Origin of the sequence: Xanthomonas sp. NCPPB 2922 (assembly GCF_041520885.1) — a bacterium.
Taxonomy (GTDB): domain Bacteria; phylum Pseudomonadota; class Gammaproteobacteria; order Xanthomonadales; family Xanthomonadaceae; genus Xanthomonas; species Xanthomonas campestris.
Genome location: NZ_JBGOFY010000005.1, coordinates 115,344 through 173,014, shown reverse-complemented (window position 1 = coordinate 173,014; position 57,671 = coordinate 115,344). Strand labels below are relative to the sequence as shown.

Here is a 57,671-nt window from a genome sequence, read left to right as displayed (position 1 = left end):
CAGAGCACATGGTATTTAATAGATGATAAATAGGTATCTTTAAAATCTACACAGGACTGGACCACAATGCCGCTGTCACGCCTGCTGACCTGCCTTGTTGCGAGCCTTGCTGCCTACGCAGTTCAAGCCAAATCGCCCATGCCGCCGCCCTCACCGATCATGCTCAGCGAGTTCATTGCCGACCAGGCACCGACGCCACAGGCGCACGCCTCTACGCTGTTGGAAACCCGCGACGGCACGCTGCTGGCGGCCTGGTTCGGCGGCGCACACGAGGGTGCGGCCGATGTCGGTATCTGGCTCGCCCAACGCGGCCCGCAGCACTGGCAGACACCGCGCCGCATCGCAGACGGCGCACACGCAGGCGTGGATGGCGCCGCACTGCCGGCCTGGAATCCGGTGCTGTTTCAGTCCGCCACCGGGCCGGTGCAGCTGTACTACAAGCTCGGCCCGAATCCGCGCGATTGGTGGGGCCTGCGCATCACCTCCAGCGACAACGGTGCGCACTGGTCGCCACCGCAGCGCCTGCCAGACGGCATTCTCGGCCCGATCAAGAACAAGCCGGTGCAATTGCCGAGCGGACGCATCCTGGCACCCAGCAGCGGCGAAGACCGTGGCTGGCGCGCGCATCTGGAATGGAGCGACGACGACGGTGCGCACTGGCAGCGAGGCCTGCCGCTCAACGACGCCGCCACCATCGGCGCCATCCAGCCCAGCCTGTTGCTGCACGCCGATGGCCGCCTGCAGGCGCTTGGCCGCAGCCAGCAAAACAAACTGTTCAGTGCCTTCTCCGACGATGGCGGGCTGCACTGGCAGCCAATGCAATTGCTGGACGTGGAGAACCCCAACAGCGGCACGGATGCCGTGATGCTGCACGACGGCCGTGCCCTGCTCGTCTACAACCCGGGCATTGCCGGCAAGCAATGGTGGGATGGCCGCGGCACGCTGGCCGTTGCGGTGTCAGACGACGGCGTGCAGTGGCGCCGCGTGCTCACCCTGGAAGACAGCCCGAAAGATGAATTCTCGTACCCGGCCGTGATCCAAACCCGCGATGGCCTGGTGCACATCAGCTACACCTGGAAGCGCCAGCGCATCAAGCATGTGGTGATCGACCCGGCGAAATTAAAAGTGCGTTGATTGGGATTGGTGCGCTGAGTGAGCGGGTCTGATGCTCCATAAAGACGGTTGCAGGGTTCGCGACAGCTGATACAGCGAGTGGTCAACGGAGGATGCTGCGTGGACCCTCAAGGACATAGGAAGAATCATGCGGGCGTCACTGATGTCTTCGGATACCACCGCACCTGCATCTGCCGTGTTCACTCTTGATGTCCGCATGCCCACGCTCTGCCATGATTAATTGCTCAGACGCAACGCTTCTTGTCACCGAGGCACCGCCTCCGCAGTCAACCCCAAGTCCCGAACGTTACAGGTGACCCAACCGCGCACCTTTTCCACCCGCTCGCGGCATGCAAGGCTGCTCCCGCCCAGTCTCGCTCATGCGCATGCATATACATATGCCGCCGCTATGGGGCCGTCGGCGGAGCAAAGGCCTCCTCGGCGAGCCGGTCCAGATAAGTGCGCATGCGTTGTTCGATTAGTGCAGGCTCCGTTGGAAGCGGACGCTGTGGCACGCTGGCTCCGCGCATATGGACACGCGGATAGGGGAACGCCGGCACTGGCAGCGCCAAGAACGCGCACAGTCGTTCCCAGCTCGATTCGGTATCGGTATCGAGCACTAGCAGGCGCGGCGCCGGTATATGCGTGATCACAGCCCGGTTCCAGCGTCGGAAGTAGTCGGTCATAAAAGCGCGCTCTCCAAGGCGCGCGCCCAGATCGCGGCGCAGGAACTGACTCAGGCGCTGCCCACGGCTACCAAACAGCGACGGTAAATTGTTACTACCCGAGAAAATCGTCGCGCTTACCGAATCGAACCACGCGTCAGGATCGCGCACGGTCAGAATCACTTTGGCATGTGGATAACGCGCGGCCAGTTCCATCCAAAAACAGCAGCCGGGATAGTCGGTGGTCGCCGCATAGCCGGCGAAAATTCTGTCCCAGTCGGGGCGCCCGTCGATGGCAGACTCCCATTGCGGCAAGTCCTGACGCAGGTTCGCCGCCAATTCCATAGCGTGATAGCACCGGCCCACACCGAGCCGTTCGAGCGCCAGCTTTAGCGAAAGAGTGCCCGTACGACCCAGGCCGGCTCCAATGAACTGGAGACTCACGACGTTTGCGTCTGGCCGTGGGCCAGCCACTGCGCTGCGTCCCGGCCTAGCTCCGCCTCTGCGCGCCGGGAGTAAGCGGTATTTAGCTCAGCCGGCAAGACCTCACGCCAGCGGCCGATTCGTCCCTGGTTGAAAAACGCCTTTCCGTCTTCGCGCCACAAACCGGTACCCTGCGGCACGTAGCGCGCCGCATGCTGCCGCATATAGTCGAAGCGGCAGTGCGCCACAATCGCATCCCACCTGTCTTGAGCGACCGTAATGCCGAGAAAAGCGGCAATGAGACGGATCTGGCCGGGCAGGTCATCTAGCAGATCGGCGTAGTGCAGTAGCAGCACATTCGCGTCCTCGCGTCGTTCCCACCATGACCGCACGTTTTCCCATAATGGCCAGAACGGCGCTCCATCGTATTCGAGCCAATGCGCCACGTAGGCATCACGCGGCAGGCCCGGCGGCGACACCACACGCAACTTGCCGGATTTGCCGCCATTAGCGTGCACGCGTGCCTGCGCATCCTGGCTTACCGCGCATTGATGGTCGTACAGGCTCAGTGCAATGTCGCGGCCGTCGCGGCCGATGTAAAGGTATCTGGCGAGCGGACTAGTCACCAACGCATCGGCCGGCAAGTGTGTCTTCATGAAGCGCCGCTGGCTCTGCGCCTCCAGCAGCGCGAGCTTGGTCGCCTTATCCGGATAGACCCCGTCTACCCAAGGGGAGATGGCAGAGACATCAATGTTCGGTTCACCGCCGAAGATCAGTTGGGCCACAATCTGCTGCAGCCAGGTCGTGCCTGCTTTGGCGTAACTGGCGATTACGATATCGCCCCGGCGTAGCGCCAGATCATTCCATACGCTGGAATCGAAAAATCGGTTGGGATATTCCCGCGTTTTCTTTCGAACATGCTGACTAATCATTGGGCGTTACCGAAGCGAGACGTACCGGGGAGGCATGCGCCCGCGATGGCACAACTGAGCGTATCACTCGTGGCCGCAGCGCGATACGCACATCCATTGGCCGCAACACAAGAGCGGGAAAGGGCGACGGCCGCGCGTCAGGAGCCAGATGCAGGCTACATGCATGCAACACGGTAGCGATGACTATGGTCATCTGGGTCAGCGCCAACATGCTACCAATGCAGCTACGTGGGCCACCGCCAAAGGGGAAGTAGCTATAACGCGTCAGCGAGTGGGTGGCGCTGTCGTCAAGCCAGCGCGCGGGCAGGAAAATCTCAGGGTCGGGAAAATGGCGCCCGTCGCGATGCACGACCCATGCACTGACGAGCAATTGGGTGCCACGTGGAACATGGAAGCCATTCAATGTGGCGTCGCGTTGCGCAATCCTTGCGGTTATCCATGCCGGTGGATACAGACGCATTGACTCCTTGACGCAGGCCCGCGATTGCGGCAACCGGTCAAGCAAGCTGGTGCCTGAAGCGACATCGGCGCCGTCCAGTGCGCTGGCTTCTTGCGCCACCTCCTGCGCGATGTGCGGGTGCTGAGCCAGTAATAACAAGGTCCAGGTCAGCGCTGCCGACATCGGCTCCAGTGCCGACATCAGTATCGCCGCCGCTTCGTCGCGGCACCAGTCGCCGTCGTCTCGCGCGGTTTCGGCTAGCAGTAGCGCCAGCACCGATGCTGCGCGCGGCGGACGCTGCGTGCTTTGCATCAATATCCGATCCAACGCCATGTCGATGTCCGCGCGTAAGCGGCGCAAGCGACGCCGGCCTGATGATGGCCACCAGGTCGGCGCCAGGGATTGACGACGCGTCTGCTTGGAGATGGCATCGACCATGGGCAGCATGCGGAGCAAGTCCGCTGCATTCTCCGAATCTCCAAGCAGGAAGCCAGCTCCCAACTGCGCGCACAGCCCAGTCATCAGCGTGCGCATGTCTTGTGTCGCGCATGAGTCGCCCAGCTCATGCAAGAGCGAGCGGGTGGCCGCCGACGCCTGCATTGCAGATTCGCGTACCAGCGCAGCGCGAAATGCAGGCATAAGCGTCCGCCGCTTATGCTGCCAGACCGCGCCCGAGCTGTTCATCACAGAAGCAGGGAATGCAGGGCGCCGCATGCCCGGGTCCGGGTCAGGGTCAGCCTTCCCGTAAAGCTTACCGTCGTCGCCCAGCACTGTACCGATCGTGGCCGGTGCGGCTAGCAGGTAGGTTTGATCGGCAACTTTGACCACATCGCCGTACTTGCGCGCGCAGTCCTGGAGAAATGACAAAGGATTGTGGGAAAACTGCCGCCGATTACCGAATGCCCAGTGTCCGGTCGGGCCGGGGGGGATAGCGTTATTGCTACCTGAACTCATGCGCGCCTCACAGATTGTCGGCGACTAATAACGGTCACGTGGAGAATCTTGAAGATAACTACGAGACCGGTCCTGCCTTAACATGCGCACTGCGGAAGAGGAGGAGAAACCTCCTCTTCCGAAACCGTGTAGAGAGTCAATATGTGTAGATGCAGCCAAGTTTGCGGCCACCAATGACCTGGACCCAACGCATCAGCGCGTGTAAGACTCGTTTCATGAGAATATTCCTTTAGGAGATATTGATAACGGAGCGTCTTTTCGCAGAAATCATCGAAATGACTATTCGATCTTTGGGTTGCACGCTGTGCGAGGCAAGCTGGTTTGCGCAAAAATATCCCGAGAAACGAAAAGTGTGCATACGCAGCTTCTGTCACGAACAGAGCGATGCCGTCAGCACCGCGTATTATTGTCGAGTAGGTTTGCAAGCGAGCGCGATATATGCCTGCCTCTCACCAGTACGATCGAATTTCCTTGTTCTACGACAGCTTTCATGATCGTTGGCAGGCGCTGCAGCGATGCGTGCAAATCCTGGCCGAACTGGCTGATGGACGAACATCACTGGAGTTGGGCATCGGCAGCGGGCGCATCGGGCTGCCGTTATCGCAGCGAGGCGTGCCGGTCGCTGGTATCGACAACGCACCTGCGATGCTGGACGCATTGCGTGCAAAACCCGGTAGCGAGCAGCTGTAACTGGTTTGTGCCGATTTTGTTGACATGCCGTTCACTGGGCCATTCGGCCTGATCTACGCGGCGGCCTCCTTCGGCTATCTGCTTACCCAGGCCGAGCAGTTGCGCTGCATCATCAATGCAGCGCGTTGCTTGGCGCCCGATGGCAAGCTCGTGATCCAGACTGCAGTGCCCGGCGCCGAACTTTTCGACAGCCGCGGAAAGGTGAGCCAAGTGATCGACGTGCCGGAGACGCAGGGCACGGGCGCCGCAGTGATGCTGGTGTGCTCGCAAACCGACCCAGTGCAGCAGCGCCTCGATCAGCGCGTGGTAGTCCTGGGCGAGGACGGCACGCGCATCTTCACTGAGCGCCGGCGTTACGTCTAGCCATCGGAACTTGATTTGATGGCGCGGATCGCAGGGTTGCGCCTACAGGTGCGGTGGGGGGACTGGGGACGCGAACCCTATGGTGCGCATAGTCGAATCCAGATCTCGGTTTACGTCCCGGCAAACGCTGCTACGGCCTAAGAGCAGCTATCAAAACTACTGCGCAGCCGCCAGGCGGGCGCGGCCGGTGCTCGGAATCGGCATATACCCCCGTACACTCCGGTTCCTCCGCGCCGTCCGCACCCACCTGACGACTGCTCGCTGCGTTTTGTTAGCCGCTCTAAGTCGTCGGAGTTGCCTCATTGCGATTAAAAAAGATGGAGCAAGCTGAGAGAAACATTCTCGATGAAAATGAGCCGGCACGGCCTTGCGCTTTTTAGTCAGCTGCGATTTACGCGTATCGCTTTCAAAAGGTGAGCGATCGCGCCCTCAACCTCGCTTCCTTTCCCGAGGCGGGAGGAGCTTGTGTTGGCAGGTCCTCGCTGACGCCTTGCGCCGACACGCCCGCTGCACTGAAGACGTTTTCAGGCTGCGTTTTCACTCGAAGTCCCGACAGCTGATAGACCCAGGCGCATCGCGCTCAGATGACCTAGAGCACAGGCAGACAACACCTAGTAGCAACCCGCCCGCACCCGCCACTTACGCTGTCTGCAACAACTGCACGATGCTGCGCACGCGCGCCACGTCGGTGCGTTGATAATCGCCGCCCAGGTCAGTGATGTACGGATGCGGTGCATGCACCTGTGCCGCCACCGGGCCACGCGCCGAGGCATGAAATTCGCGCGCACCGGTGCCTGCGCGCAGTGCCTGCACATTGGCCGCCGAGACACCCGCACCCGGCATGATGCTGATCCGCTCGCCGGCCTGTCGCACCAGGGCGGCAATGGTCTCTACCCCCTCAAGCGCGCTCGCACGCGCACCCGAGGTCAACACACGCTCGCAACCCAGCGCAATCGCATCCTCCAGCACGCGTGCGGGATCGGCGCTGACATCGATCGCGCGATGGAACGTCACCCCCAGCGTCCCTGCGGCCTCGATCAACGCACGCATCGCCGGCAGGTCGACTTGCCCCTGCGGATCCAGCGCGCCCAGTACCACGCCGTCGCAGCCCAGCCGCACGCACTGCTCCACGTCGCGCCGCATCACCTCCACTTCCGCGGCGTCGAAAACAAAATCGCCCACGCGCGGGCGGATCAGCACATACAGCGGAATATGTAAGCGTTCGCGCACCACTGCCAAGGTGCCGAACGAGGGCGTCAGCCCACCGCCATCCAGCCCGCCGCAGAGTTCGACGCGGATCGCACCGCCATCCTGCGCGGCCAATGCCGAGCCCACCGAATCGGCCGCCACTTCCAGTCCCACCACGACGTCTGCCGCACTCATGCGGCGGGCTCGTTGCGGTAGTGGCTCTCACCGGGCACCAGCAGGTCCTGCCGCTGCGCATCGCAGACCGCGTAACTGAAACCCTTCTGGATCGCGAACGCGCCGACCTCGCCGCGTTTGTTCATCGCCAGAAAGCCCACCTGCAGCGTGCGCGTAAGCTCGGGCTTGCGCCGCACCAGCCGCATCACCACCTCGCGGCAGGCCTGCGCTGGCGACTTTCCCTGGCGCATCATTTCCACCACCGCAAAGCTGCCGACATTGCGAATCACTTCTTCGCCCACGCCGGTGGAGGTGGCGCCGCCCACTTCGTTGTCCACATACAGGCCCGCTCCGATGATCGGGCTGTCGCCGACCCGGCCGTGCATCTTCCACGCCATGCCACTGGTGGTACACGCGCCGGACAGATTGCCGTGCGCATCGAGTGCCAGCATGCCGATGGTGTCGTGGTTGTCCTTGCCACCTGGCAGCTTGGCATCGCGCCAGGCGCGGTTTTCGATATTGGCTTCGGGCGAATACCTGGACGTCTTCAGCCACTCCTTCCACGCCGCCTCCGAACTGGGCGTCAGCAGCTTGGTCTTTGGGAACCCCTGCTCAAGCGCGAACTGCCGCGCACCATCGCCTACCAGCATCACGTGCGGCGTTTTTTCCATCACCGCGCGCGCCACCGAGATGGCGTGCACCACATCTTCCAGCGAAGCCACCGCACCGCAATTGCCAAGGTGATCCATGATGCAGGCATCAAGGGTCACCCGCCCGTCGCGATCCGGATAGCCACCCAGGCCCACGGTGGGATTGCTGGCATCGGCCTCGGGCACGCGCACGCCCGCTTCCACCGCATCCAGCGCCTTGCCGCCGGCTTTCAGAATGTCCCAGGCCGCCTGATTGGCGGCGATGCCGAAATCCCAGGTGGAGATCACCCGCGGCGCGCCAGCGGGCAGGACCGGCACGCGTGCCGTGCTAGCCGCACCCGCAGCTGCCTGCGCACGCGCCCCCCACCCGGCCAGCCCTGAGGCAATGGCGCCCAGCGTGGCGCTCTTGAGGAAGTGACGACGTTGGATCATCCAGATGCACTCCGTGACGGAAACAGGTGACCGCGCAATCAGCGGCAGCCTCCCATGATGCGACAGCGTGGCGCGCCGATAAACCACAACGCCGCTGCGGTGCATGCGGATCCACGCACAACGCGAACCACGGCAGCGCGAGCGCAGCCGCCAAGTCGGCGAAAAAAATGTCGCATCGGTTAACCCCGTTTCCCATCCTGGCCCGTTAGACGTTCAGAGGCGCAGTGCACGGCGACCTCCGGACCTCTTTTCTCGCCACGCTTGTTCACGACAAGCAAAGGACGTTGTATGCCGCGCCACAGCCTTCTTGCGCTCGCCCTGCTCCTGGGCGCCTGCAGCAGCAATCAGCCCGCCACCCCGTCGCTCACCCACGACGCTGCCACACCACGCGAACAGCAGCCACCGGTAGCGGACTCGGCCGCAAACCTGCCGTTACCCGAGACCAGCTTGGTGGCGCCCCAGGTCGAAAGCTCCCTGCGCCAGCGCGCACAAGGGAACGTGCAGGCCTCCAAGACAGCCTCACGCCCAATGCTGCCTGCACCGCCGGTGCTTTCCACCCCCGCAGCCCCTGCCCCGGCGGCCGCACTCGCAGCGCCGATGCACATGCATGAGCGCCTGATGCCAATGCCGCCCAGCCCGCCCACCGAGAACCGTGAGACCTATCAAACGCTGAGCGACAACCCGATCGTGCAGGCAGCCGAACAGCCGGTCTCCACCTTCAGCATCGACGTGGATACCGGCAGCTACAGCAATGTGCGCCGCTTCTTGAATGCCGGCACCTTGCCACCGGTGGATGCAGTGCGCGTAGAAGAACTGATCAACTATTTCCGCTACGACGATCCGGCGCCGACGGATGGCACGCCGTTTGCGGTCCGCACAGAACTGGCTCCCACGCCCTGGAACACCGACACGCTGCTGCTGCGCATCGGCGTGGCCGGCCGCGATGTGCCAACCGCCGCGTTGCCGGCCGCCAACCTGGTGTTCCTGGTGGATGTCTCCGGCTCGATGGGCGCGCCAGACAAATTGCCGCTGCTGCAGTCATCGCTCAAATTGCTGGTGCGGCAACTGCGGAAGCAGGATCGCATCACCCTGGTGACCTACGCCGGCAGCACCGCGGTGGTGTTGCCGCCCACATCCGGCGACCAACAAACGCGCATCGTCGAAGCCATCGACAGCCTGCAATCGGGCGGCGGCACCGCCGGTGCCAGTGGCATCGAGCTGGCCTACAAAGCGGCGCAGCAGGCGTATCTGCGCGGCGGCATCAACCGCATCCTGCTGGCCACCGATGGCGACTTCAACGTGGGCGTCACCGATTTCGACCAGCTCAAGGGCATGGTGGCCGAAAAGCGCCGTTCCGGCGTGGCACTGAGCACGCTCGGCTTTGGCACCGGCAACTACAACGACACGCTGATGGAGCAACTGGCCGACGCTGGCGATGGCGCCTACGCCTACATCGACTCGGCGCTGGAGGCACGCAAGGTGCTCACCCACGAACTGGGGTCGACACTGGCCACCATCGCGCGCGACGTCAAGATCCAGGTCGAATTCAACCCAGGCACGGTCAAGGAATACCGCCTGATCGGCTATGAAAACCGTGCCCTGCGCCGCGAGGATTTCAACAACGACCAGGTCGACGCCGGCGACATCGGCGCCGGACACACCGTCACCGCACTGTATGAAATTACCCCGGCACAGGGCACCGCCTCCGTCGACCCGCTGCGTTACGCCACCACCGCGGCGCGGCGCCAGCAGCCGGTGACCGGCAACGAGCTGGCGCACGTCAAGCTGCGCTACAAGCTGCCGGAGGCGCAGCGCAGCCGCCTGCTCGATACCGTGGTGCGTGCCAACCAGCAGCAAGCGCTGGCTGCCACCAGCGATGCGTTCCGCTTTTCGGCAGCGGTGGCCGGCTTTGGTCAACGGCTGCGTGGCGGCAGCCAGCTGCACGGCTGGGATTACCCGCAGCTGCGCGCATTGGCGGCTGGCAGCCTGGGCAGCGACCGGCATGGCTACCGCGCCGATTTCCTGCAGCTGCTGCAGCAGGCAGACGCATTGAGCAGCCGGCCGCTTGCCACTAACGACTGATCCCCAGGTCGTTCCCCGGGAGATGGCATGCGCGCTGAGCTGGCAATGAGCCATTGCACCACGCAGCACGCGCTCTACACTGCGCGCATGCCATCGACCGATCTTGCGCAACTTCCCGACGAGGAGCTCATGCTCCTTGTCGCCAATGGCTTCATCGAGCAACCGGCAAGCATGCTGTTCCAGCGCCACAACCGTGCGCTGTTCAATTTTCTGGCCTGGCTCTGCGAGGGCAACCTCAGCGAGGCCGAAGACCTGGCCCAGAAGACCTGGGTCAAGCTGATGACCCGATGCAGCGACTACCGGCCGGGGCAGGCCGCGTTCACCACATTCCTGTTCCAGATCGGCCGCAATGCGTGGATCGACACGCGCCGCAGCGCCCACCACACCACCTCGACCGCGCTGGACGACGCGCATCTGCAACTGCCCGACCAGGAGTTGTCGGGCGAGCAGTTGGCGATGCTTGGTCAACAGCAGCACCGGGTGCGCGCTGCGGTCATGGCCTTGCCGGATGCGCAGCGCGAAGTGGTGGTGCTGCGGTTCTTTGCCGAACTTGGTGTTGAAGAAATCGCCCACGTGGTGGGCGAAGGCTTCGAGACCGTGAAAAGCCGCCTGCGCTATGCATTCGCCAAGCTGCGCGTCAGCCTGGATGCGGTGCAATGAGCGCACTGTTCGAGCAGTTCCTGGCGGGCGAAGACGGCATCTCGGCGCTGCTGCGCGCACTGCCTGCGTACGCGCCCCCAGCGGGGATGGATGCGTGGTTTGTGCAGGCAGCATCGGTGGCGCATGCGGCAACCACAGCAGGAGCCGCAGCAGAAGCACCGCAAGCGCAAGCCGGGGCGGCACCAGTGATCCGCGCTGCGGGAGCGCAGACGTTTGATTTCGAGCCACCAGCCAGCCTGCAGGCAGCATTTTCTGCTGCTGCTGCGCAGGCCGATCAGGCACAGGCGTCGCAGCGACAGGCAGTGCAGACGCAACTCGCACACGGCGTGGATGCCGTGCAGGCAGTCGGTGCGCCATTGAGCGCACAGGCGCGCGCGTGGATCGACGCGCAACAGCACGTGGAGCTGGCGGAGCGGCCCACTGCATTTGTTCGCAGCGTTTCATCGCGCGGAGATGCGCCGTCGGATTCGGAGCTTTACACGGGAGCGGCTGCACCTGCTGCGCTAAGTGATCTCGCGGAGGCTGCCTCAGCACGTCGGTTTGAAATCAACAGCAACAACAAAACCAACAGCGACAGCGACAGCGACAGCGACAGCGACAGCGACAGCGACAGCGACAGCGACAGCGACAGCGACAGCGACAGCGACAGCGACAGCGACAATCATCGCCCGGGCAAGCAGGTGCACGCACATGCAGCACAAGCGTCCACCGGGCCTGTTCCTCAGCCCGCCTCCGAACGCGATACGCGCGAGGTAGCTGCAGCGGCAACGACGCAAACACCGCAGCCTGCCATGGCTGACACGCATGTGCCCGCAACGCCAGCCCTCAGGAGCACACGGCGGCGGCGCTGGATGCCGACACTCGCATTTGCCGCCTCGATCACGCTCGCCGTCGGTGTGGGGCTGCAATGGCAGGCCCATCAACCCGTGCCCGATGCTGCGATGGACGTAGCGCCAACCACCACACCGGACGCACAGAAGGCAGAGACAGATCCTGGCCAACCGCCACTTCCGATGGCACAGCTGATCGATGCGCCCGCAGCGTCTTCGATGGCCGTGCAGGCGCCCATCGATGCACCTGCATCTGCCCGTGCATCTGCGCCGCCTGCTCCGCCCTCGCCCGCCGAAGCGCCCGTAGTCACAGTCAAATCGCCGCCGGCCCCTGCGCCTCCGTTGGCGCCTGCCGTTGCACGACCGGCAGCGGCACCAGCGCCACCGGCGCCCTACGAATTCGCAGTCGCAGCGGCGCCGTCGTTGCCGGAACCCATGGCCGAAGGCAATGCTGCAGCCGAAGCCGCACCCACCGCAGCGCCACCACCGCCTGCACCGATCGCCGCGAGCCAGGCAGATGCGTCTGCCGATGCATCGCTTGCACAGACAACACTGATGCGCCCTGCTGCGATGCCGTCGCGCACATCGGCAGAGTCAGACGCACCATCCTCGGTGATGGACCGCAGCAGATCCACATCCTCCATATCGCCTGCCGACATGGCATCCGTCCCGGCTGCAACCGTGGTCGGTCAGTTCAGCGCGTCAGCGCGTCGCGCACCGCTCATCCATAACGACGCGCAGCGCGATATCCAGTCGGCACCGCTGCCTGCCGAAGCGTCGCTTGCGATGCAGGTCCCCGCCAAACCATCCCCGGCGCCACGACCCGCAGGCGAGGTCGTCGCACTTTCGGTACGCCCTACCGCGTGGTTCGCCCAACGTGCGCCCAACACTGCGCCACCGCGCATCCGTCTGTGGGCTGCAGCGCCCGACGCACCGGCTGTACAACGCTGGGCCGCGGGTTTGCGCAAGCAGATTCAGCAACGCGGCTGGACCACGCGCGTGGACGTTTTGCAGGACACGCAGCTGGCAGCGGACCAGCTGCGCGTGGACGTCTCTTCCAGCAACGCGCAGGAATGATCCCAGCGGCCTGTCGAGCAGCCGTAGCCGCTGGGCCGCAATGACTTTGACGCTCACACGGGCGTTCGTGTCGCCCCACTCCATGTGGCCTTCGCCGTTTCCAGACTTCTTTAAACAGCGCGATACATCCAGAAGCGTGTCCATCCGCAACTCCGCTCTCAACACCAACCTAAACAACGACTGAGAACGCGTGACCGACCAAGCGCATGCAACCGAGTGCAACGGTTACTCAAAGGCCATCCATCACTCCTCAACCGGAAACCCATCCTCACGCAGCAGGCTGGTCAGCACATGGTCGCGCCACACGCCGTTCAACTGCAGATAGCGGCGCGCCTGCCCTTCCACCTGGAAGCCCAGGCGCTGCAACACGCGCGCACTGCGCTGATTCTCGGGCACGTACTGCGCCATTACGCGGTGCAGGCCCAGCGCCTCGAATACAAAAGCAATGCCCTGGGTGGCAGCCCAGTGGATCAGGCCACGGCCCTGCTGCTGCGCATCCAGCCCGTAGCCCATGTGGCAGGCCTGAAACGCACCGCGCTGGATCTGGGTAAAGCCCAGCGTGCCAATCACCTGGCTCTCCATCAGCAACACCAGCTGGAGTTCGCGCTCGCCTGGCACTGCAGTGCGGTACGCGATGCACAGGCGCCGCCAGCCATCGGTCGTGTAGAACGCCGGCGGCCGTGCCGGCATGGCATCGGCCAGGTGAGCGCGATTGCGGGTGTGGTACTCGGCCATGGCTGCTGGGTCCACCACGGCCAGGTCGCACAACACCACGCCGTCGGCATGCCGTAGCGGTGCAAACACCGGAATGCTCACGGTGGCGCGCTCGAACGACGCATCCTGCCCAAACGCGGCACGCTCGCGCCGATCAACTGCATCGCGAAAAACAGCGTTTCAGGCAGGCCATTCGCACAGCGCGTAGCCGCAGCAACAAGGGCGACCCCCGCATGCAACCGCAGCATGCGCGGCTCATCTGGATAGAAAGAACGACGGCTGAAACAGGGCACCCGTGGCCGCTCTAAACGAGCAGCGCTGCAACGCATCCATCGCGTCGCTACGTTCGCTACCGGAGGCGATGGCACACATGGCTGCGTGGCGGTCACGCAGCCGTGGGGCGTTGGTGTCAGGCGGCCGCGGCGGCGAGCGCCTGGCCCACCTGCGCCTCGATGGCGTCCAGGTCGGGCAGCAACGCACTCTGTTCGCCCAGCAGCACACGCATGTGCACGCCGTCGGGCAGCACATCTTCGGAGGCGTCGGCCAGCAGGCCATCGCGCGGTACCGAAATCAGCTGCGGGAACGAGGCAGTGAGCAATGCGAAATACGGCAGCACCGGGTTGCCACCCAGCGCCTTCAGCACGATCACCTTGTTGTTGAGCGCGGTGGGCTCTTCGCCCATGCCACTCAGGCGCGCGAACGACAGCAGCGGCACCTTCCAGCCGTACCAGTCGATGCGGCCGACCATCCAGCGCGGCATGTCGGCCAGCGGCTCCACCGCCACGCGCGACATCACCTCGGCCACCGTGGCGTTGGGCAGCAGCACGCGCTCCTGCCCGGCCTGGATCAGGACGCCGCGGATTTCGTCATTGTTGGCGTAGCTCATCGCTTGTCTTCCAATCTGGGTGGGAACGCCCGGCTTACGCCGGCCAACGCTGCGCCAACGCCTGCGCCAACTGCGCCGGGTCACCGGAAAGCATGCCCTGCTGCGCCAGGCGCGCGGCGGCGGCCGGGTCGTAGCAGCCATCGGCGGATTGCCCGGCTACCCAACCACCCTGCCCGGCCAGGGCCAGCGTGGCCTCGACCAGTGCTTCGTTGGCACCACTGAGCATCAGCACCGCGCTGTCGGCCGGCGGCAACGCGGCCACCAGCGCCGCCGGGTCGGTCTGCGCGGCAAACGCCAATGCACCGGCCTGCTGCTGCACGCCGACCTCGTCGGACAACACATAGACCTTGCCAGCCTCGATCGGCTGGCCAATCTCTCCCAGCTCCACCGGCAACGCCGACACCCGGCCCATCTGCCGCACCAGGTTGCCGTACTGCCCGCCATCCAGCGCCATGCGCACCAGCAGCGGGCGCGGGAAGGCCGGCGGCAGCGCGGCCAGCAGGCGGCGGATCGCATCCGGCCCGCCAATCCCGGCCATCACCAGCACCGCACCCTCACTGGCCGCAGCCTGGTCCAGATCCACCAGCGACAGGCTGCCCGTGGACAGCGCGGCCATATCCGGCTCGCTGCGCGGACGCACCACCACGGCCACCTCATCGACCAGGCCCCAGGTGCTGGAATCGCCCAGCGCCGGTGTCGACGCAGACACCGCAGGTGCGGCCTCGGCTACGTGGCTAAACATCGCATCGCCAGGCACACGTTCAAAGGCATGCGCGGCCGCTTCCAGATGCTGATCCAGCTGAAGGTCCGAATCCTGACGATTAGAAACGAACGCCAGGCCCGGCTCGGGCTGCAACGATGGCTCGCTTTCGGTGCCGGGCGGCAGCACATCGGCATGGCCGTGCAGCTTGGCGGCCAGATGGCGCACCCAGCGCTGCGCTTCCCAGCCCTCGCGGCGTACGGTCAGCTCGGCCTCGTCGAAGATCACCGTGACGCCCGGCATGTTGAAGGCCGGCTCCAGGGCTTCGAGCGCATCTTCGATTGCCGGCTCCAGCGCGACCAGCACGGCGACCGGCTCGGCATCGCGCAGCATCTGCACGTCGACCGCTGCCGGCTCGTCTTCCAGCACGACCTGCGCACCGGCCAGTGTCAGGGCTTCACGCAGGCGCTCGCGCGCCGGACCGGGCCGGCCCAGCAGGGCGACCGGCGTTCCCATTGCGCCATTATTCTCGGACACGGGCGATCCCCAGCAGGTCATACACGTTTCGCATCAGATCCAACTCTTGGTAGGGCTTGCCCAGATAACGTTGCACGCCGATCTCGAAGGCACGCTGGCGATGCTTCTCGCCACTGCGCGAGGTGATCATCACGATCGGCACCGCCTTGAAGCGCGGATCGGCCCGCATCGCGGTCGCCAATTCGTAGCCGTCCATGCGCGGCATTTCGATATCCAGCAGCATCAGGTCGGGCACGCGCTCTTCGAGCAGCTCCAGCGCCTCGACACCGTCGCGGGCGGTGGTCACGTCCAGGTTGTGGCGTTCCAGCACGCGGCTGGTGACCTTGCGCATGGTCAGCGAATCGTCCACCACCATCACCAACGGCACCTGGCGCTGCGCTTCGGCCGGCGTTTCCAGCGCCGGACGTGCCGGCTGGGTCAGGTAACGACGCACCAGCGGCGCGACGTCCAGGATCACTACCACACGGCCATCGCCGGTGATGGTGGCGCCGTAGATGCCCGGTACCGAGGCAATCTGCAGGCCCACCGGCTTGACCACGATTTCGCGGTTGCCCAGCACCTGATCGATCGCCACGGCGGCGCGCAGATCACCGGCACGCACCAGCAGCAACGGCACCTGCGCCTGGCCATCGGCACGCGCAACCGGCTGGCCGACCAGCGAGCCGAGGTCGTGCAGCACGTACTCTTCGCCGGCGTAGTGGTAACCGCCCTCGCCCGACTCGTAACGGGTGCGCGAGATGCGGCCGATACCGCTGACCGAACCCACCGGCACCGCGAAGGTGGTTTCGCCGATCCGCACGAACACCGCCTGGGTGACCGCCAGCGTCTGCGGCAGGCGCAGGGTGAAGGTGACGCCCTGGCCGCGCACCGAGTGGATGTCCACCGAGCCGCCGAGCTGACGCACTTCGTTGCGCACCACGTCCATGCCCACGCCACGGCCGGCCAGCTGGCTGACCTGGTCGAAGGTGCTGAAGCCGGACGCGAAGATCAGGCCATCCAGTTCGGCCTCGCTGAGCTCCTGGCCAGGCTCGATCAGGCCGCGCTGTTCGCCACGGCGACGGATCGCCTCGCGGTCCAGCCCGGCGCCGTCATCGGCCACTTCCAGCACGATTTCCGAGCCTTCGCGGCGCAGGCGGATCGCGATGCTGCCTTCTTCCGGCTTGCCGGCGTCGCGGCGCTGCTCGGGCGTTTCCAGCCCGTGCGCCACCGAGTTGCGCAGCATGTGTTCCAGCGGCGCGACCATGCGATCGAGCACGTTGCGGTCCAGTTCGCCCTGGGTGCCTTCCAGCACCAGATGCACCTGCTTGCCGGTTTCGGTAGCCGCCTGGCGCACCACACGGCGCAGACGCGGCACCAGGCCGTCGAACGGCACCATGCGCGCACGCATCAGGCCGTCCTGCAGTTCGGAACTGACGCGCGACTGCTGTTGCAGCAGGCCGTCGTACTGACGCGAGAGGTCTTCCAGCACCCCTTGCAGGCCGCCCAAGTCGGCCGCCGATTCGTTCAACGCGCGGCTGAGCTGCTGCAGGGTGGAGAAGCGGTCCAGTTCCAGCGGATCGAAGGTGCGATCGCCCTGGTCCTGCTCACGCTGATAGCGCGCAACGATCTGCGCTTCGGTTTCCAGATCCAGACGACGCAACTGGTCGCGCAGACGGGCGTTGGTGCGATCCAGTTCGCCCATGGCGCCGCGGAAGGCACCCAGCTGCTGTTCCAGCCGCGAACGGTAGATCGCCACTTCGCCGGCGTGGTTGACCAGACGGTCGAGCAGATCGGCGCGCACGCGCACCTGCTCCTGCTGCACACGCGGCAGGAAATCCTCTTCGACCTGACCATCCACCGGGATCGGTGCCGACAGCGGTGCCGGCTCGACCGAGGCCTTGGCGATGGCACGCACATCGGCGTCGGTTTGCGGTGCGGTGCTACGGCCACGGGTGCGGGTTTCGAAGGCTTCCACCAAATCGACCGGCATCGCCACGGCGCGGTGCATGCCGGTGCGGGTCAACAACTGGTGCAGGCGATCGAAGCCGCGCTCGAACAGCCGCACGTCATCGCGATCGATGTCGGTGCGGTTGGCGGCCACGGCTTCGAGCAGCGATTCGATCGCGTGCCCAAGATCGCCAATGGCGTTGATGCCGGCCATGCGCGCGCCGCCCTTGAGCGTGTGCAGATCTCGCTGCAGTCCGTTGAGGACATCGCGGTCTTCCGGCACTTCGCGCATGCGGGCGATCAGGCCATCGCAATGGTCGAGCAGGTCGCGGCCTTCCTCGACAAAGATGTCGACCAGTTCGCCATCGAGCTCGTCGAAGTTGAGCGGGCCGATATCGAAGGCAGCGCCGGCATCGTTGGCGGTGGTGTCGGCCGGTGCCGCCTCTTCCACCGGCGCACTGAAGGCCACCGGCGCGGTGTCTTCTTCTGCGCTGGCTGCTGCATCTTCTGCGGTGACGGCGGGCTCTTCCTGCGCGACCTGTTCGACGTGCTCGGCGTGCTCGACGTGCTCGTCCTGCGCGTCACGCGTGGTGTCGTGCAGCTGCGCGGCGCCCTGATCGCTGCTGCGATCGGCATCGTCGGCGACTTGGTCGTTGCTGCTGTCCGCATCGCCAGCGGCGGCGTCCTGCGCCGGTGCAACGTCGGCAATCGCCTCGCTGGGCAAGGTGTCGGCCAGCGGATCGCCGGCTTGTTCCACACGGTCGGCGACCTGCGCCATCTCGAACGCCTGCACCGACTCGATGGTCTGCGCCGGCACGCTGTCGCCTGCCTCTGCGTGCTCCAGCGGTGCGTCGTCCAGTTGCGCTGCGTCGGTCTCGCTCGATGCGGCAAACGCATCGAGTGGCTGCGCGCCATCCACCGCCAGCAACGCGGCCTCGTCAGCCACCTGCTGGTCGTGATCGTGGGCGGCGGCGCCGTCCTGCGTGTCGAAGTGCTCGGACGGCTGCACGTGGTCGTGCGGCAGTTCGTGCTGCTCCTGCTGCCCGGAATCCTGCATCGCGTGCGTGGTGTCCACGCTATCCAGTGCGGCAGTTTCCGGTGTCCATTCCTCGGCTACCGGCGCATACGCGCCATCGTTCGCGTCGGTCCCGGCGTGCACCGCTTCCAACGCGTCGATCGTCTCGACCGACGTATCGGCCGCGTGTTCGTCGCGATCTTGATCTTGCTGTTCGGCATGCTCACCCAGAGCATCGGCATCGGCGTGCGTCTGCTCGGAGGGCTGTTCGCCCTGCTCGGCCTGCAGGTCGCTCGACGCGTGCTGCTCGGCCTGCAGGTCGCTCGACGCGTGCTGCTCGGCCTGCGCCTCATCCAGCGACGGCACGTCCAGAGTCTGCGCATCGCCCAGGCGTGCTTCGGCCTCGGCAAGTTCATCGACGGCCACCGCATCGCTAGCCACCAAGGTCGCGGCCTCTGTCTCGGCGTGCGCGGTGTGCTCGGCCTCGTCAGCCGCGTGATCCGTCGTCGCATCCTCTTGCGTCCGATCACCGGCATGCGCATCGACATCGGCCGGCGCGGTGGTCTGCAGATCGGTCGCGTCCCAGGCATCGGCGGCAAGCACCGGTTCGTCGGCAACCGTGTCCTGGGCGGTGGTCAGTTCGGCATCGGCATCGCTGTCGGCCTGCGGCGCGTCATCGAGCGAGGCATCGGCCGACATCGGCACCGCGTCGATCGCTTCACGCAGTTGCTGTTCGAGCTCGGCGGTGTCGCTGATCGTTTCGCGTGGCGCGGCGTCGTCCAGCGACAGCGCGGTGCTGTCGTCGGCTTCGGCGGTGGCCAGTTCGTCGACTGCAATTGGCGCGTCGTCCTGCGGCTGGGCGTCCAACGTCGCGTCGCCGGCGGCCTGTGCAGATACATCGCCGGTAGTCGCCAACGCATCCGCATCGACGTAGCGCGACAGGTCTTGCACACCCGTCAGTTCGATGCCGGCGGTGTCCTGCGCGGTATCCACCTCTTCCAGTTCGTCCAGGAATACCTGTGGCGGCCACTGCGCTTCCGGCAGCTCGTCCACCAGCCCGCGCAGGCGCTCGGTGAGCGGCGCGAACGACGGAATCAGCGGCGCATCGGCGCGCAGCGCGGTCACCGTGGTGGCAATCGCCGCCGCGGTGGCAGCCAGCGCTTCCACGCCCTCTGCAGACGGCGTGGCCGACGCGCCGAGCAGTCGCTTCACATAGCTTTCGGCCGGCGTGGTGACCAGGGTGATTTCCGGCACGTCGGTCATGGCGAACGCGCCGCTCATGGTGTGCACGGCACGCAATAGCTCTTCGGTTGCCAACTGCGGGCCGTGCTGGGCGGCCTGCAGCCAGCCATGCACGGTTTCCAGATGGGTGGCGACTTCCGCTTCCAAAATTTCGCGCAACACGCTGTCCACCGACGCGGGCGTGCCTTCGGTGATCGGCGTGGTGCCGGCGGGCAGCGCCGGGATCACCGGCGCCTCGGCCACGGCCTGCACGGCGGGCACGTAATAGGCTTCTTCGCCAGCGGCCACGCGCTCGGCCACGGCCTGGATGTCCGGCAGATCGGCGCTGATGCGGCCCTGATCGCGCAGTGCGGCATTGAACTGCGGCAGCACCGCGTAGGCCAGTTCGACCATCGCCACCACCGCCGGGCTGGCCGGCCGCGAGTTGTCGAGCACGCGGTTAAGCATGCTCTCGATCTTCCAGCTGAACTCGCCGAGTGTGCTGGCGCCCACCAGACGGCCACTGCCCTTCAGGGTGTGGAAGACACGGCGGATCGGGCGCAGGTTTTCCTGGCTGTGCGGGGCAGCGCGCCACACCGGCAGCAGCTGCCCCAAGTTGACCAGTTCCTCGTCGAATTCCTCCAGGAACACGTCGCGGATGTCGTCATCGATATCGCTGTCGCCGAAGCCGCCGAAAATACCGGCCTCTGCCGCGACCGGCGCAGGTGCATCTGCAACCGGCGTCGCTGCCGCATCGGCGGTTGCCGGCGTGGCGGGTGCGCCATCGACGTCGAACTGTTGGGCAGCGGCATCCAGCTGCGCCAGGAACGCGGCGGACGCATCGTCCAGCTCGAATTCGCTGACCGTGGCCTGCTGCACGCGCGGGCCCGCGGCCTCGGTGGTCGGTTCGGCCGGTTCCGGCGTCGGCTCAGGCGCCGATTCCACGAACGGGTTGTCGTCTTCCTGCGGGGGCGGCGGCGAGAACGCATCCTCGAGGCTGCCGGCACGCTGCGACTGCACCGGGGTGATGAACTCCAGCGGCGCAATGGTGTCTTCGCCCGGCAGGTCGATCTGCTCGATCTGCAGCGGAGCCTCCTCGGCCACCACCGGCACGACAGGCACGTCCTGTTCCAGCGCACTCAGATCGACGGTATAGCTGACCTGCGCGGCCTCGGCATCGCTGCCGTCCTGCTCGGCCGAGACCGGGTCGAACGCCGACAACGTCGGCGGTGCGCTCTGCTCGGTGGTGTCCAGCTGCCAGCTGCCCGACGCCTGCGCGCCGTCATCGGACAAGGCCACCGGGGTAATGGTGAAGGGCACGTGCGACTGGCCGGACACGGTTTCTTCCGCAGCCACCGGGTCGAACGAGAACACGCTGTCGGCTGCCGCAGCGCCGGTGTCCTGCACCGCGCTGTCGGCAAACGGCGCTTCATGCACGGTCTCGTTGGCCCATTCCAGCGACGCAGCGGGCGCGGCGTCGTTGGCGGCCGGGTTCGGCTCGCTGAGCTGCTGTGCGAACGGCACCACCGCAGGCTGCGGTTCGGCCGCGCCGGGTTGGTCGGCGCCCACCGGCAGTTCGGACGGCTGGCCCGACGGCAACGGCCAGTAACGCAGGGTTTCCAGGCTGTTGCGGGTGATGTCGAGGATTTCCTCGCGGCCGGGACGGCGCTCGCGCAGGGCTTCCAGGTAGTACTCCAGGCTGGCCATGGCATCGGCCAGGGTGTCCAGCTGGCGACCACTGGGGACGCGCTGCTTGCCGATCAGTTCCAGATCGACATAACGGCGCACGCCTTCCAGGTAATCGGCGGCCTGCGGCAATTCCAGAATCCGCAGCGCGCCGCCCACTTCGCCCAGCAGATGCGGCACGTCGGTGAGGCGGGCGTGGTCCCAGTTGGTCTCGATGAAGGCGACGAAGTGTTCGCGCGCGGCACCGAAGTTGGCAATCGCTTCCTGCGCCAGCACGTCGACCGTGCGACGCACTTCCGACGCGCTGGCACTGGTGCTGGCTTCATCGCCGGCTTCGCCGACGTCGGCACCGAGGCTGGCGACCTGATCGTCCAGCGAGGCATCCACGTACAGCAGCGCGCCGGCGATATCCAGCAGCACGCCTTCGTCCATCTGCACCTGGCCATCGACCACGCGGGCCAGCGCATCACGCTGCTGTACCACCACGTTGCGTGCAACACCCAGGCCCATCATGCCCAGCGTGTCGGCCACGCTGCCGAGTTCGTTGACCTGGGTCTGCAGCTCGGCGATGTCGCCGCCGGTGCGCAGATGCAGGTCCAGCGCGTCCTTGACGCGCAGCAGTTCTTCCTTGACCGCATTGCCGACGGTGTCGAGCAATTCGCGGTTACGTCCGCTCAGGCTGCCGCGGGCGTGATCCAGCTCGGCCTCGGTGGCAACACCGGCCTGCGGATCGAAGGCGAACAGCACGCTCTCGTTGAGACCCGGCTGGCCGCGCGTGGCACGGATCTCGTTGAGCAGCGGCAGCAGCACGATCGGAATGTCGCGGTGGCCGTTTTGCAGGCGCTCCAGGTAATCGGGCAGCAGCACGGTGCCGCGCATCAGCATCGCGCAGGCCTCGTCGCGGTCGCTGACCTCACCGGCCTGCACCGCGTTGGCGAGCAGTTCCAGTTCTTCGGCCACCATCGCCGGCGCGTACAGCTCGACCATCCGCAACGTGCCCTGCACCTGGTGCAGATAGCCCGCGCAGAACCGCATCCGACTGGTGTCGGACGGTTCTTCGGCGAAGTACTCGATCTCGTTGCGCGCCTGGCGCAACGTTTCATCCAGCTCCGGCTTGACCCAGCCCAGTGCGGCGTGGCTCATCGCATCGCGAAGCGCACTCATTGCAGCCCCCTGACAACGACCGCACGACCGCAATTGCGGCGCTTGGCCCATTCCTGCATCGACGTAACGCGACTACGCGCCATCTGCTGATCCTTTCCCGTTCCGCGTCGTGGTCACGCCGGCAGCTTGAAGTCGGCAACCGAACGGCGCAGATCGGCCGCCAGCTGGGCCAGATTGCCGATCGACGCGGCCGTCTTGCCTGCACCCTGCGAGGTCTGACTGGTGATCTGACGGATCACGCCCATGGTCTGTGTGATGTCCGCCGCCGCAGCGGACTGCTGGTGCGCGGCGATGGAGATGTTCTTGATCAAGTTGTTCAGTGCATTGGACACGCGCTCGATTTCGGTCAGCGCGGTGCCGGCGTCTTCAGCCAGGCGTGCACCGGACACCACTTCGGAGGTGGTCTGCTCCATCGAGCTGACCGCCTCGTTGGTATCGGCCTGAATGGTCTGGACCAGGCCTTCGATGCGTCGGGTCGCACTGGAGGTGCGTTCTGCCAGGCGTTGCACTTCGTCGGCCACGACCGCGAAACCGCGACCGGCCTCGCCTGCCGAGGCGGCCTGCACCGCGGCGTTGAGCGCCAGGATGTTGGTCTGCTCGGAAATGTCGTTGATCAGTTCCACGATCGAGCCGATTTCCTGCGAAGACTCGCCCAGGCGCTTGATGCGCTTGGAGGTTTCCTGGATCTGGTCGCGGATCTGGTCCATGCCCTGGATCGTCTCGCGCACCACGCCGGCACCCTCGGCGGCGATCACCACCGAGCGCTGCGCCACTTCGGCCGACTCGGTGGAGTTGCGCGACACCTGCTCAATACTGGCGGCGATTTCGCTGATGCGCTCGGAAGCGGTGGTGATCTGGTTGGCCTGCTGGCCGGCCGCATCGGCCAGCTGCATTGCAGTGGCCTGGGTTTCCTCGGTCGACACGGCCACCTTGGCCGAGGTGTCGTTGATCGTGGTCACCAGGTGGCGCAGCTCGTCCACGGCGTAGTTGATTGCGTCGGCGATGGCGCCGGTCATGTCCTCGGTCACCGAGGCCTTCACGGTCAGGTCGCCCTCACCGAGCGAGCTGATTTCGTCCAGCAACCGCATGATGGCCTGCTGGTTACGGCTGTTGAATTCCACCTGCGACTGGTAGCGCACGTCCTGCTCGCGCGAGCGCGCACGCACCGTACTCCACACGAATCCGATAATCGCCAGCAGCGCCAGCAAACCGGAGACCACGCCCAGCCAGAAGTTCGGGAACAGGCGCGTGTCACGCACCGAACCGAACGCGGAGAACGCATCGAACAGTTTCTTGCTGTCGTCGAGCATCTTGCTCGAGCCGGCGGTCAGCGCCGCGGCCGAGGATTGCGCGGCGAACAGATTGCGCGAGCTGGCCAGAATGGCGTCGACGTCCTTCTTCATCGTCGTCCACTGCGCCTGCGACTGCTCCAGTGCCGACAGCGCGGCCGGGTTACGCACCGCGGCAATGCCGAGTTCGTCGTTACCGGCGCGCAGGCCTTCGAGCATCTGCGTGAACACCACCGAGTCGCGTGCCAGCGCGTCGCCCGAGGACGCCGCATTGGCGCCACCAGCGCGCATTTCGGTCACCCGGCGCGCCATGGTGCCGGCGACCACGACCTGCTGCAGCGTGTTGTAGATCTGCGACGCGGGCGCGCCGCTGACGGTCATTGCGCGCACCACTTCGTTCAACTGCGCCTGCAGCTGCGGCACGCTGCCGGAGAAGCGGTCGGCATTGCCGGCCAGGCCGAGCACGGCCGGTTCGCTGGCGATCACCTGGTCGGCGTTCTTGCTCAGCGGCACCCAGGTCGACTTGAGTTGCGCCATCGCGCCAGAGACCGAGCCTTCCTGGCCGTAGCGGCCATCCAGTTCGCTCACCGTGCTGTCGATGCGGCCCTTGGTCTCCTTGAACGCGGCATAGGCCTTGGCGTCACCGGAGACCGCTTCGCGGCCCTGGTTGGCCAGCTGTTGCGAGAGCACCTGCAGGTCGGCCGCGCCGGTGCTGGCACCGGCCAGGCGGCTGCCTTGCCAGGTGGCGACGCCGGTATTGGCGCCGAACACGATCATCGACAACACCAGCAGGCCAAGCCAGAAGCTGGTGCTGACGCTGCCGAGCTTGTTGGTCTTGCGGGCGTCCGGGGCGGTACTCATGGTTCGACCTCGATCTGTATGACGTGGCGGGGTCGCGGCTTAGGCCGCGGCCTGCCGGAATTCAGGAGTGCGTGACAGCAACGCCAGGGAGAACACACCCCAGTCCTGCGTCTCGTTGCGGAAAGCACGATCGATGAAGTGGGCGTAGCGGCCTTGCGCCAACTCGCCCGGTTCGACCGCCTGCGCCTGTTCGAAGCTGCGCTGGCCGTACAGCTCATCGATGGTCAGCGCGACGTCGCCGCCGCTCTGACGCATGATCAGCACGCGTTGGCCTTCCTGCAGCACCGTGCGCCGGCCCTCCAGGAACTGCTTCAGATCGATCACCGGGAACAGGTTGCCGCGCAGGTTGCCCACGCCCAGCAGCCAGGGTTGCGCGCCCGGCACCGGCGTGACCGGCGGCATCGGCACGATTTCGGCGACTTCGCGGAAATCCGAGACCAGCCGGCGGGTGCCAACGCGATACCCCACGCCACGCCAGATATCGGCCGAGAACTGACGTTCGGGCAGCGGCGTGGCGTGCGCAAGGCTACGGCGCTCGTAGTCTTCGAGAATGTCGAATGGAGAACGCATCAACGCACCAGTTGTTTGATGCGCGCGATCAGATCGTCCTCGCGCGGCGGCTTGACGATGTAGTCGCTTGCACCCTGCCGCAATCCCCAGGCCTTGTCGGTTTCCATGCCCTTGGTGCTGACCAGCAGCACGGGGATGTCCTTGGTTGCCTGATCGCGCGCAAGTGCACGTGTGGCTTGGAAGCCGCTCATGCCGGGCAGCACCACATCCATCAGCACCAGATCGGGCGCCTGGCTGCGAATCAGCTCAAGTCCCTCTTCGGCATTGTCGGTGGCGACGACCGTATGGCCAGCTTTTTCCAGCCATTGACTGAAGACTGCCCGGTCGGTGGGCGAGTCCTCGATCAATATGATTCGAGCCATGTTGCCTTTCCCCCTGGTCAGGCGTTGACGTACGTACGGATCGCGCTCAGTAGTTCTTCACGGGTGAATGGCTTGGTCAGATATTGCTCGGAGCCGACGATGCGGCCGCGTGCCTTGTCAAACAGGCCATCCTTGGAAGACAACATGATCACCGGCGTCGACTTGAAGAGCTGGTTGCCCTTGATCAACGCGCACGTCTGGTACCCATCCAGGCGCGGCATCATGATGTCCACGAAAATGATCTGAGGTTGCTGGTCCGCAATTTTGGCCAGTGCCTCGAATCCGTCCGTCGCTGTCACCACTTCACAGCCTTCGCGCTTGAGCAGCGTTTCGGCAGTGCGGCGAATGGTCTTCGAATCATCGATAACCATCACCTTCAGTCCTGCGAGTTCCCCACCCGCAGCCATGTTTTCAGTCATGCAAATATCCCCGGGCGCGCGACGCTTCATCCCTTCCGACGTCGCTACGAAACTACATGTATATCCCAAGACCCGCATCGACTGTCAAGGGTGCGTTGCCGGGGCCCCGCCAGGCGGACGTTCCGACCGCAGCAGGGCGCCCTTGGACCGGGAAGTCGCGCATTCGCAACCCGCCGGGCGCGCCATCGCCCACCGCTTGAAGTTACCATCGGCAGCTTGTTCTAAAGGTTTAGCCCCATGTCGCTCGACGTCGTCGTGGTGATGGATCCCATCGCCTCCATCAAGATCGCCAAAGACACCACCTTCGCCATGTTGCTGGAAGCCCAGCGCCGTGGTCACCGCCTGCATTATGTGCGCCCCGGCGGACTCAGCCTGCATGAAGGACGCGCCGTGGCGCAGGTCGCGCCGCTGAGCGTGCGCGAGGACAAGGCCAGCTGGTTCACCCTGGGCGCGTTCACCGAGCTGGTGTTTGGTCCCGGCCAGGTGGTGCTGATGCGCAAGGACCCGCCGGTGGATGCCGAGTTCATCTACGACACCCAGGTACTGAGCGTCGCCCAGCGCGCCGGTGCCCAGGTGGTCAACGACCCGCAGGGCCTGCGCGACTACAACGAGAAGCTGGCCGCGCTGCTGTTCCCGCAGTGCTGCCCGCCGACCCTGGTCAGCCGCGACGCGGCCGCGCTGAAGGCGTTCGTGCTCGCACATGGCCAGGCGGTGCTCAAGCCGCTGGACGGCATGGGCGGGCGCTCGATCTTCCGCAGCGGCACCGGCGACCCCAATCTCAACGTGATCCTGGAAACGCTGACCGATGGCGGCCGCAAGCTGACCCTGGCGCAGCGCTTCATCCCCGACATCACTGCCGGCGACAAGCGCATCCTGCTGGTGGACGGCGAGCCGGTGGACTACTGCCTGGCGCGCATTCCGCAGGGCGACGAGTTCCGCGGCAACCTGGCCGCCGGCGGCCGTGGCGAAGGCCGCCCGCTGTCCGAGCGCGACCGCTGGATCGCCACGCAGGTGGGCCCGGAAATGAAACGCCGCGGCATGCGCTTCGTGGGCCTGGACGTGATCGGCGATTACCTCACCGAAGTCAACGTCACCAGCCCCACCTGCGTGCGTGAGCTGGATGCGCAGTTCGGGCTCAATATTGCCGGGCTGCTGTTCGATGCGATCGAGGCCGGCACCGCGCAATGAGCACGGCCGCGGCCTTGCCTGCACCGATGGACGAACGCCAGCGCCTGACCGCGACGCTGGTGATCTCGCTGCTGCTGCATGGCCTGCTGATCCTGTGCGTGGGCTTTGCGGTGAGCGAAGACGCACCGCTGGTGCCCACCCTGGATGTGATCTTCAGCCAGACCAGCACCCCGCTGACGCCCAAGCAGGCCGACTTCCTGGCCCAGGCCAATCAGCAGGGCGGCGGCAACCACGACACCGCGCAGCGCCCGCGCGACAGCCAACCGGGCGTGGTGCCGCAAGACCGCAACGGGCTGGCGCCGCAGGCGCAGCGCGCCACCACCGTGCAGGCGCCCTTGCCAACGCAGACGCGGGTGGTGTCCAGCCGCCGCGGCGAACAGGCCGTGCCGACCCCGCAACCCAATCCGCAGACCGACCCGCTCTCGCCTGCCGACGCGCAACGCGTGCAGCGCGATGCCGAGATGGCGCGGCTGGCGGCCGAGGTGCATCTGCGCTCGGAGCAGTACGCCAAGCGCCCCAACCGCAAGTTCGTCTCTGCCAGTACCCGCGAGTACGCCTACGCGAATTATCTGCGCGCGTGGGTGGACCGCGCCGAACGGGTCGGCAACCTCAATTACCCTGACGAAGCGCGCCGCCGCCGACTGGGCGGCAAGGTGGTGATCACCGTTGGCGTGCGCCGCGACGGCAGCGTGGAAAGCAGCCGTGTACTGGTCTCCAGCGGCGCCCCGGTGCTGGATGCGGCCGCCTTGCGGGTGGTGCAACTGGCACAGCCGTTTCCGCCGCTGCCGCGCAGCAAGGACGATGTCGACATCCTGCAGGTCACCCGCACTTGGTTGTTCCTGCCCGGCGGCGAATTGCACGACGACCGCTGAGCGTGCATACGCGCGGGGCTGCATGGGCACTGCCTGGGCACGCGCTGCTGGTGAATCGATAGCGTATTGAGAGGTGCCCACGTTGCGCGCAGGAGTGCAGCGCGCGTCGATGTGTGGCGACCGGACATAGCCAAATCAATCGCTGCGCACACGTAAAGATGCAGGACGCCGGGCGATCGATCGCATCGTTGGCTTACCAGCGCTTCGCAGCCGCGGTCAGAGCGCCTGCGCTGCTTCGTAGAGGCGATCGGCCAATGCGATGATCTCGGCGGCATCCTGCACCCGTTCACGCCAGGCCGCCGGAATGCCGTCGATACCGTAGAACGCGCCGGCCAGCTGCCCGCAGATCGCGGCGGTGGTGTCGGCGTCGTCACCGAGGTTGGCGGCGCGCAACACTGCATCGGCAAAGGTGTCTGTGGTGGCGAAGCACCACAACGCCGCCGACAACGCATCGACGACGTAGCCGGTGCCGCGGATCTGCGCACGTGCCACGGATGCATGCGCGCGCACCAAGAGCGCGCCAATTGCCGGCGTCACCAGCGATTGCGACGGCAACGCTGCTGGCTGCAACACCTCGTCGCGGCCGCTGCCGAGCAGCGCAGCACGCAGCTGGAACGCAAACAGGCGGCACGCATCCAGCGCCTCTGGCGCGGCATGGGTGGTGCGTGAGCTGTCTGCGGCGCGCTCGCCCAGCTGCTCGGGACGCTGCGCGTAAAACATCGCCACCGGGGCCAGACGCATCAGCGAGCCGTTGCCCGCCGCGCGCGGGTCGTCGCTTCCGCTAAATGCCGGGCCGCCATCCAGATAGCGCTCCAGCGCCTGGCGGACGGTGCCACCGATATCGAAACAGGTGCCGGTGCTGCTGAGATAACCGTGCTGGTACCAGTTGCAATAGCGGTTCATCTGATCGGCGGCGTCGAAGCCCTGCCGATACAGCAGGCTGTGCGCCAGGCACAGCGCCATGGAGGTGTCGTCGGTCCATTGCCCGGCGCGCAAGGCGAACGGCCCGCCACCGTGCATGTCAGTGATCGGGGTGAAGCTGCCGGGCGCGCAGAATTCCAGCGTGGTGCCAACTGCATCGCCCACCGCCAGTCCCAGCAGGCAACCGCGGAAACGCGCCTGTACCGTTGCACTATTCATCAACGTGGAACCGCCGCCGCCTTCGCTGCGCGTGCGGCCTGCTGTTCGACCAGGGTGAGCGCGACGTTGTCACGCAGATAGGCCGGCTCCACCCGCTCCGGCGCCACGCCTTCGCCGCGCAGCGCTGCAGGCAGCGCCAAGGTCAGCAGGTCCGCGGCATGTGGCAGCGCAGCCGCATCCACGCTGGACAGGCGGCCGGCGAAGCGTTGCTGCAGCGGCATCTCGCCGGCAGCCAGGCCGGTACCGACGCCGGCCCACTGCGGTGTGCTTTGCGGCAGCAGCACGGCTTCCGGCGCGCAGACCACTTCGGACCCGAGCGTCAGTAGCGCCTCGCCCTGACGCTCGAACAGCCCGGCATACACCTCGCCCATCCGCGCATCGATGCAAGCCAGCGCATGGCTCGCCTCGGCCGGTGCGCGCAGTGCCAAGACCTGCAGGGTGGAGATGGCGAGCACCGGCAGATCCAGTGCCAATGCAATGCCCTGCGCGATACCGATCGCCAGGCGCACGCCGGTGAAGGCACCGGGCCCGCGGCCCACTGCAATCGCATCCAGCTGGCGGCGGCTGATGCCGGCTTCGGCAAGCAGCTGCTCGGCCCAGGGCAGCGCCAGCTCGGCATGCCGGCGTGGCGCGAGTTCGAAGCGCTCACGTACGGCTCCATCGACATGCAGCGCGACGGAGCAGGCTTCGGTGGAGGTTTCGAATGCGAGGATTTTCATGGGCGAGAACCGTGAATCAGGGACCGGGAATCGGGGCCCGGAGAGACGCAAAGCTTAACTGATCGACCTGGGGCGCCCGAGTCGGGGCGTAAGCCGGGTCTTAGCGGGTTGGCGGCATGCGGCGGGGCGTCTGTGTCGATGGATGACGCCACGTGCTGCGTTGACGGGAGGCTCGCAGCAGCACTGATTAAGAGCGGCTTACAATACGCAGCGAGCAGCCGTCAGGTGGATGCGGACGGCGCGGAGGAACCGGAGTGTACGGGGGTACATGCCGATTCCGAGCACCGGCCGCGCCCGCCTGCCGGCTGCGCAGTCGTTTTGATAGCTGCTCTAAGATTTGCATCAGCGGCGACCGTGCGGCAGTGCCGCTGTCGGCAGCGCCTTTGGCACAGTTCGGCATGCGTACCTGCAGCAGTCTTCGCAGCGAATCCATCCGCGCGCAGCGACGCAATCGCGCCTGACAGCTGCTCAGTCGGGCAGCAACGTCGCAACCTCTGATCCGGCCTGGCCAGCCTCGGGCTCCGCACCGAAAAACGCACGCACATCATCGATCTCGCGGGTGCGCGAAAATGGCGGCAACGAATTCAGGAAGGTACGTCCGTAGCCCTTGTTCAACAGCCGCGGGTCGCATAACACCAGCACGCCGCGATCGGTTTCGCTGCGGATCAGCCGGCCCACGCCCTGCTTGAGCGCGATCACCGCCTGCGGCAATTGTTCATCGCGGAAGGGATTGCCGCCGTCGCGGCGGATCGCATCCAGGCGTGCCTCGAACACCGGGTCGTCAGGCGCGGCGAACGGCAGCTTGTCGATCACCACCACGCTCAACGCATCGCCAACTACGTCCACGCCCTCGCGGAAGCTGGCCGAACCGAGCAGCACGCCATTGCCCGAGGTGCGGAAACGCTGCAGCAAGGTCGCGCGCGGCGCCTCGCCCTGCACGAACAACGGCCACGGCCCATCGCGCAGGGCTTCGGCCGCTTCACGCAGGGCGCGGTGCGAGGCGAACAGCAAGAACGCACGGCCATTGGAGGCTTCCAGCACCGGATGCAATGCGGCGATCAGCGCCGTGCCGAAACCGCGCGCGGCCGGGTCCGGCAGATTTGGCGGCAGATAACACAGCGCCTGGCGCGCCCAATCGAACGGGCTGGGCTGCAGCAAGGTGATCGGGTCGTTCAAGCCCAGCCGCAAGGCGATGTGGTCGAACTCCCCGCCCACCGCCAGCGTGGCGGAAGTAAACACCCACGCCGCCTGCGATTTTTCGCGGTGCTCGCGCAACGGGCCGGACACATCCAGCGGCGTGCGCTGGCAACGAAAGCCGCGCGGGCTGAGCTCGTACCACAGCACGTCGTTGTCCACCGTTTCCGGCAGGTCCTGTTCGAAATCCGGCACCGGTACGTCTTCGCCCAACCAGCGCGACAGGCGATTGAGCGCCTCCTGCGCACGCGCCGTGCAGCCGTCAAACCCCGGCGAAGCTTCGCGCAACGGCAGCAACGCCTCGCCCAGCCGCGCCAGCGCGGACAGCACCGCATCGAAGCCCTCGCGCACCTGCGGCTTGGCCAGCGCGCGCCATTGCGTGCCGCGCGGCGGCAGGCCTTCCATGCCTGCGCGTAGCCCGCGCAGGGCGTCGTCCAGCGCCAGGATCGGCGCCTGCAGGCTGGCCTGCGCGCCGGCCACCAAGCGCGCCTCCACCATGCAATCGCGGGCCAGTTCCTGCCACGGCCGCATGCCGAAACTCTCGCCGAAGAAATTGGCCGCCAGTTCCGGAAGCTGATGCGCCTCGTCGATCACGAAGGCCTGCGCGCCCGGCAGGATTTCGCCAAACCCCTCCTGCTTGAGCGCCAGATCGGCCAGCAACAGATGGTGGTTGACCACCACCAGATCGGCCGCCTGGGCGCGCTGCCGGGCCTGCACCACGAAACATTCGGAATAGAACGGGCATTCCGTGCCCAGGCAGTTGTCGACGGTGGAGGTGACCATCGGCAGCAGCGGCGAGTCGTCCGGCAATGCATCCAGCTCGGCCATGTCGCCGAACTGGGTGCGCCCACTCCAGGCGACGATGCGCTGGAACTGGGTGACCTGCTCGGGGCTGGCAAACCGGGGTTCACCCCGCGCCTGCTGGGTGCGGTACTTGCACAGATAATTGGCGCGTCCCTTGAGCAGCGCACTGCGCAGACCGATGCCGAGCGCGGCGCGCACGCGCGGCAGATCGCGATGGAACAGCTGGTCCTGCAGCGCACGCGTGCCGGTGGAGACGATGGTCTTCAGCCCGGACAACAACGCCGGCACCAGATACGCATAGGTCTTGCCGGTGCCGGTACCGGCCTCGGCCAGCAGCACGTCGCGCTGTTCGAAGGCCTCGGCAATGGCGCCGGTCAGGCGCAACTGCGCGGCACGTGGCGCGAACGCGTCGAGCTGGCGCGCGAGCGCCCCGCCTTCGCTGAGCGCCTCGATGCTGGCAGTGGCAAGTTGGGACATGACGGACGACGACAGCGTGGGGAACGCAACAGCCTAACGCGTGTGCGCGGCCGCTGCCTTGGCGGGGCATGGCGGATCGCACGCGAGGCGGTGCTGTTGAAAGACGGGCCTGGGTGTGAAGGACGGGCCTGGGCGCGGATCCTGGTTCGGGCGGCGTGGCACCACGCGACTGCCGGCCTCAACGTGAGGCGCTAATCGTTGGCGGCCACGGGACGGCTTGGAGCTTGAATGCGCTACCCGGCTGCCGACGCCGCGCCTTGGGGCACGCCGTGGTCTCCAGGACCTTCCGGCCTACCGGCAAGGTTTCGGACCATCGGCATGACATGCCAGGAAGCCACGAGCGAACACGACACGCAACATGCCGTGGATCGCGCGCAACTCAAAGCTTCGAGCGCCCCCGCACGCAGGATGCACGCCTAACCGCCCTCACGCATCAACGCAGCACATGCAGCGGCGCGCGTTGCACCCCACTCTCAGGGCGGCTACCCGCCCTGCACCCCGATCAATACCGCTTCACGCCCGGCACCGTGCACCCGACGATCTGCGCCTTGGCCGAGGCCGCGTTTTCTTTTTCGCCACGCGCCAGGCGCGCCTGCTCGATGGTCGCCCAATGCCGGCGGCACAGCGGGCCGGTCTTGGAACCCAGTTCGATGGCCTGCTTGGCAAAGCGCTCGGAAGCATTCCAATCGCCCTGCAACACGGCCACTTCGGCGCGCTCCTGCAGAATTGCCGGGTCACCGGAGACCAGGCCCAATGCCTGATCGAGCGCGGCCGCCGCCGCGGCCAGGTCGCCGATCTGGCGCTTGGCCTTGGCGGTTTCGCGCAGATCGTCCACTTGCGGGTCGCGCAGCGGCTGCACCGACAGCTCGGTATCGTCGACGCCGGCTTCGCGTTCGATCAAGGCCAGCCGTTGCGCCGGGGTGGTGGTGTCCACCGGCGCCGGTGGTGGCGCGGGCGGCGCGCTGATGCAGGCGGTCAGGGTGGCAAGGACGCCAACAAGGGCAAGCAAACGGTGCAATCGGATCATGAGTCGTTCCTGTCAGTGCGCAGGTGGGGGCGAGGCAGGTGCGGCCGCGGGCGTTTCGGTCTTCTTGTCCAGACCGAAGAACCGGCGCCAGCCGCCGCCGCTGGATTGCTCGGCCGGTGCGCTGCCGTCGGCAGGCGCCCCTTCGATGGACGGTGCGTTGCCGGCGCACGACGCGTACGCCGGGGTGAAGCCGACCACGAACGGGAACTGGCGCGCGCCGGGACAGCCGGCGTCGGTGACGCCGGTGCCGCTGGCGTCCACCCACTGCCAATCCAGGCCCTTGCCGCTGACCTTCAACGGCGCGCTCGGCAGCCGCGCAAAGATGCTCGACCACACCCGCATCGAGCCGGTGGCGCCATACAGGCCGGTTTCGGCGTTCTGGTCGTTGCCCATCCAGATCACCGCCAGATGGTCGCCGGTGTAGCCGGCATACCAGCTGTCGCGGCCGTCGTTGGAGGTGCCGGTCTTGCCGGCCGGCGACAACCGCCCCAGGCCATCGCCGAGCAACTGGCGCGCGGTACCACCGCTGACCACCTGCTGCAGACCGATGCTGATCAGGTTGGCGGCGACCGAATCGCCTTCCTGCGCCGGTGCCGGGGTCTTGTCGTAGCGCTTGAGCAATTTGCCCTGCGGATCGAGCACGCCGCGCACCGCATGCAGCGGCTGGATCTCGCCACCGGCGGCCAGGAACTGGTACAGCTGCGCCATGCCGTACGGGCTCTGGTCGGTAGCGCCCAGGATCAACGAAGGATTGGTCTCGGCCTTGATTCCGGCCAGCACCTGGATCAACTGCGCCACGCGCTCCGGACCCACCTGCATGCCCACCCGCACCGTGGCCTGGTTGTACGAATGCGCCAGCGCATCGATCAGGCGCACCGTGCCATGGCTGCGGTTGTCCGAATTGCCGGGCGACCAGGTCTTGCCGCGCGCAAGCTGCACGGTCACCGGAGAATCGTCGACCCAGCTGGACAACGCCCAACGGTCCGGTGAGGCCAGTGCCAGCAAGTAGACGAAGGGCTTGAGCAGCGAGCCAACCTGGCGCTGCGCTTCCACGGCGCGGTTGAAACCGGGCTTGGCCACGTCGCGGCTGCCGACCACCGCCAGCACATCGCCGTTATGCACGTCGGTCAGCACCAGGCCGGCCTGCAACGGCGGGCGCTTCTTGTTGTCCAGCCGCTTGATGGTGCCGGTCACCGCACCTTCGGCATACGCCTGCGCAGACGGCGACATGCCGGTGAGCACGCTCATGCCGGCGCCCTGCAGCACGCCTTCCGGGTAGTCATGCGCCAGTTGCCGGCGCACCAGGTCCACGTAGGCCGGGAAGCGATTGGCGGCGACCAGGCCCGGCTCCTTGGGCACGCCGAGCGGCGCGGCCAGCGCGCGCTTGTACTCGGCCTCGTCGATGAGATTGTTCTCGCGCAGTTTGCCCAGCACGAAATTGCGCCGGTCCAGCGCGCGTGCGGGGCTGCGTCGCGGGTCGTAATACGACGGCCCCTTGACCAGGCCGATCAGCAGCGCAACCTGTTCGGTGGTCATCGAGCCCAGCTCGCGGCCGAACCACAGCTCCGCACCGGACGACACGCCGTGCACGGCCTGCCCGCCGCGCTGGCCCAGGTACACCTGGTTGAGATACGCCTCCAGGATGGTGCGCTTGTCGTAGCGCGCCTCCATGATCACCGCATACAAAATCTCGTTGAACTTACGGGTGACCGTCTGTTCCTTGCCGATGCCGAGCAGGCCGCTGCGCGCAAGCTGCTGGGTCAGCGTGCTGGCACCCTGGCGCACCTGGCCGCCGGAGCGCGCCATGATCCAGGCCGCGCGCACCATGCCGCTCAGGTCGATGCCGTGGTGGCTGTTGAAATCGCGATCTTCCACCGCCTGCAGGCCGGTGACCAGCAGCTCGGGCACTTCTTCCATGCGCACCAGGCGGCGCTCTTCCTGCTTCTGGCCGTACAGCGTGGCAATGCGTGCCGGATCCAGCCGCGCGCTCTTGAGCGTCTTGCGGTCGGCCGCATCGCGCACACTGGCTACCCGTCCAGCGGACAGCGCAACCTCGATCCGACGCGCCGGCACCTGCCCGTCCACGTCGATGTAGCCACGGCTGGCAATCACGAAGCGGCTGCCGTCCTGCTGATAGGTGCCCGCCAGCTTGCCGAGGCCGTCATCACGGTAGGACGCCGCGTCCAGCTCGGTCTTCAGCGTGGCTGCGTCCAGCGCCTTGCCCGGCACCAGCACCAGTGGCCGGCCGTACACACGCGTGGGGATCTGCCAGCGCAGTTCCCCGAAACGCTGGGTCACCTGCTTGTTCAGGTACATCGTGTACGGGATCAGGAAACCGAGCGCCAGCGCGAATGCCGCCAGGCCCCAGACGATCAGCCTGCGTTGCCAGCGGGAGCCTTGCTCGGTGGAGTCGTCCTCGAAATCGTCGGGAGCGTCGTGATCGTAGCGTCGGGGCACAGGGATGCGAGAATGTAGAGTCCGGCGAGTCTAGCGCAGCCCTGTCGTGGCTGCGGCGTGCCGGACCCTGTGGCTTAAGCTGGAGTTCCAACGGAATGTCGATGTCCTTGGCCGATGCACGCTATCTGTTCAATCGCGTGCTTGGCCTGATCCACCGCAGCGTCGCCAGCATGCGGACGCGCGGATGGCGCGCCACCTGGCAGCGCATCCGCGTGCACACGCAGGCGCCGCCGGTCGCGCTCGGCACGCCGCTGTGGTTGCCCGAGGCTGCGCCATTTACGGCATTTGCGGTGCCGCACAGCGCCACGCCGCAGGTGACGGTGGTGATCCCGGTGTACAACCAGATCGCGCACACACTCGCCTGCCTGCGTGCACTGGCCGCGCATCCACCGGCACTGGGCATCGAGATCGTGGTGGTGGACGACGGCAGCAGCGACGCCACCGCTGCCAATCTGCCGCACGTGCAGGGCCTGCACTACCACCAGCGCGCACGCAACGGCGGCTTCATCGCTGCCTGCAACGACGGCATTGGGCTGGCACGCGGCGACTACGTGGTGCTGCTCAACAACGACACCGTGCCGCAGCCGGGCTGGCTGGACTGGTTGATCGGCACCTTTACCGCGCATCCATCCGCCGGCCTGGTAGGCGCACAGCTGGTGTATCCGGATGGGCGCTTGCAGGAATCCGGCGGCGTGGTGTTCGGCGATGGCAGCGCATGGAGCTACGGGCGTTTTGAGTCGGCCGAAGATCCGCGCTACGCCTACGTGCGGCAGATGGACTATTGCTCCGGCGCGGCGATCGCGCTGCCGCGTGCGCTGCTGCAGACCTTGGGTGGGCTGGATCGGCGCTACATGCCGGCGTATTACGAAGACACCGACCTGGCCTTCGCGGTGCGTGCCGCAAGGCACAGCGTGCTGGTGCAGCCGGCAAGCGTGGTGGTGCATGACGAAGGCACCAGCAACGGCACCGACACCCGCACCGGCGTCAAGGCGTATCAGGTGCGCAACCGCAGCGTGTTCGCCGAAAAATGGCAGCAGGTGCTGCAGGCGCAGTTGCCGGTTGGCAGCGTCCCCGACCCCGCCAGCCTGCACCGCCACCAACGCCAGGTCCTCATCCTGGACGAATGCGTGCCGCAACCGGACCGTGACTCCGGTTCGTTGCGGCAGTTCAACCTGATCCGCCTGCTGTGCGCCGAAGGCGCACACGTGGTGTTCGTGCCCACCCGTCGGGAACATGCCGGCCGCCATACGCAGGCCTTGCAGCAACTCGGCGTGGAAGTCTGGTATGCGCCGTTCCTGGACGGCATCGGCACCTGGCTGCGCACGCATGGCGCACGTTTCAGCGCGGTGCTGCTGGTGCGCCACCACGTCGCCCATGCCTGCCTGCCACTGCTCAAGCGTTACGCGCCGCAGGCACGCACCTTGTTCGATACGGTGGATCTGCACTATCTGCGCGAGCGCCGTGGCGCCGAGCTAGCCGGCGACGCCAACCTGCTGCGCAGCGCCGAACGTACCCGCCTGCGCGAGCTGGAGATCATGGCGGCCACCGACGTAACCGTGCTGGTGTCGGCGGCCGAGCAGGCGCAGCTGCACGCGGATGCACCGCAGATCCGCACCGCCCTGCTCTCCAATTTGCACGAGGTTGCCGGCAGCGGCCAGCCGTTCGCGCAACGGCGCGATCTGGTGTTTGTCGGCGGCTTCCGGCATCCACCGAACGTGGATGCGGTGCAGTGGTTCATCAGTGCGATTTTTCCGCTGGTGCGCGCGCAGTTGCCGGACGTGGTGTTCCACTGCATCGGCGCCGACGTGCCCGCCGCGCTGCAGTTACTGGCCGATGAAACGCCGGGCGTGCAGTTGCATGGGTATGTGCCGGATCTGGTGCCGTACATGGACACGCTGCGTATTGCAGTGGCGCCGCTGCGCTTCGGTGCCGGCGTCAAGGGCAAGATCAACCTGAGCATGGCGCACGGCCAGCCAGTGGTGGGCACCACCTGCGCGGTGGAAGGCATGCACCTGCACGATGGCGAGGACGTGTGCGTGGCAGATGAGGCAGATGCGTTCGCCGCCGCCATCGTGCGCCTGTATCAGGACGCCGCGCTCTGGCAACGCCTGGCCGACAACGGCCTGCGCAACGTGGCGCAGCATTTTTCGCTGGATGCCGCACGCGCGACGGTGCGGACCTTGTTTATCGCTGAGTGAGGCGAGGTGGGCGTGCATGCGCCGTCTGGTGTACTGCATGGGCTCTCACAGACACCGCCTCAACCGATCATTCGCTCAGCGCTCTTCACTCACCGCTTTGACGCGCCGGCTGAAGTCCGCCAACTCCGGCAACGAGGGATCCAACTGACGCGCCTCGTTCTGCGCGCGGCGCGCAAAGGCGGCGTCTTCCTGGCCCAGCCGCTCGCTGCCCACCGCCACCCAGCGCTGCGCCAAACGCCGGCGCGCGCTCGCCAGAGCGTCGCCGGTGGGCATCAGCGCCTGCCAGGCATCCAGACAGCCGCGCGCGGCGCGTAGCCGGTTGTTGCGTAACTCGTCCTCGAAACAGTGCTGGCTGGCCGGCGCCACGCGTGCGGCAGCCTGCAGCACGCGCGGGTCGCGGGGTGCCAGCGCTTGTGCGGCGCGCACGGCGTCGTAGGCGCTGGCGCCAGGCGGCGTCATCCATTGCTGTTGCGCTTCGGCTGCGGCGACGCGTTGCAGCAGGCTGCGCAGGCGGCGTTCGCGCGCCCCCCGCGACAACCCGGATTCCGGCCCGCGCTGCGCATCGCGCGCACGCACAATCGCCTGCTCGGCCGCGGCGATGGATGGGCCAGAGGGAACCAGATCGCGCGCCTGCTGCAGCGACTGTGTTGCCGCATCGAACTGAAAATCCGCGGCCTGCCGGGTGGCCTGCGCGGCATATTCGGCAGCAACCCGCTCCACCCCGCGTTGCGCCTGCACATCGCCCGGCTCGGCAGCCAGCACGGCAGTGAAGTCGCGCACCGCAGGCGCCAGCCGGCCGCGCCGCAACAGCGTGTCGGCGCGCTGCCGGCGCTGATCCATCAGCCGGTGGTACTGGCCCTCGGTCGAAGGAACATCGGCATGCCCGGCGTCGTAGCGCTTGGCCGCGGCCAGCAAGGCGGCCGCCTCGGCGAGTGCATCGCGTGCCAGCGCGTGGCGGGCCTGTGCCAGCAGGTCGGTCAGCGCATCTTCGCGGCCTTCCAGGGCATCTGTGCGGTCCGGGGCCAGGGAGAGCACCCGCTGATACAACGGCAGTGCACTGTCGGGCGTGCCGTCCAGGCGGCCCTGCTGTTGCGCGGCGACGGCCTGGGCCACCAGCGCATCCAGGCCGGCCCGGCGCGCCTGCAGTTGCCGCAGGCGCAGCTCGACCGGCGCAATCTGCGCCTGCGGCAATTCCAGCGCGCGTGCCAGCGCAACCCCGCGCTGGGCCGCCGGCACATCGCCCGCAGCCAGTGCCGCACGCGCCTGCACCACCGCGGCCGCACCGGTGCGGGCCAGGCCCTGCCGCGCTTCGCTACGGTCGCCGTCCAGTGCCAGTGCCGCGGCAAAGAATTCGCGCGCCCCGCTGCCATCGGCAGCACTCAATTGACCACGTGCCAGCGCCGCGTCGCCGCGCTGCAGGAGTTGCTGGATGCGGCTGTCCGGCCACAGCAGATCGGCCAGCGGGCGCCGGAACACGATGACACTCAGCAACAGGCACGCGGCGAGCACCAGCGCCACGCGCCACAGCGCACGGCTGCGCAGCGGCGCCCAGAGGCGCGGCGATCTGGCCCAGCGCGGAAGCGGGAACATGCGGTGGCGTCCGTCCTTGGCGCGACCTGACGGGGACGCGTTCACCACGCAATGGTAGCCGCCCCGGCTGCGAAGACTGCGTGCGCTCAGCCCAGCCGGCGCACCTCGTTCACCCCGGGCAAGGCGTCCAGCTTGCCCAGCAGCGCCGAGAGCTGCTCGTAATCGCTCACTTTCAGGCGCAGCCGCAGTTGCGCGCGGCCACTGTCGCGCACGTTATCGCTGTTGATTTCCAGCACATGCGCGTCTTCCTGCGCGATCAGGTTGGTGATGTCCTTGAGCAGCCAGCGCCGGTCCACCGCCCGCACCTGCACGTCCACCTCGTAACCGCTCCCGGCCTGGCCCCACTCCACCGGCAGCACCCGCTGCGGGTGCGCGGCAGCCAGACGCGACAGCGCCACGCAGTCGGCCCGATGCACGGTGATGCCGCGGCCACGCGTGAGATACCCGGCAATCGGCTCACCCGCCACCGGGTGGCAGCAGCGCGCCAGTTGCACCAACAGATTGCCGACGCCCTGCACGGTAAATTTGGATTTGCCCAGCCCGTCGCGGCGCGCGGTCGGGCGCGGCGGCGCCGGGACGGCCGGCTGCGAGGCCGCACGTTCGGCTTCCAGCAGCGCGCGGCTGACCTGGTTGGGCCCGGTATCGCCCAGCGCCACCTGGATGTACAGGTCGTCGATGCTGTCGGCGTGGAACTTGCGCGTGGCCACGCTGAGGTCGGCATGCTGCAGCCCCAAGCGCTTGAGCTCGCGATCAAGCACGTCCTTGCCGGCCTGCACGTTGCGGGCGCGGTCGAGCTTGTGAAACCAGGCGCGTACCTTGTCGCGCGAGCGCCCGCTGGCCAGGAACCCGTTGGAGGCCAGCAGCCAATCGCGGCGCGGGTCGGCTTCCTTGGCGGTCATGATTTCCACGCGGTCGCCGCTGCGCAGCCGGTAGGTCAGCGGCACGATGCGGTTGTTCACGCGTGCGCCGCGGCAGCGGTGCCCCACCATCGTGTGCACGTGGTAAGCGAAATCCAGCGGCGTGGCCCCTTGCGGCAGGTCGATCACCTCGCCCTTGGGCGTGAGCGCATAGACGCGGTCTTCGATCAGCTCCGCATCCAGCGCGCCAGCCAGTTCGCCGTGTTCGCCGTCCTGCACCTGCTCCAGCAGCTGCCGCATCCACAGGATCTTGCGATCGAACGCCTTTTCCGCGCCCTTGCCGCCTTCCTTGTACTTCCAGTGCGCAGCCACGCCGAGTTCGGCCTGGGCGTGCATCTCGTGGGTGCGGATCTGGATCTCGATGGTGCGCCCCTCCGGGCCCACCACCGCGGTATGCAGCGAGCGGTAATCGTTGGCCTTGGGCCGGGCGATGTAGTCGTCGAACTCGCTCGGCACCGGCGCCCATAGCGCGTGCACCGCACCCAGCGCGGCATAGCAGGCGGCCACGTCGTCCACCATCACCCGCACCGCGCGCACATCGTAGAGCTGGTCGAAGGAGAGCCGCTTTTTCTGCATCTTCCGCCAGATGCTGTAGATGTGCTTCGGCCGCCCGCTGACATCCGCGCGCAGGCCCTGCTGTGCCAACGCCGCCGAGAGCGTGCGCTTGACCGCCTCGATGTAGCGCTCGCGCGCGACCCGGGTTTCGTCCACATCGCGGGCGATGCGCCGGTAGGTATCCGGTTCCAGGTGCCGGAACGCCAGATCCTCCAGCTCCCACTTGACCTGCCAGATGCCCAGCCGGTTGGCCAACGGTGCGTGGATGTCGCGGGTGAGCTGGGCCAGCGCGCGGCGTTCTTCCTCGCTCTGCCGGTCGGCCACGCGCATGCGCGCCAGCTGGCGGGCCAGCAGGATCGGCACCACACGCAGGTCGTGGATGATGGACAACAGCAGGCGGCGCAGGCCCTCGCTGTTACGCCCCGCCTCGCGCCCGGCATGCAGCGCCCAGACGTGGTCGGCGGCATCCAGGCCATCCAGCAGCCCCTCCACCACGCCGCGCCGTTCCGCCGGCTGCCATGGCAGCGTGGCAACACCCGGGCGTAGCGCCGGAATATCGAACAACAACGCGGCCACCAGGGTCGCTTCGTCGGCCGCCAGGTGCGCCAGGGCGTCCAGCGTATCGGTGAGCAAGGCCCACGGCACGCTGTCTGCCTGCGCCGTTTCGGAGGCAGCCCAGGCCTGTGCCAACGCATCGCGCAAGGCGGGCGCGATCGACGCGAGGGCGGGACGCTGCAGCACGGCATGCAGGCGGTCGGGGGCGGAGCTGGTCACAACGGTGGACACGAAGGCGGCAGGGACAGGGGGGGCTGACAGCTACGGTAACGTGCGCGTCACCATCTCCACAACGCGTGTTTCCTGCGCCCTCACGCCCATGCGTACCCGCCGCGCTTACGCACGGTTCACCCGGCAACGCCTTGATTGGCAACCTATCGCGGCGCCAGGCCGGTGCAAAGCGCGACGTGGCCCAAGCTTTTTACATGCTCTTTACAACTGGCCCAAACCGCGTGCCTATGCTCCCTGCACGTCGTCGCGGCGCAATCTGCGCCGGCGTTACTCCAACCAACTGCGAGGTAGCCGATGAAGACCTGGAAGAAGCCTGTTGTACGTGAAGTCAATTGTGGCGCCGAGATCAACTGCTACGTTTCCGGCGAGTTCTGAGCGACCCTGCCGCCCTCCTTTCGATGCATGACCGGCTGTTGCCGGCAGACAGGTAACAGTTCTCCATGCGCATCATCGTTTTGGGATCGGCGGCCGGCGGTGGGCACCCGCAGTGGAATTGCCACACACCCGCGAGTCAGCGGGCGTGGCAGCAAGCGGACGGTGCCCAACGTCGTACCCAGGCCAGTATCACCGTCAGTGCCGACGGCCAGCGCTGGGTTCTGATCAACGCCTCTCCCGATTTTCGCCAACAGATTCTCGCCACGCCCGCGCTTTGGCCGCAACACGGCCTGCGCCATTCACCGATCGAATCGGTGCTGCTGACCAGTGGTGAGATCGACCATATTGCCGGCCTGCTCTCCATGCGCGAAAGCCAACGCTTTTCGTTGCATGCCAGCAGCCGCGTGCTTGACCTGCTTGCGCAGAACCCGATTTTCGATGCCCTCAACCCGCAGTACGTGGACCGGCATCCGTTCGCGTTGAATACCCCGCTGACCCTGTGCGACCTGCAGCTGACGCCGTTCTCGGTTCCCGGCAAGGTGCCGTTGTTTATGGAATCGCGCAGCGGCGGCGACCTGGCCGGCTCCAACGAAGAGACGCTTGGGCTGACCATCGACGATGGCCGCCACCGCGTGCACTACATTCCCGGCTGCGCGGCCATGACCGATGACCTGCGCGCGCGCCTGCATGGCGCCGAGCTGGTGTTCTTCGACGGCACGCTGTGGCGCGACGATGAAATGGTGCAACTGGGCGTGAGCCAGAAAACAGCCCAGCGCATGGGCCACATGAGCATCGATGGAACTGACGGCACCCTGGCCGCGTTCGCGCAGCTGCAGGTGGCGCGCAAGGTTTTTATCCACATCAACACCACCAACCCCGTCCTCGACGCCCACTCGCCGGAGCATGCCGCCGTGCGCGCGGCCGGCTGGGATGTGGCGCACGACGGTCTGGAGATTTCCCTGTGACTGCCCTGCTCTCGCCCGACCAGCTGGAAGCGGATCTGCGCGCGATCGGCGCGCGCCTGTATCACGACCAGCATCCTTTCCATGCACTGCTGCACCACGGCAAGCTCGATCGCGGCCAGGTGCAGGCATGGGCGTTGAATCGTTTTGAATACCAGCGCTGCATTCCGCTGAAAGACGCGGCGATCCTGGCGCGGATGGAAGACCCCGCACTGCGCCGCATCTGGCGCCAGCGCATTCTCGACCACGATGGCAACAGCCCCAGCGATGGCGGCATCGCACGTTGGCTGCACCTCACCGACGCGCTGGGCCTGCCACGCGAGCTGGTCGAATCGGGCCGTGCCCTGCTGCCGGGCACGCGCTTCGCAGTACAGGCCTATCTGCATTTCGTGCGCGAAAAGAGCCTGCTGGAAGCGATCGCCTCTTCGCTCACCGAATTGTTTGCGCCCAACATCATCGGCCAGCGCGTGGCCGGCATGCTGCAGCACTACGACTTTGTCTCGCCAGAAGCGTTGGCGTATTTCGAGCACCGCCTGACCGAAGCGCCGCGCGATTCGGATTTTGCGCTGGACTACGTCAAGCAGCACGCCGACACCATCGAAAAACAGCAGCTGGTGAAAGCCGCGCTACATTTCAAATGCTCGGTGCTGTGGGCCCAGCTCGACGCACTGCACGTGGCCTACGTCAGCCCCGGCGTTGTCTGGCCAGATGCGTTCGTGCCGGAGCGCGACAGCAACCGGGCCGCCGCGTGAGCACCATCAGCCGCGACAGCTGCCCTGCGCTGCGTGCAGGCGTACGCCTGCAGCACGACCGCGCGCGCGACCAGTGGGTATTGCTGGCGCCCGAACGCGTGGTGGAGCTGGATGACATCGCACTGGTGGTGGCCCAGCGTTACGACGGGACGCAGTCGCTGGCGCAGATCGCGCAGACGCTGGCCGCCGAATTCGATGCCGATGCGAGCGAGATCGAGACCGACGTGATCGAACTCACCACCACCTTGCACCAGAAGCGCTTGCTGCGGTTATGAGCACTGTGCCGCCACCGCTGTCGGTACTGCTGGAGCTGACGCATCGCTGCCCGCTCGCCTGCCCGTATTGCTCCAATCCCATCGCGCTGGCGGCATTGCGCGAGGAAATGGACACCGCCGGCTGGCGCTCGCTGCTGGAACAGGCCGCCGAAATGGGCGTGCTGCAGGCGCATTTTTCCGGCGGCGAGCCGATGCTGCGCAAGGACCTGCCCGAACTGGTGGCGCATGCACGCGCGCTGGGCCTGTACAGCAACCTGATCACCTCCGGCGTGGCCGGCGGCGAGCCGATGCTCGACCAATTGCAGGCCGCCGGCCTGGAACATGTGCAGCTCAGCGTGCAGGACGTGGACCCGGCCGGCGCCGACCACATTGCCGGCTACCGCAACAGCCTGTCCAAGAAACGCGCCTTCGCCGCCGCCGTGCGCGCGCGCGGCCTGCCGCTGACGCTCAACGCGGTGATCCACCGGCACAACGCCGAGCGCGTGCCCGGCATGATCGCGCTGGCGCTGGAATGGGGTGCCGAGCGCATTGAAGTGGCGCATACGCAGTACTACGGCTGGGGCCTGCGCAACCGTGCCGCCTTGATGCCGAGCCGCGAGCAGCTGGCCGTGACCATCGTGGCGGTGGAGACCGCGCGGCGCAGCCTTGGCGACCAGTTGGCCATCGACTTCGTCACCCCCGATTACTACGCACGCCAGCCCAAACCCTGCATGGGTGGCTGGGCGCAGCGCTTCGTCAATATCTCGCCGCGTGGCGACGTGCTGCCGTGCCATGCGGCCGAAACCATCGACGGCCTGCAGTTCGACAACCTGCGCGATCGCTCGCTGGCCGATATCTGGAATCACGGCGAGGCCTTTGCGCGGTTTCGCGGCACCGCGTGGATGCCCGAGGTCTGCCAGGGTTGCCCGAAGCGGGAGATCGACTGGGGCGGTTGCCGCTGCCAGGCACTGGCACTGGCCGGCGATGCCGCCACCCTGGACCCGGTCTGCGAACGCTCCCCGGCCCATGCCGGGATCCGCGCCACCGCCGAACGCGAGGCCGCATCGCCGGCACCGGACTTCATCTATCGCCGGCCGGAGCGTCCTGCCGCCGTTGCCGCCGAGGCCGCAATCAGCGACACCGAATGAGCCGCTGGCGGCACGCGGCCGAGCGTCTACACTAGCGGCCTCTCTCTCCGGGTTGCCTCCATGTCGTTCGCGCGCCGCGTTCCCCTCCTGGTTTGCCTGACCCTCGTCTTACACGCCACGCCAGTCCTGGCGCAGCGCGCCGTGCAGGGCGATCTGCAGTCGCAGATGAGCGCCGAACAGTTCAAGGCCGCCGGCCTGGACAAGCTCGATGCCCGCGAACTCGCCGTGCTCAACGACTGGCTGCAGGGCAAGGTGGCCAAGGAAGCGGCGGTGGTGGTGGAGCAGGCCAAGGAAGCCGGCCGCCAGGAAGTGATCGTGAAAAATCGCGGCTTCTCCGATTTCGGCATCAAGGACCCGATTGAAAGCACCGTGGTCGGTGAATTCAGGGGCTTCTCCAAGGGCCGCACCTACACCCTCGCCAATGGGCAGGAGTGGGAGCAGACCGACAGCGTGACCTTGCCCGGCGTGCGCAAGGATTCGCCCAAGACCAAGATCAAGCCCGGCCTGATCGGCGTGTGGTACATGCAGATCGAGGGCTACAACACCCAGGCCAAGGTGCGCCGGGTCAAGTAAGCATCTGCGAGATGGGTGCCGGCGGCGGAGGAATCGTTGCCGATCACCCGGCGGGAGCACACCGCTTCCGAGCCCGCGCGCTCAGCGGTGTCGCCCGCTGGCGCGCTGCACACGCCATGGTCTGAAACTCATGCACGCCGCAGATGCGTGTGTGCTGCAGCGGGTTCGCACGGCTTTCCATCGCCGAGCAGCGCTGTGACATGCTTGCCGTCTTGCTCACTGCAGACCCGCTAGCCCCGCATCCTGCGCCTGGAGATATGCAATGACGTCCTTCGCTCGTCGCAGCGTTCTGCTCCTTGCCCTGCTCGCTGCGTTGCGGCCTGTGCATCGCCCGCAACGCAGCGCTGCGCCACCGATCCCGCTGTTGGCTTTGGCGAGGCGTTGGTGTGTTACCACAATGCGGTAGAGGCGCAGCCGCTGAGCTACCGGCTTACTGCCACCAGCACCGTGGCCGGAGTCGAACGCCGCGACTATCTGCTGACCTCGCAGGACTGGTCGCCGGAAGGCCTGGTCCAGCCGGCCAGCTGGCAGCACGACGTTGCGCTCTATGTGCCGCCCGATGCCCTGCCCACGCGTGCGCTGCTGATCTCCAGCAATGGCACGCGCCAGCCCGTCGATGGTGGCCCGGCGCAGCCATCCAGTGAACTGGCCCCCGAGGCGATCGCGGCCCTGGCGCAGCGCACGCGCACGCGCACCGTGGTGATCGTGCTGAGCGACCTCCCCAGCCAGGCGCTGACGTATCGCGATGACGGCACCGCACGCCGCGAAGACGACAGCGTTGCGCACACCTGGTCGCTGTTTATGAAAGCGCCGGCGCAGCGCAAGACCTTGCCGCTGAATGTTCCGATGGCCGCGGCCATCGCGCGCACCATGAGCCTGGCCGAACGCGAACTGGCGCCGCTGCGGATTCACCGTTTCATCCTGGCCGGCGCGTCCAAGCGCGGCTGGGCCAGCTGGCATGCGGCCATCGCCGACCAGCGCGTGGAGGCCGTGGTGCCCTTCGTGATCGACATCCTGAACATGCCGGCCGTGCTCACGCACATGGCCAAGGTCTATGGCGGGAACTGGCCGGTGGCGTTCAACGCCTACGCCAAGGAAGGCATGACCACCCAGCTCACCACGCCTGCGTTTGCGCAGCTGGTCCAGATCCAGGACCCCCTGCAGTACCTGCACACGCGCTACCGCAAGCGGCTGTCCGTGCCCAAGGACATCGTCAATGCCAGTGGCGATGACTTCTTCGTGCCAGACAACACGCAATTTTTCTACGACGCACTGCCCGGCGCCAAAGCGCTGCGCGTGGTGCCCAATGCATCGCACGGTGGCATCCGCGCATCGGTGGTGGATACGCTGGTGCCGTTCGTCAACCGGCTGCAGCAGCAGCGCCCGTTGCCGGACTTGCGCGGCAGCCTGCGTGGCGGCGCAACACCTGCTATCCGCGTGCGTTCCAGCGAGCGCCCGGTGCAGGTGAAGGTATGGAGCGCAAGCAATCCGCAGGCGCGTGACTTCCGCTTTGCCTGCGGCATCCGTTACACCGCCACGGCGGTGAGTTGGAAGCGCGGTGCGGTGACGGTTCCTGTGCAGGTTCCTGAGGCCGGCTGGCGCGCCTATTTTGTGGAAGCCACCTACGCAGACGGTTTTGTCGCCACCAGCCAGACCTATGTGCTGGGCAAGCAGGACTACCCGACCCAGGCGCCGCCCTCGGACAACGCCGCCTGCCGCACCTTGCCTGCGGTCGCGCCGCCGCCCGCCACCTGAGCACCCCGGCAGGACGTGGTCGCCACAGCAGGACAGGAATCTGGCCTGGGCATCCCTCATGGCCGCCTCCGACGGTCGCGACAGACGCCGGAAGTGCGTGCCACGCGGCAGGCACAACGATGTCATGCACGCCCGGTGAATCCCTGCAAACGGTTGGTATGGCTTCGACCGTTTGCGCAATGAACTCCGCACAAAGCCCATCACGGAGCTGTTTTTGCGCTTGAGCCTGTCAACAAGATCGATCCAACCCGACTGGACCATTGACAGCGTTGTCATCAGCTCCTAAACAAGCCGCTACGCGCTGACGGCATCGGCCGATCCAGGCGTCCCAGAGGACTGACCGTGGCTGCGACCTCGCACTCTGCTTGCGCTTCTGCTCTGCCCGTTGTCCCCGCTCCCACCACGTTTCTGGCTGCCGATGTCGGCGGCACGCATGTGCGTATCGGCCGGGTCTCGCATGGCGCGGGTGCGCCGATCGAGCTCTCGCAGTACCGCACCTACCGCTGCGCCGACCATGCCAGCCTGGACGTGATCCTGGCTGATTTCCTGCGCGATAGCCGCGCCGTCGATGCAGTGGTGATCGCCAGCGCCGGTGTCGCACTGGACGACGGCCGCTTCATCAGCAACAACCTGCCCTGGACCATCGCGCCGCGTCAGTTGCGCGACACGCTCGGCGTGCGTGCGGTGCATCTGGTCAACGACTTCGAAGCGGTGGCGTATGCCGCGCCGCAGATGGAACAGCGTGCGGTGGTGCAACTAAGCGGCCCCACGCCGCGGCATGCGCAGCCCGGTGGCCCGATCCTGGTGGTCGGCCCGGGCACCGGGCTGGGCGCTGCGGTGTGGATCAACGGACCGCACCAGCCGACCGTGCTCGCCACCGAAGCCGGCCAGGTGGCACTGGCCAGCAATGACCCCGACACCGCGCAGGTGCTGCGCATCCTGGCGCGCGACGCATCCTATCTGCCGATCGAGCATGTGCTCTCCGGCCCCGGGTTGCGCAACCTGTATCTGGCCCTGTGCGAACTGCACGCGGCCACGCCCATCCACCCGTTGCCCGCCGACATCACCCACGCCGCGCTCCACAGCGACGATGCACTGGCGCGGCGGTGCCTGCAGCTGTTCTGCGCGCTGCTCGGCAGCGCGGTCGGCGACATGGCGCTGGCGTACGGCGCCTCCGGCGGCGTGTATCTGGCCGGCGGCATCCTGCCGAGCATCGGCCAGTTTCTGGCTGCGAGTGATTTCCGCGAACGCTTCCTCGCCAAGGGCCGCATGCGCCCGGTGCTGGAGCGCATTCCGGTCAAGTTGGTCGAACACGGGCAACTCGGCGTGCTCGGCGCGGCCAGCTGGTATCTGCAACACCACACCGAGGTGTCGTAAGCGCCCCACCACTCGCGTCTCCCGACCGCGAGCGGCGTGTACCCCCCGTGCATCCGGCGAGCGCAGGCCCGCCGTCCATCCCTGTTGCGTGATCAGGAGAGACATCATGAAATACCGCACTTCGCTGCTGTCCAGCGCCATTGGCATGTCGCTGGTGTTAGCCGCCCAGGCACAGCAGACGGCCGACCCACGGGCCACCGAACTGGATGCCGTGCAGGTGGTTGGCATCCGCGCCAGCCTTGAAAAATCGCTGGACACCAAGCGTAACAACACCGGCATTTCCGAAGCGATCACCGCCGAGGACATCGGCAAGTTCCCCAGCACCAACGTGGCCGAAGCGCTGTCGCAGATTCCCGGCGTCACCCTGGACCGTCGCTTTGGCCAGGGCGAGCGCGTCAGCATCGACGGCACCGACCCCAGCCTCAATCTCTCCTTTCTCGACGGCCACCCGGTGGCGCAGGCAATCTGGCTCTACGGCGAACAGCCCAGCCGCGGTTTCGATTACACCTTGCTGGCACCGCAGATCCTGGGGCGTGCGGAAATCATCAAGTCCTCCGAAGCACGCCTGACCGAAGGCAGCCTGGGCGGCACGGTGCTCATGCACACGCGCCAGCCGCTCGACCTGAAGGCCAACGAGGTGGCCGCTTCCATCGGCTATAGCTACAGCGACCAGGCCAGCCAGGGCAAACCGAATGCCGCGCTGCTGTACAGCTGGAAAAATCCGGCAGAAACCTTCGGCGTCACTGTCTCCGCGCAGCACTATGAAGAACGCGTGGACCGGCGCGGCATGGAAGTGTTCGGCTATGCACCGGCCAGCACCTTCGCCAATGCAGCCGGCGGCGTGCCGGCCGATGCGGACGTGCCCAACTCGATCAACGCCGCGTGGTTCCAGCAGGACCGCGAACGCGACAGCGCCGTGGTCAACCTGCAGCTCAAGCCCAGCGATGCGCTGGAGTTCAATCTCAGCGGCCTGTACATCAACGAAAACTTCGACAACTACAACCAGTCGATGTACAGCTTTCTCACCTGGAATGCAGGCACCGTTGGCGCGGTGGACCAGCTGGGCGGCGTGCGCAATGGCGTGGTCACCAGCGGCCATTCCAGCGCCAACGCCGACCCCTTGGGCGGCACGGTGATCTACGACAACAACGTGCGCGAATCGGAAGTGACCACCAAAGGGCTGGACCTGCGCGGCGCCTTCCGCGGCGAGGGTTGGGGCCTCAACGGGCAGGTGGGCCAGAGCAAGTCCGAAAACAACGATCTCTCGCAGTATTTCATCGAGCCGTTCTACAACGGCGGCTTCAGCTGGGATACGCGCCGCGGCATCCGCTTCGATGACCCGGCCGCTGCACGCGACCCGGCCAACTGGGGCTCGGCCGGCGGCTGGTTCGGCAACAACGGCATCTTCTCCACCGAGAGCAAGGACACCTATGGCCAGCTGGATTTCAACCTGCAATTCGATGGCGTGTTCAATCAGCTGCTGCTGGGCGTGCGCCACGGCAAACACGACGAACGCTTCGAGCTCAACGTCTATGGTGGCGTCACGCCCGGCACGCTGGCCGATGTGGGCACGATCGGCCTGACCGACCTGCAAGGTTTCTACCCGGACCACGGGCAGCATGTGCAGGCCGGCCGCGGCAATGTGCTCAACTGGATCCGCAACAGCCCGGTGGATTACAGCGCGCCGGATCCGGCCAGCTATCTCAATAACAGCTGGGCGCTGGAGCAGACCAACAACGCCGCCTACGCACAGGTGAACTTCTCCAGCGGCGGCCTGCGTGGCAACCTCGGTGTGCGCTATGTGGACTCCAAGACCGAAGGCAGCGGGTTCGTCTATAGCGGCACCCCGTCGTTGGCCAACGCCGACAGCCTGTGGCAAACGCGCACGCGCAAGGAAGACTTCCTGCTGCCATCGCTCACGCTGTCGTATGACACCAGCGACGACTGGGTGTTCCGCTTTGCCGCGGCCAAGGTGATCGCCTGGGCGCCGTACAACCAGATGGTCAACAACACCTTCCTCAACGACACCACACTGACCGGCAGCGGTGGCAACGCGGAGCTATCGCCGTACGAATCGTGGAACTTCAATCTGTCGGCGGAGTATTACTTCGCGCCGCAGTCGGTGGTGGCTTGGTCGGTGTTCTACAAGAAGATCGACAACTACATCGACACCAGCGTCAGCGTGGAGCGGCAATACAACGCCCTGCGCGACACCGCGCCGCAAAGCTGGGCGCAGCTGATCGGCAGCAACGGCTGCACCGCTGACGGCTATTGCGACTACAGCATCCAGCGGCCACGCAACGCTGGCGATGGCAAGGTCAAGGGGTTCAACCTTTCTTTCCAGCAGCCGTTCGGCGACAGCGGCTTCGGTCTGACTGCCAATTACACCTATGCCAATGGCGAAAACAACACCGGCGACCCGTTGCCCTACCAGTCGCGCAACAGCGTGGCGTTTTCGCCGTACTACGAAAAAGGCCCGCTCAACGCCCGCCTGACCTACAACTGGCGTGACAGCTACCTGGCCGGCGGTTACGTGGCCGGCGCCGCGCCCGCCAGCGTGGACGACTACGCCGAACTCGGCGCCAGCGTGGGCTATGCGTTCAGCCCGAACTGGTCGCTGCAGATCGACGCGCAAAATCTGCTGGACGAGGAATACCTGCAGTATCTCGGCGACAAGGAGCATCTGGCCGGGCGCTACAAGAGTGGCCGCCGTTACATGGCGACCCTGCACCTGAAGTTTTGACCTACCGCATGCCAGGGCGCCGGGAGCAATGCAGCAGCTCCTGGCGCCGTGGTGTTAGCGGGTCAGTACGACCTGCACGGCGCTGCGGTGTCGAAGCTGCGCTCTGCGGTTGAGGCCTGCGGAGTGGGCAGCGGCACACGCAATAGCGCGCATCACACGCCAAACATCCGCAGACTCACGCGCACGAAACCAGACGGCAAGGCGACGCCTCGCAGGCAGCGGCAACCCGCCGCCATCTGCCAGCGCGCGCCTTACCCTCGCAAGGCCGCCACGCGTTGCGACAACTTTTTCGCCGAGACGCCGGATTTGGCGCCCAGCTCCTGCGCAAATACCGACACCCGCAGTTCTTCCAGATCCCAGCGCAGCGCCTGCCAATCCGGGTGCTGTTGCAGCCCACGCGTCGCGGCGTCGTTGAGTGCATCCACGAACGGCTTGAGCTCGAGCATGCGTGCCTGGTCGCGCGCGGGGTCGCGCTTGGCGCGTTCGGTGCGCAGGATCATCGCCTTGAGATAGCGCGGATAATTGGCCAGCGCATCGGCCGGCGTGTCGCGCAGGAACCCGGCGTGCACCAACGCGCGCAGCTGCTGTTCCATGTCATCCAGATTGCCACGCGCCCAGCCCATCAACGGTGCTTCCAGTAAAGGCTTGAGTTCGGCCACCGCGCCGAGAATGCTCTCTGCCAGCGTCAACCGTGCCATTGCTTCGCCAAACAGCCGCTTGACCGCATCCTCGCGGCGCTGTGCGAACGCGGCAGGGTCGCGAATCGCGCCCAGCCCCTCGGCCAGCACCGCATTGAGCGCCGCATCGACCAGATCGCCGCGCAGGCGCTCCTGCGATTCGATCGCGGCATACAACAACCCCGTCTTGGGCGACACCGGCAGCTGCTTGCGCGCCTGCTTGATCTTGTCGGCCAAGGCAATTTCCAGCAGCCGGCGCACACCACGCGGATGCGCACGCAGCGCTTCGTTGCGGTCGGCAAAGATCCGTAGCGCGGCATCCTCGCCCTGATCCACCAAGGCCGGATAGGCGGGCACGCCCGCTTCGCCGGCCACCTGTTCGGGGATCGGCGTGGCCGGGAAATCGCGCAGCCCTTCCGCTGCCAGCGCGCGTCCGGCACGCGCGGCAAAGGCCTGCCCGGCACGCTCGCCAAAGCGCGCACGTAATCCCTCCAGATCGCGCGACTCGGCGAGCACCCTGCCGTCCTCGTCGCGCAGCCGCAGGTTCATCAGCAAGTGCGTGTCCAGCGCTTCTTCGTCGAAATCCAGCGCCGCCACCGGCGCACCGGTGGCCTTGCTCAAAAAGCGCGCCAGCTCGCCGCGCATATCGTCCGCCGATGGCGTGCTGAAGGCCTCGTAGAACGCGCGGCCGTAATCCGGAGCCGGCACGTAATTGCGGCGCTGCGCCTTGGGCAGGCTGCGGATCAGTGCCGACGCCTTGTCGGCCACAAATCCGGGTGCCAGCCACGACAAGCGCGACGGATCCAGCGCATTGAGCAAATGCAACGGCACCTCGAGCGTCACGCCATCGTCGATGGCACCCGGCTCGAAGCGGTACTGCAACGGCAACCGCGCATCGCCCAGCGCGAAATACTTCGGGAACCGGTCCGCCTCGCTGCCTTCGCCGGGCAGCAGATCGTTCAACGACCAATGCAGGCTGCGGCGCTTGTCGGCAGGCAAGGTCTTCCACCACGCATCCAGGCCGCTGGCCGAATGCAGTTCGGCCGGAATGCGATCCAGATACCAGCGCGCCTGCCAGTCTTCGTCGGCCACGATGCCGGCGCGGCGCAGCTTGGCTTCCTCTTCGCGCGCCTGTTCCAGCACCTTGAGGTTATCGGCGACAAACGCCGCACGCGTGTTGATTTCGCCCGGCACCAGGCCCTGCCGCACGAACAGGTCGTGCGAGGTGGCCGGGTCGATCTTGCCGAAGTGCACCGGCTTCTTCGGCGCCAGCACCAGGCCGAACAGACTGATCTGCTCGGAGGCCACCACCTGCCCTTGCGCACGCGACCAGTGCGGGTCGAAATGCTTGCGTGCCAGCAGGTGCGGCAACTCGGCAATCGCCCAGTCCGGCTCGATCGCCGCATTGGTCATGCCCCACACTTTCTGGGTGTCGAGCAAGGTCGCCGCAAGAATCCACGGTGGCGGCTTGCGGGCCAACGCGGAGCCCGGAAACGGCACGAAACGGCGCTGCCGCGCAGCCAGGAAATCGCCTTTTTCAGTGCGGTGGCCAATCTGCGTCGGCAGGCCCGCCAGCAGTGCGCGGTGCAAGGCCTGGTAGGCGGCAGCACGTTCGCGCTCGGTCGTGCGCACCGCCGCGTCGGTGGCATCGGCAGGTGGGCTCTTTGCAGCCGCCGCCTTCCCCTGTGCGGGCGGCGCCGCCGGATCCGGCTTGCCTTCGCGCGCCAGCCGCGCGGCACGGTGCAGCTGCCCACGGGTGGCGCGGTGCGCCTGCCCATCCTCGCGCACCGGCGCGCTGGCACCGGCCAGCAGCGGCGCCAGCATCGCGCCGGCCGGCTCTTCGCTCCAGCCCAGCTCTTCGCACAGCAAGCGCAACTGGCGGTGCAGTTCGCGCCACTCGCGCATGCGCAGGAAGCCGAGAAAATGCCGGCCGCACCAATCGCGCAACTTGGACTGGGTGAGGTCTTCGTGCACCTGCCGATAGGCGTCCCACAGGCGCAGGATGCCGACGAACTCCGAGCGCGCATCGGCAAACAGCGCATGCGCGTTATCGGCGGCCTCGCGCGCTTCCGGCGGGCGCTCGCGCGGATCCTGGATACCCAGGAACGCGGCGATGATGATCATCTCGCGCAGGCAACCGTGCTGTTGCGCGGCCACCAGCATGCGCGCCAGTTTGACGTCCACCGGCAGGCGCGCCATCTGCCGGCCGATCGCCGTCAGCCGCCGCTCCGCATCGATCGCACCGAGCTCCAGCAGCTGCTGCCAGCCATCGGCCACGGCGCGTTCGTCCGGCGCTTCCAGGAACGGAAACTCCTCGATGCGCCCCAGCCCCAACTGCAGCATGCGCAGGATCACGCCCGACAACGACGCGCGCCGGATCTCCGGGTCGGTGAAGGCCGGGCGTGCGGCGAAATCCGCCTCCGCGTACAGCCGGTAGCAGATGCCCTCGGCGATACGCCCGCAGCGGCCCATGCGCTGGTTGGCGCTGGCCTGCGAAATCGGCTCGATATGCAGACGGTCCAGCTTCTGCCGCGGGCTGTAGCGCTTGACGCGCGCATAGCCCGGATCCACCACGTAGCGGATGCGCGGCACCGTCAGCGAGGTTTCGGCCACGTTGGTGGCCAGCACCAGGCGCCGGCGCGGGCCCGGGTTGAACACGCGGTCCTGGTCGGCCGCCGACAGCCGCGCGTACAGCGGCACCACTTCGGTCTCGCGGTATTTGCGCCGCTCCAGCGACTGGTGCGCATCGCGAATCTCGCGCTCGCCCGGCAGGAACATCAGCACATCGCCACGCGGGTCGATGCGGGTGATTTCGTCGATCGCCGCCACGATGGCGTCGTTGACGGTGCGTTCGCCATCGCGCCCTCCATCGCCGGTGTCGCCGTCGCCAGACTCGCCTTCGAGCGGGCGGTAGCGCACCTCCACCGGGAAGGTGCGGCCTTCCACGTTGATCACCGGCGCGTCATCGAAATGCCGCGAGAACCGTTCGGTGTCGATGGTGGCCGAAGTGACGATCAACTTGAGGTCGGGACGCTTGCGCAGCAGCTGCTTGAGATAACCCAGCAGGAAGTCGATGTTGAGGCTGCGCTCGTGCGCTTCGTCCACGATGATGGTGTCGTAGGCGGACAACCACCGGTCGCTGGCGATCTCCGCCAGCAAAATGCCGTCGGTCATGAACTTGATGCGCGAGTCCTCACCCACGCGATCGGTGAAGCGCACCTGGAACCCCACCGTGGTGCCCAACGGGGTGTTGAGTTCTTCAGCCACGCGCGCGGCCACCGCGCGCGCAGCGATACGCCGCGGCTGCGTGCAGCCGATCATGCCGGCCGCACCCCGCCCGGCTGCCAGGCACAGCTTGGGCAACTGGGTGGTCTTGCCCGAACCGGTCTCACCGGCAATCACCACCACCGGATGGTCGCGGATGAGCGCGATGATGCGATCGGCTTCGCGCGCGATCGGCAGTTGCGTATCCAGCGTGATCGCCGGCTGCTGCGCGGCACGCGCCTGCCGTTGCGCCTGCGAGGCGGCCAGCGCCTGTTCGAAGGCCTGGCGCAGCTGCGGGTTGCCGGGCTTGCCTTGCCAGCGCGACCATAGGCCCAGCAAACGGCCACGATCGCGGCTCATGGCAGCATCCACGGCGCCGCGGCGCTCACGCAACGTGGTGGCGAGGTCAGTGTCGATAGCGCTCATCGATGGAAAAATGTGAAAGATTGAATGACAAGTGATCCTTTAGCCTGTCTATTGTGACGCCATATCAGTTCCTAAGGAGGACCATCCATGTCCAAGAAGAAGAACGCAGCAAACAAACCCGCGGCTCCCACTGACGCGTTGCCGGTCGCCGCTCCCTCGGCGCCACACATCGATATCGGGATCAAGGATGCCGATCGCAAGCAGATCTCCGACGGCCTGGCCCGCTACATGGCCGACGCGTTCACGCTGTACCTGAAGACCCACAACTTCCATTGGAACGTCACCGGGTCGATGTTCAACTCGCTGCACACCATGTTCGAAACCCAGTACACCGAGCAGTGGGGCGCGCTGGACGAAGTGGCCGAGCGCATCCGCGCCCTGGGCTACAACGCACCGGGTTCGTACCGCGAGTTCGTGGCGCTGACCTCGATCCCGGAAGAGCCGGGCCTGAGCGATAGCGCCGACTGGCGCGAGATGGTGCGCCAGCTGGTCAGCGGCAACGAAGCGGTCTGCCGCACCGCCCGCAAGGTGCTGGGCACCGCCGACGACGCCGGCGACGACCCGACCGTGGACCTGCTGACCCAGCGTCTGCAGACCCACGAAAAGTACGCCTGGATGCTGCGCTCGCTGCTGCAGTAAACCCTTCACGCGTAGCCTCCACGGGTTTGTCCAAGGTTTCGCCAAAGGCGCAACCTTGGGCCCTGCTCAACCTTGCGCCCCTGCTCATTCGCCTACCACCGGTAAGCAATGCTGGACACTAAGCCCCTCTCCCGCCGGGAGAGGGGTTGGGGTGAGGGTACGGGGGGTTAGGGTGAGGGTACAGAGCGAAGCCCTGGTCTTCGCACCCGCACCCGCTGCCTGACATCTCTTGCGCCACGCGGCCAGCGCTCAGTTGCATCCGCAGACGTCTTCGTCTACCGCATCCACCACGTCGCGGCGATCCCCGACACACCACTGCGCAACACCGCCCGCATGACACCGGCCCGGGCTTGACCCGCGCGGTATCCTAGGCGGATGTCTTCCCCCGCACACGAACTGCTCAGCCGCGTCTTCGGTTACGACGACTTCCGCGGCCCCCAGCAAGCCATTGTCGAACACGTCGCCGCCGGCAACGACGCGCTGGTCCTGATGCCCACCGGCGGCGGCAAGTCGCTGTGCTACCAGGTCCCGGCGCTGTTGCGCGACGGCATCGGCATCGTGGTGTCGCCGCTGATCGCCCTGATGCAGGACCAGGTGGAAGCCCTGCGCCAGCTCGGGGTGCGCGCCGAATTCCTCAACTCCACCCTGGATGCGGAAAACACCCAGCGGGTGGAACGCGCCCTGCTCTCGGGCGATCTGGACCTGCTGTACGTGGCGCCGGAACGGCTGCTCACCCCGCGCTTCCTGTCGCTGCTGGAACGTAGCCGCATCGCCTTGTTC

At 66.5% G+C, this 57,671-nt stretch carries 40 protein-coding genes, 2 other RNA genes and 1 pseudogene (1 of these 43 only partly in view); 20 read left to right on the top strand and 23 right to left on the bottom strand.

Going from position 1 to position 57,671, the window contains the following annotated elements; genetic code table 11:
- The first annotated feature begins 66 nt into the window (after positions 1-66).
- Entirely contained in the window at positions 67-1,134 is a 1,068-nt protein-coding gene (locus tag ACD584_RS08765) for an exo-alpha-sialidase (protein WP_040940883.1), read from the top strand.
- 386 nt (positions 1,135-1,520) lie between these two features.
- Here ACD584_RS08765 and ACD584_RS08760 read toward each other — a convergent pair whose 3' ends face one another.
- From ACD584_RS08760 to ACD584_RS08750, 3 genes are read right to left on the bottom strand one after another with little or no spacing between them, the layout of a single operon-like run.
- A complete protein-coding gene (locus tag ACD584_RS08760; RefSeq protein WP_040940882.1) occupies positions 1,521-2,222 on the bottom strand; it encodes a sulfotransferase family protein in 702 nt (233 codons plus the stop codon).
- Positions 2,219-3,133 (bottom strand): sulfotransferase domain-containing protein, encoded by a 915-nt coding sequence (locus ACD584_RS08755; RefSeq protein WP_011038034.1) that lies wholly within the window; start codon positions 3,131-3,133, stop codon positions 2,219-2,221. Before ACD584_RS08755 ends, ACD584_RS08760 begins: the two co-directional genes overlap by 4 nt.
- Positions 3,126-4,526, bottom strand: coding sequence for a cytochrome P450 (locus ACD584_RS08750; protein ID WP_076036990.1), 1,401 nt, complete (start codon positions 4,524-4,526; stop codon positions 3,126-3,128). Before ACD584_RS08750 ends, ACD584_RS08755 begins: the two co-directional genes overlap by 8 nt.
- Before the next feature lie 438 nt (positions 4,527-4,964).
- Between ACD584_RS08750 and ACD584_RS08745 the strand changes: the two are divergent.
- Together ACD584_RS08745 and ACD584_RS08740 are read left to right on the top strand one after the other, a co-directional pair.
- Positions 4,965-5,720 (top strand): annotated as a pseudogene (locus ACD584_RS08745) (class I SAM-dependent methyltransferase).
- Between the two features lie 61 nt (positions 5,721-5,781).
- A non-coding RNA gene (locus tag ACD584_RS08740) (sX9 sRNA) lies at positions 5,782-5,856 on the top strand.
- A 362-nt stretch (positions 5,857-6,218) separates the two neighbouring features.
- Here ACD584_RS08740 and ACD584_RS08735 read toward each other — a convergent pair.
- On the bottom strand, positions 6,219-6,962 hold the full coding sequence (locus ACD584_RS08735) for a copper homeostasis protein CutC (RefSeq protein WP_165349441.1): 744 nt from the start codon (positions 6,960-6,962) through the stop codon (positions 6,219-6,221).
- Positions 6,959-8,023: a N(4)-(beta-N-acetylglucosaminyl)-L-asparaginase gene (locus ACD584_RS08730; protein WP_076036991.1), complete on the bottom strand. Its 1,065-nt coding sequence runs from the start codon at positions 8,021-8,023 to the stop codon at positions 6,959-6,961. Before ACD584_RS08730 ends, ACD584_RS08735 begins: the two co-directional genes overlap by 4 nt.
- Positions 8,024-8,620: 597 nt before the next feature.
- Between ACD584_RS08730 and ACD584_RS08725 the strand changes: the two genes are divergently transcribed.
- Together ACD584_RS08725 and ACD584_RS08720 are read left to right on the top strand one after the other, a co-directional pair.
- Entirely contained in the window at positions 8,621-10,105 is a 1,485-nt protein-coding gene (locus ACD584_RS08725) for a VWA domain-containing protein (RefSeq protein ID WP_217694195.1), read from the top strand.
- Positions 10,106-10,192: 87 nt separating this feature from the next.
- Positions 10,193-10,765 (top strand): sigma-70 family RNA polymerase sigma factor, encoded by a 573-nt coding sequence (locus ACD584_RS08720; RefSeq protein WP_042594995.1) that lies wholly within the window; start codon positions 10,193-10,195, stop codon positions 10,763-10,765.
- Between the two features lie 475 nt (positions 10,766-11,240).
- Here ACD584_RS08720 and ACD584_RS08715 read toward each other — a convergent pair whose 3' ends face one another.
- On the bottom strand, positions 11,241-11,426 hold the full coding sequence (locus tag ACD584_RS08715) for a hypothetical protein (RefSeq protein WP_258870913.1): 186 nt from the start codon (positions 11,424-11,426) through the stop codon (positions 11,241-11,243).
- A gap of 826 nt (positions 11,427-12,252) precedes the next feature.
- On the opposite strand from ACD584_RS08715, the gene ACD584_RS08710 reads away from it, so the two are divergent.
- Positions 12,253-12,672 carry a hypothetical protein gene (locus ACD584_RS08710; RefSeq protein WP_227971292.1) on the top strand — a complete coding sequence of 140 codons (420 nt, stop codon included), beginning with the start codon at positions 12,253-12,255 and terminating at the stop codon, positions 12,670-12,672.
- Between the two features lie 243 nt (positions 12,673-12,915).
- Here ACD584_RS08710 and ACD584_RS08705 read toward each other — a convergent pair whose 3' ends face one another.
- The 8 genes from ACD584_RS08705 to pilG all read right to left on the bottom strand — a co-directional run bounded on the left by ACD584_RS08705 (position 12,916) and on the right by pilG (position 26,022).
- Positions 12,916-13,488 (bottom strand): GNAT family N-acetyltransferase, encoded by a 573-nt coding sequence (locus ACD584_RS08705; RefSeq protein WP_070690161.1) that lies wholly within the window; start codon positions 13,486-13,488, stop codon positions 12,916-12,918.
- A 307-nt stretch (positions 13,489-13,795) separates the two neighbouring features.
- Positions 13,796-14,272 (bottom strand): chemotaxis protein CheW, encoded by a 477-nt coding sequence (locus ACD584_RS08700; RefSeq protein ID WP_012437706.1) that lies wholly within the window; start codon positions 14,270-14,272, stop codon positions 13,796-13,798.
- A 34-nt stretch (positions 14,273-14,306) separates the two neighbouring features.
- The gene (locus ACD584_RS08695) at positions 14,307-15,488 is read right to left on the bottom strand and encodes a chemotaxis protein CheB (RefSeq protein ID WP_076036994.1); all 1,182 of its coding nucleotides are present in this window, start codon (positions 15,486-15,488) and stop codon (positions 14,307-14,309) included.
- A gap of 7 nt (positions 15,489-15,495) precedes the next feature.
- Positions 15,496-22,521 carry an Hpt domain-containing protein gene (locus tag ACD584_RS08690; protein WP_181921308.1) on the bottom strand — a complete coding sequence of 2,342 codons (7,026 nt, stop codon included), beginning with the start codon at positions 22,519-22,521 and terminating at the stop codon, positions 15,496-15,498.
- A gap of 113 nt (positions 22,522-22,634) precedes the next feature.
- On the bottom strand, positions 22,635-24,671 hold the full coding sequence (locus tag ACD584_RS08685) for a methyl-accepting chemotaxis protein (protein ID WP_011038045.1): 2,037 nt from the start codon (positions 24,669-24,671) through the stop codon (positions 22,635-22,637).
- A 39-nt stretch (positions 24,672-24,710) separates the two neighbouring features.
- Positions 24,711-25,241 (bottom strand): chemotaxis protein CheW, encoded by a 531-nt coding sequence (locus tag ACD584_RS08680; protein WP_014508568.1) that lies wholly within the window; start codon positions 25,239-25,241, stop codon positions 24,711-24,713.
- Positions 25,241-25,603, bottom strand: coding sequence for a PleD family two-component system response regulator (locus ACD584_RS08675; protein ID WP_011038047.1), 363 nt, complete (start codon positions 25,601-25,603; stop codon positions 25,241-25,243). Before ACD584_RS08675 ends, ACD584_RS08680 begins: the two co-directional genes overlap by 1 nt.
- Before the next feature lie 17 nt (positions 25,604-25,620).
- Complete coding sequence (gene pilG / locus ACD584_RS08670) at positions 25,621-26,022, bottom strand: twitching motility response regulator PilG (protein WP_011038048.1); 402 nt, start codon at positions 26,020-26,022, stop codon at positions 25,621-25,623.
- Positions 26,023-26,259: 237 nt separating this feature from the next.
- Between pilG and gshB the strand changes: the two genes are divergently transcribed.
- Both gshB and ACD584_RS08660 read left to right on the top strand, forming a co-directional pair.
- On the top strand, positions 26,260-27,210 hold the full coding sequence (gene gshB, locus ACD584_RS08665) for a glutathione synthase (RefSeq protein WP_012437703.1): 951 nt from the start codon (positions 26,260-26,262) through the stop codon (positions 27,208-27,210).
- Positions 27,207-28,082, top strand: coding sequence for an energy transducer TonB (locus tag ACD584_RS08660; RefSeq protein ID WP_012437702.1), 876 nt, complete (start codon positions 27,207-27,209; stop codon positions 28,080-28,082). The genes gshB and ACD584_RS08660 overlap by 4 nt, the downstream gene beginning before the upstream one ends.
- A 216-nt stretch (positions 28,083-28,298) precedes the next feature.
- Here the strand turns inward: ACD584_RS08660 and ACD584_RS08655 are convergent, their stop codons facing one another.
- The 6 genes from ACD584_RS08655 to mrcB form a co-directional block, all read right to left on the bottom strand.
- Complete coding sequence (locus ACD584_RS08655) at positions 28,299-29,222, bottom strand: ADP-ribosylglycohydrolase family protein (RefSeq protein WP_012437701.1); 924 nt, start codon at positions 29,220-29,222, stop codon at positions 28,299-28,301.
- Positions 29,222-29,941 carry a tRNA (adenosine(37)-N6)-threonylcarbamoyltransferase complex dimerization subunit type 1 TsaB gene (tsaB, locus tag ACD584_RS08650; RefSeq protein WP_076036996.1) on the bottom strand — a complete coding sequence of 240 codons (720 nt, stop codon included), beginning with the start codon at positions 29,939-29,941 and terminating at the stop codon, positions 29,222-29,224. Before tsaB ends, ACD584_RS08655 begins: the two co-directional genes overlap by 1 nt.
- A gap of 195 nt (positions 29,942-30,136) precedes the next feature.
- Positions 30,137-30,211, bottom strand: a non-coding RNA gene (locus ACD584_RS08645) — sX9 sRNA.
- 198 nt (positions 30,212-30,409) lie between these two features.
- The gene (locus tag ACD584_RS08640; protein WP_042594748.1) at positions 30,410-32,416 is read right to left on the bottom strand and encodes an ATP-dependent DNA helicase; all 2,007 of its coding nucleotides are present in this window, start codon (positions 32,414-32,416) and stop codon (positions 30,410-30,412) included.
- 502 nt (positions 32,417-32,918) lie between these two features.
- The gene (locus ACD584_RS08635) at positions 32,919-33,443 is read right to left on the bottom strand and encodes a hypothetical protein (RefSeq protein WP_011038054.1); all 525 of its coding nucleotides are present in this window, start codon (positions 33,441-33,443) and stop codon (positions 32,919-32,921) included.
- A gap of 12 nt (positions 33,444-33,455) precedes the next feature.
- Entirely contained in the window at positions 33,456-35,900 is a 2,445-nt protein-coding gene (gene mrcB / locus ACD584_RS08630; RefSeq protein WP_070690149.1) for a penicillin-binding protein 1B, read from the bottom strand.
- 95 nt (positions 35,901-35,995) lie between these two features.
- Here mrcB and ACD584_RS08625 point away from each other — a divergent pair, with 95 nt between their 5' ends.
- Positions 35,996-38,098, top strand: a complete 2,103-nt coding sequence (locus ACD584_RS08625) for a glycosyltransferase (protein WP_175611661.1) — start codon at positions 35,996-35,998, stop codon at positions 38,096-38,098.
- 75 nt (positions 38,099-38,173) lie between these two features.
- Here ACD584_RS08625 and ACD584_RS08620 read toward each other — a convergent pair whose 3' ends face one another.
- Complete coding sequence (locus ACD584_RS08620) at positions 38,174-39,688, bottom strand: hypothetical protein (RefSeq protein ID WP_076036997.1); 1,515 nt, start codon at positions 39,686-39,688, stop codon at positions 38,174-38,176.
- Positions 39,689-39,774: 86 nt separating this feature from the next.
- Positions 39,775-41,934, bottom strand: coding sequence for a bifunctional (p)ppGpp synthetase/guanosine-3',5'-bis(diphosphate) 3'-pyrophosphohydrolase (locus ACD584_RS08615; protein ID WP_175611662.1), 2,160 nt, complete (start codon positions 41,932-41,934; stop codon positions 39,775-39,777).
- A 306-nt stretch (positions 41,935-42,240) separates the two neighbouring features.
- Here ACD584_RS08615 and pqqA point away from each other — a divergent pair, with 306 nt between their 5' ends.
- The 9 genes from pqqA (at position 42,241) to ACD584_RS08570 (ending at position 51,885) form a co-directional block, all read left to right on the top strand.
- Positions 42,241-42,321, top strand: coding sequence for a pyrroloquinoline quinone precursor peptide PqqA (gene pqqA / locus ACD584_RS08610; protein WP_002812057.1), 81 nt, complete (start codon positions 42,241-42,243; stop codon positions 42,319-42,321).
- A gap of 65 nt (positions 42,322-42,386) precedes the next feature.
- Entirely contained in the window at positions 42,387-43,286 is a 900-nt protein-coding gene (gene pqqB, locus ACD584_RS08605; RefSeq protein WP_076036999.1) for a pyrroloquinoline quinone biosynthesis protein PqqB, read from the top strand.
- Complete coding sequence (gene pqqC, locus ACD584_RS08600) at positions 43,283-44,035, top strand: pyrroloquinoline-quinone synthase PqqC (RefSeq protein WP_076037000.1); 753 nt, start codon at positions 43,283-43,285, stop codon at positions 44,033-44,035. Before pqqB ends, pqqC begins: the two co-directional genes overlap by 4 nt.
- On the top strand, positions 44,032-44,310 hold the full coding sequence (pqqD, locus tag ACD584_RS08595) for a pyrroloquinoline quinone biosynthesis peptide chaperone PqqD (protein WP_011038062.1): 279 nt from the start codon (positions 44,032-44,034) through the stop codon (positions 44,308-44,310). Before pqqC ends, pqqD begins: the two co-directional genes overlap by 4 nt.
- Entirely contained in the window at positions 44,307-45,437 is a 1,131-nt protein-coding gene (pqqE, locus tag ACD584_RS08590; RefSeq protein WP_076037001.1) for a pyrroloquinoline quinone biosynthesis protein PqqE, read from the top strand. Before pqqD ends, pqqE begins: the two co-directional genes overlap by 4 nt.
- A gap of 60 nt (positions 45,438-45,497) precedes the next feature.
- Positions 45,498-46,010 carry a hypothetical protein gene (locus tag ACD584_RS08585; protein WP_076037002.1) on the top strand — a complete coding sequence of 171 codons (513 nt, stop codon included), beginning with the start codon at positions 45,498-45,500 and terminating at the stop codon, positions 46,008-46,010.
- 255 nt (positions 46,011-46,265) lie between these two features.
- A complete protein-coding gene (locus ACD584_RS08580) occupies positions 46,266-47,765 on the top strand; it encodes a PhoPQ-activated pathogenicity-related family protein (RefSeq protein WP_372357280.1) in 1,500 nt (499 codons plus the stop codon).
- Positions 47,766-48,107: 342 nt separating this feature from the next.
- Complete coding sequence (locus ACD584_RS08575) at positions 48,108-49,142, top strand: glucokinase family protein (RefSeq protein ID WP_076037003.1); 1,035 nt, start codon at positions 48,108-48,110, stop codon at positions 49,140-49,142.
- A 106-nt stretch (positions 49,143-49,248) separates the two neighbouring features.
- Positions 49,249-51,885: a TonB-dependent receptor gene (locus tag ACD584_RS08570; RefSeq protein ID WP_076037004.1), complete on the top strand. Its 2,637-nt coding sequence runs from the start codon at positions 49,249-49,251 to the stop codon at positions 51,883-51,885.
- A gap of 251 nt (positions 51,886-52,136) precedes the next feature.
- Here the strand turns inward: ACD584_RS08570 and hrpA are convergent, their stop codons facing one another.
- Entirely contained in the window at positions 52,137-56,252 is a 4,116-nt protein-coding gene (hrpA, locus tag ACD584_RS08565; RefSeq protein ID WP_076037005.1) for an ATP-dependent RNA helicase HrpA, read from the bottom strand.
- An 87-nt stretch (positions 56,253-56,339) separates the two neighbouring features.
- Between hrpA and ACD584_RS08560 the strand changes: the two genes are divergently transcribed.
- Complete coding sequence (locus tag ACD584_RS08560; protein ID WP_011038069.1) at positions 56,340-56,891, top strand: Dps family protein; 552 nt, start codon at positions 56,340-56,342, stop codon at positions 56,889-56,891.
- A gap of 375 nt (positions 56,892-57,266) precedes the next feature.
- Positions 57,267-57,671: the start of a DNA helicase RecQ gene (recQ, locus tag ACD584_RS08555; RefSeq protein WP_011038070.1), read on the top strand. It continues 1,398 nt past the right edge of the window; 405 of the gene's 1,803 nt are visible here — the first part of the coding sequence; the start codon lies at positions 57,267-57,269; the stop codon falls past the right edge of the window.

Excerpts from the sequence above, each read along its gene's own strand:
- ACD584_RS08695 (WP_076036994.1), bottom strand. The coding sequence starts at position 15,488 with ATGGGAACGCCGGTCGCCCTGCTGGGCCGGCCCGGTCCGGCGCGCGAG.
- ACD584_RS08755 (WP_011038034.1), bottom strand. The coding sequence starts at position 3,133 with ATGATTAGTCAGCATGTTCGAAAGAAAACGCGGGAATATCCCAACCGA.
- hrpA (WP_076037005.1), bottom strand. The coding sequence starts at position 56,252 with ATGAGCGCTATCGACACTGACCTCGCCACCACGTTGCGTGAGCGCCGC.
- ACD584_RS08660 (WP_012437702.1), top strand. The coding sequence starts at position 27,207 with ATGAGCACGGCCGCGGCCTTGCCTGCACCGATGGACGAACGCCAGCGC.
- ACD584_RS08655 (WP_012437701.1), bottom strand. The coding sequence starts at position 29,222 with ATGAATAGTGCAACGGTACAGGCGCGTTTCCGCGGTTGCCTGCTGGGA.
- ACD584_RS08725 (WP_217694195.1), top strand. The coding sequence starts at position 8,621 with ATGCACATGCATGAGCGCCTGATGCCAATGCCGCCCAGCCCGCCCACC.
- ACD584_RS08620 (WP_076036997.1), bottom strand. The coding sequence starts at position 39,688 with ATGTTCCCGCTTCCGCGCTGGGCCAGATCGCCGCGCCTCTGGGCGCCG.
- ACD584_RS08685 (WP_011038045.1), bottom strand. The coding sequence starts at position 24,671 with ATGAGTACCGCCCCGGACGCCCGCAAGACCAACAAGCTCGGCAGCGTC.
- pqqE (WP_076037001.1), top strand. The coding sequence starts at position 44,307 with ATGAGCACTGTGCCGCCACCGCTGTCGGTACTGCTGGAGCTGACGCAT.
- gshB (WP_012437703.1), top strand. The coding sequence starts at position 26,260 with ATGTCGCTCGACGTCGTCGTGGTGATGGATCCCATCGCCTCCATCAAG.
- ACD584_RS08735 (WP_165349441.1), bottom strand. The coding sequence starts at position 6,962 with ATGAGTGCGGCAGACGTCGTGGTGGGACTGGAAGTGGCGGCCGATTCG.
- tsaB (WP_076036996.1), bottom strand. The coding sequence starts at position 29,941 with ATGAAAATCCTCGCATTCGAAACCTCCACCGAAGCCTGCTCCGTCGCG.
- ACD584_RS08690 (WP_181921308.1), bottom strand. The coding sequence starts at position 22,521 with ATGAGTGCGCTTCGCGATGCGATGAGCCACGCCGCACTGGGCTGGGTC.
- ACD584_RS08765 (WP_040940883.1), top strand. The coding sequence starts at position 67 with ATGCCGCTGTCACGCCTGCTGACCTGCCTTGTTGCGAGCCTTGCTGCC.
- ACD584_RS08750 (WP_076036990.1), bottom strand. The coding sequence starts at position 4,526 with ATGAGTTCAGGTAGCAATAACGCTATCCCCCCCGGCCCGACCGGACAC.
- pilG (WP_011038048.1), bottom strand. The coding sequence starts at position 26,022 with ATGACTGAAAACATGGCTGCGGGTGGGGAACTCGCAGGACTGAAGGTG.
- ACD584_RS08675 (WP_011038047.1), bottom strand. The coding sequence starts at position 25,603 with ATGGCTCGAATCATATTGATCGAGGACTCGCCCACCGACCGGGCAGTC.
- ACD584_RS08625 (WP_175611661.1), top strand. The coding sequence starts at position 35,996 with ATGTCGATGTCCTTGGCCGATGCACGCTATCTGTTCAATCGCGTGCTT.
- ACD584_RS08560 (WP_011038069.1), top strand. The coding sequence starts at position 56,340 with ATGTCCAAGAAGAAGAACGCAGCAAACAAACCCGCGGCTCCCACTGAC.
- ACD584_RS08680 (WP_014508568.1), bottom strand. The coding sequence starts at position 25,241 with ATGCGTTCTCCATTCGACATTCTCGAAGACTACGAGCGCCGTAGCCTT.
- ACD584_RS08585 (WP_076037002.1), top strand. The coding sequence starts at position 45,498 with ATGTCGTTCGCGCGCCGCGTTCCCCTCCTGGTTTGCCTGACCCTCGTC.
- ACD584_RS08640 (WP_042594748.1), bottom strand. The coding sequence starts at position 32,416 with ATGTCCCAACTTGCCACTGCCAGCATCGAGGCGCTCAGCGAAGGCGGG.
- ACD584_RS08570 (WP_076037004.1), top strand. The coding sequence starts at position 49,249 with ATGAAATACCGCACTTCGCTGCTGTCCAGCGCCATTGGCATGTCGCTG.
- ACD584_RS08700 (WP_012437706.1), bottom strand. The coding sequence starts at position 14,272 with ATGAGCTACGCCAACAATGACGAAATCCGCGGCGTCCTGATCCAGGCC.
- ACD584_RS08720 (WP_042594995.1), top strand. The coding sequence starts at position 10,193 with ATGCCATCGACCGATCTTGCGCAACTTCCCGACGAGGAGCTCATGCTC.
- pqqB (WP_076036999.1), top strand. The coding sequence starts at position 42,387 with ATGCGCATCATCGTTTTGGGATCGGCGGCCGGCGGTGGGCACCCGCAG.
- ACD584_RS08730 (WP_076036991.1), bottom strand. The coding sequence starts at position 8,023 with ATGATCCAACGTCGTCACTTCCTCAAGAGCGCCACGCTGGGCGCCATT.
- pqqA (WP_002812057.1), top strand. The coding sequence starts at position 42,241 with ATGAAGACCTGGAAGAAGCCTGTTGTACGTGAAGTCAATTGTGGCGCC.
- ACD584_RS08710 (WP_227971292.1), top strand. The coding sequence starts at position 12,253 with ATGGCATCCGTCCCGGCTGCAACCGTGGTCGGTCAGTTCAGCGCGTCA.
- ACD584_RS08635 (WP_011038054.1), bottom strand. The coding sequence starts at position 33,443 with ATGATCCGATTGCACCGTTTGCTTGCCCTTGTTGGCGTCCTTGCCACC.